This is a genomic window from Priestia taiwanensis (assembly GCF_014638355.1).
Taxonomy (GTDB): Bacteria; Bacillota; Bacilli; order Bacillales; family Bacillaceae_G; genus Priestia_D; species Priestia_D taiwanensis.
In genome coordinates this window covers 115,343-173,013 of the sequence record NZ_BMFK01000001.1, presented here as the reverse complement: position 1 = coordinate 173,013, position 57,671 = coordinate 115,343, and the positions used below count along the sequence as shown (strand labels likewise).

Below are 57,671 nucleotides of genomic sequence, written 5' to 3'. Positions count from 1 at the left end.
CAATTTCGCGATAATCTTCATGTTGCATTGCATAACGAGCTAATATAGCCATGTCATACGCAGTGGAATAATGTTCAAATCCTTTTCCATCTAAGCCATGTGGATTAATGAATTGTGTATTTAACATACCAATTTCTGCTGCTTTCTCATTCATCATGTAGACGAACCCTTCAATACTTCCACCAACTGTTTCTGCAATTGCCTGCGCTGCGTCATTTCCAGAACGAAGCATGAGTCCATATACTAAATCCCTTAACTTAATCTTTTGTCCGGGTGCTAAATAAATAGATGAACCTTCTGTCCTTACTGCCGTATCACTTATCGTTACCATCTCATCTAACTTACCAGATTCTACCGCAAGTACAGCCGTCATGATTTTTGTAATACTTGCAATCCGCCTTTTCTCATGTAGCTTCTTTCCATATAATACTCGTCCTGAATCTTGTTCCATTAAGACTGCACTATATGCACTCACATCCGTATTTATTTCGGCATATGTATATGACGCCCCGTAGCTACTAACGCATAGTACTGCTATCATGATGAGAAGCACAATCTTTCTTATACGCATAACAAATCCCCACGTCCTTTTTGCTGTTTTTGTACAAGTGTATGCACGTTGTACAAGCAAATATGACTTGGGGATTGTATCTAGTTGTTCATAAGTCTATTTCATTCTTCTATTTATCTATTCTCTTATACAACACTATATATCTGTTTGTCTAATCCATTCTATATACTTACTACCTTTTTCATCGTAATTAGGATAAGAATAATTCAATATGTTAGACACGACGTGCGACGTTTCTCTAAACAAGGCGAAACTAGTATATAATCCTTCCCACATATCTTCATACGAACTCATTTTATACGTCGCTACCAATGCAGTCCACGTTTCCCCTGAAACATACTTTTGTAGAAACTTATCCGACTTACCAACACTTAAGGAGAAATCCGTCTCAATCCCAACTTTCCAACGAAGCATCGTAAGTAACTGCGGGCGACATACACTGTTCATCATCTCTGCCGCAACTAATAGTTCTCTTCTCATAAGACCCTTTGTCACATATGTAGCCGACATCCAAAACTCATTACAACAATCATCAAATGATTGACTACTTGGTTTTTGAATGTGATACATCTTATCTGTCGCAATGACAGGATGCTGGATTATATTATCTTTATCTAACAACACCTCTACTAGCCCGTCGCTATTTTTGAAATACTCCTCATATTCATGAAGCGGAATAAGAGTTAGATCCATTTTGACACCATCTTCAAAAATGATGATATACGAGAACCAACTTCCGAGCTCTGATGGAAATAACTCCATCGCCTCGGGTTTTTGAAGCATTAACCTTTTGCCAAAATAGTCTAGCCAATCATCACTCTTCTTGAAATACTCTATGTCTGTTACAAAGTAACTAAAGTCATAGTCTTGGAACTTATCTGTTGGAATGTTTTTATTCGTTAATGAACCTTCTAACGTAAAGATTCTTATTAACTCACAGCTTCGTGCAAAGCCTATCCCTACATCTATCATCGCTTTTCTACCCCGCACTATACTCGCCTCCGTCATACATCGCTCAACGATTTTCTTCAATAAACATATCTAAATCAATAATTTCTTGTCCGTATAAATGAAGTCCACCAAGCGTTGCTACTAACAACACATATGCCAAGAAGTACGTCCATCTTACTTTCGGTGTGGCAACGTAATAATGCTTGGTACGGTCTTTTTCGTCTTTTAACTCTTGCAACTCCTTACAGCGTTTCCCATATGCCTCTTCTAACTCTTCTTCCGTCTTTGCACTTCGATGAAACGCGTCATAAAACAAATTCACAACAATCTCTTCTACTCTCTCTTCTTTAACTGGAAAAATTTTCTCTTCCAAGAAGTAATTGTGACGTCTCTTCACCTCTACTCCAACATAGACGAACGGCATTCTCCACTCTTCCTTTGATTCAAAATACTCACGGTACGGCTGTATGTACTTCTCATGAACATCAATCTGTACTTGCAAACGTCCCAATCGCTTTTCTTCGGTCACCCGCTCCCACCACGTCATCGCACCAATAATCAAAATAAACACTAAAAATCCCGAACCCGTCATATATGTATACACGCCAAGCATCATCAACCCGATAATCCACAGTTTCGTCGATACGACAGAGATGATACGTCCGCCATCAAGCGGAGATACTGGCATTAAATTAAATAAATTAATAAGCGCTCCTAACGCAATAACTAACCCAAAGAACGGCTCATCTGTAATGAGATACAATATAATGGCTGGCAAGATCGAAAACAACCCAAAGAGAGGTCCCATATAGCCAACGAATGCCTCATCCTTTGCATTTTTCGGCATTTCTTTTAACCCAATAAACGCACCGACAAATGGAATAAAAATTGCCGACGACGTCTTTAGTCCAATTCGCTTCGTCGCCCATAAATGCCCCATTTCATGTACAAATAGTAGATAAATAATCGCAACCGCAAACATCCATCCATATACCAATCCGTACGCGAATAAGGAAAGAATCATACTAATAGTAGTTGGTATTTTCAGAAACTTCAAGATACTAAGCACCCATTTCAACTTCGTTAAAACAAGCACCCCAATGACACCAACTGTTCCCCATTTTAGTTTCTTCTCTGTTTTTTTCTCTACTGTTTCCATCCAATCCCTCCCTCTATCTACCTCTATTATACATGACGAAAAGGGATAAAAAGGAAAAAGGTGACTCCTTCATGAAGAAATCACCTTTTGTTCCATTTACCTATTTTCTTCAACAAATCCTTTTAAATCAATAATCTCCTGTCCATACAGGTGCAGTGCACCAAGAACAGCTACTAACAATACGTACGCAAGGAAATACGTCCACTTTACTTTCGGATCTGCCACATAGTAATGCTTTGTATGTTCTTTTTCATTTTTTAGTTCTTGAAGCTTTTCACATTGTTTTCTATATGTTGCTTCTAATTCTTCGTCCGTCTTTCCTCTTCCGTGAAAAACGTCGTGTATTGTATAGACAACACTTGCTTCTATTTTTTCCTCTTTCGTAGGCGATGTATTTTCTTCCTTAAAGTATAGATAACGTCTCTTCACATCCATTCCAACGTACACGAACGGCATTCTTCTCTCTTCTTCCATTTGAAAATGCTCGTGATATGATTGAAGATACTTCTCGTAAAAATCAATTTCTATCTGCAACTTATTCATACGTTTCTCTTCCGTCACACGTCTCCACCACGTCATAATACCAATGAACAAGATGAAGATTAACAGCAACGAACCACTCATATATGTATACACACCGAGCATAATCAATCCGATAATCCACAATTTCGTCGACACAACCGAAAGGATACGCCCCCCATCAAGTGGAGATACTGGCATTAAGTTAAATAGATTAATAACCGCCCCCAACGCAATTACTAGTCCAAAGAATGGCTCATCTGTCATATAATACAGAACGATTGCTGGCAAAATCGAAAACAATCCAAACAACGGCCCCATATATCCAACAAATGCTTCATCTTTCGCATTTTTCGGAAACTCCTTCATTCCGACAAATGCACCGACAAATGGAATGAAAATCGCCGGAGACGTCTTCAACCCAATACGCTTCGCTGCCCATAAGTGTCCCATTTCATGCACAAATACGAGATAAATAAGTGCAACTGCGAATAACCAACCATATACATATCCATAAGCGAATAAGGAAATAAGCATACTAATCGCTGTTGGGATTTTTAGAAACTTTAAGGCTACTAATACCCATTTAAATTTTGATAGAACGAGCAATGCTACTGCCCCTATCGCTCCCCATTTAAAATTTTTCTTGTCTGTCCTCTCCATGTAAAACCACCTCTTCTCCTACATTATATAACATTTCCTCTCATTACTAACATTAATTTGAAATCCCATCTTCTATATGTCTATTTAAACCGGTACAATATAAATGGAAATAGCAAAGAACTCTCTCCAGAAATTACGAAATTTTGATATCGAAAGAGTTATTGGTTACCACGGGGGATTGTCCAATACAAACGTGAAGGAACAAATTGAAGAACTTTCAAGGGGATAAGATAGGAAAATGATTGATAATAAAGTAAAATGACTGATTTTTTCCAAAAATAATGAATAAATTTTCAAAAATAACTGATAAAAGTGAAAAAATGACCGATATATGTATTACAGCGGCTGACAACGCACTAAAGCAAACGCTAATTGCTTGCTAGTCGCAATATTTTCGATGTACCAACTAAATGGTTGCATCCAATCGATAATCCCCTAAATTATCGATAAACCTTCTAAAAAAGGAGTTGTTACATTGGTGACAACTCCTTTTCCTATTATGAAAGACCAATGATATTCATTCACAATGGTTCCTAATAACTCTTCCACTTCAACTGACTCGCCTGATAGTACCTGTCCTCCACATCACGCCAATTCACGATATTCCACCAATTCTTCACGTATTCCGCTCGCTTCGTTTGATACTGTAAGTAGTATGCATGCTCCCACACATCTAAGACGAGAAGTGGAATCGTATCCCACTGGGTAAATAGCTGATGCTTCTCCGTCTGCAAAATTTCTAACCGATGCGCACGTGGGGACCATACTAATAATGCCCATCCAACACCTTCCACTTGATTCGCTGCTTCGGTGAAATGTTGCTTAAAATGCCCAAAACTCCCAAAGTCACGACGAATCCGTTCTAACAACGCACCTTTTGGCTTGCCTCCACCATTTCTACTCATGTTATTCCAGAAAATTGTATGCAAGTAATGACCAGAGCCGTGAAATGCAGCTTCTCGCTCCCAATGTTTCAACAACTCGTAATTCCCTTGCACCCTCGCCTCTTGCATCTTTCGCTCTGCTTTATTCAATCCATCAACGTAACTTTTATGGTGCACATCATGATGGAGCACCATAATTTCTTTCGCAATGTACGGCTCTAATGCATGATATGGATAAGGCAATGGAGGTAACTGATGCTCTCCTATCCCTACCCGTATATCATCGTATGCCCGCTCCAACTCTTCTCCTTGCTTCTGCCTTAGCATTTCCCATTCTTCTTGAATGTCCTCTACTTCCGCCTTCACTTCATATGTAAAGGCTAAATCATAATGTGCTTCATTCGCACCAATTCGATTAACTAACGCCTGTACTTTGTCTGCCAAGTCGTGTTTGTCGAATTCATCTTCTCCTCGTTTGTACAATGCTTGTAGCAGTTGACCGCACCATTTTCGTACTTCACTAAAATACTCGTTTACTTGTTCAAACGATGACATTATCCACCTCCAAAACAGTTTTCCTTCTACTATATGAGCGGAAAAATTTAAATATAAATGTCCAATGTGAAACAATACATAGGTAGGAAAATTATCCTTGCAACAAAACCATTTCTCTTTTTGCAAAGTTCATGTATAGTAAGGAAAGGATTATTAGTAGGAGGCAAAAATCATGGCATTATTAACTGTTGAAAATTTATCCCATACATTTGGCGATCGTGTCTTATTCGAAGACGCATCTTTCCGTTTATTAGCTGGCGAACATGTTGGGCTAGTTGGTGCAAACGGCGTTGGTAAATCAACGATGATGAATATTATTACAGGACAACTTGTTCGAGATACTGGGAAAGTAGAATGGACTCCACGTGTTAACTACGGTTACTTAGATCAGCACACTGTCTTAACACCAGGAAAGACAATTCGTGACGTTCTAAAGGACGCATTCTTACCTTTATTCGAACAAGAAGCAGAAATGAACAAAGTTACTGAGCAGATGGCAACTGCATCACCTGAAGAATTAGAAGTATTATTAGAGAAAATGGGTAATATTCAAGAAAAACTAGACGCTGGTGACTTCTACATGATCGATGTGAAAGTAGAAGAAACAGCACGTGGTTTAGGTCTTGATGCAGTCGGTCTTGACCGTGACGTAACGGCACTAAGTGGTGGACAACGTACGAAAGTATTACTTGCGAAGCTTTTATTAGAGAAGCCAGAAGTATTACTACTGGACGAGCCTACGAACTACTTAGACGTAGAACACATTAACTGGTTAGCGAACTACTTAAAAGAATACCCATTCGCATTCATGTTAATCTCGCATGATACAGAATTCATGAACAAAGTTGTAGACGTTATTTTCCACTTAGAATTTAGTAAATTAACTCGCTACACTGGAAGTTACGATAAATTCTTAGAAATGGCCGAAATCAACAAGAACCAACATGTTGCGGCATATGAGAAACAACAAGAATTCATTAAGCAACAAGAAGATTTCATCGCACGAAACAAAGCCCGTTACTCAACAAGTGGACGTGCGAAATCACGTCAAAAACAACTTGAGCGTATCGATCGAATTGACCGCCCAATGGAAGCGGTCAAGCCTGAGTTCGAATTCAAAGAATCTCGCGCAAGTAGTCGTTTCGTATTCGAAGGGAAAGACTTCGAAATTGGATACACACACGCCCTTCTTCCAAAGATGTCAATGGAAATCGAACGCGGTGACAAGATTGCAATCGTAGGTTGTAACGGTGTCGGTAAATCGACATTACTAAAAACAATCATGGGCAAAATCCCAGCAATTAGCGGTAAGTTAGAGCGCGGTGACTTCCTATTCCCAGCATACTTCGAACAAGAAGTAAAAGCAGGAAACTCAACACCACTTGATGAGATTTGGAACGAGTTCCCAGGACTTGACCAACACCAAGTACGCGCAATGCTAGCTCGTTGCGGTCTGAAGAACGAACACATCACTCGTCCACTAAGCATGCTAAGTGGTGGAGAACAAGCAAAAGTACGTCTAGCGAAGCTAATGAACAACGAATCTAACTGGATTCTATTCGATGAGCCGACAAACCACTTAGACGTATCAGCAAAAGAAGAACTGCAACGTGCCCTAAAAGCATATAAAGGAACAATTCTATTAGTATGTCACGAACCTGAATTCTATGAAGATTGGGTAACAAAGACGTGGAACGTTGAAGAATGGTCGATGAAGAAATAAATAAACTAACACCCGAAATGACGCCATTTCGGGTGTTTTATTTATTCCCACTTCTCAACATTACTTTCCCCTACTTCTTTCTTCTTCGCATACAAATACACGATATAATCTGTCATGACAGAACGATAACCAAGTTGATGTAACATCGCAGCAACGTTACCACGGTGGTACGTGCCATGGTTCACCACATGCGAGAGCAATTCTCTTACACTCCCATGTAATAATTCATCATCTAATGGATGCTCTACTATAAGTAACTTGTCAATATTCTCTGAATTACTTAGAAACACTTCATATTTCTTTACCATTTCTCCAAATAATAATTCTACCTCTTCAAAACTCTTCGCTTCTATTTCTTCTTGCATCTCCCACGTTTTCTTCATCGCTTCTTGAAAACGTTGCCCAGATAACACATCAAACCAGCATAAATCTGCAAGGTACATGTGAGATAACACACTAGCTATAGACGGAAATACACTTTCTATCTCTTGACGATATACATCACTAGGAAGTTCCCTTAATTTATTGAAAATCTGCGTATTCGCCCATACATTGTACTCATATAAGTCTCTTACTCCATTTATCACATTCATCATCCCCTTTCTCTCCCATTATACACGAACATACATTCTCACAGAAGCGTTTTTCCAATTATATACACAAGAAGGCAAAATAAAAAAGCTCGAAGAAAATTCGAGCTTCCCTTTAAGATAACAAATACAACAGTCCAGCTAATGCACTTGTTCCTCCCAATATAATTCCGATAACGATACTGTGACGCTTACGGTTCATCACAAACACAGCAATGTACTCACGAATCATCGCATTTGGCCAATAGTACCGAGCTGTCTTTGATCCAATTCCTTGGCTATTTAATCCTGCTTCCTTCGCATATAAGCCAGCACGGAACAGGTGGAAATTGTTCGTTGTGAAAATACTTTTATACGCTTCTCCTTTTAATGAATCCATGATTCTTTTGGAGAATAGCATATTTTCATACGTCGTCGTAGACTTATCCTCTCTTAACGTATGCTCCTCAGGGATTCCCTTCTCAAGCGCATACTGTTGCATCGCCTCTGCTTCTGGAAGGTTCTCGTCAGGACCTTGGCCTCCGGATAAAATAATTGTAGGAGGCGCCGTAACTTTCGCTTGCTTCCAATAGAACTCAATCGCCTTATCAATTCGGCTTCCTAAAAGCGGTGGTACTTTGTCATTCACAAGACCACTTCCAAGTACGATAATAAAGTCTTGATTGGATTTCGGTCTATTAAATTGATACAAGAAATATGCCGTTAAGAAATTAAATGCATTGAAGAACAAATACACAACAACCATATTTACTCCAACGTATACTGTTTGAAACCCGTCTGATAAGAACTGACCTAAGCTAATCATATTTAAAATAATAATGGCCAAAAGAAACATCCCAAAAAAGAGTGTTAAACAGTTAGCAAAACGCCTTCCTTCTTTTTTAAGTAGAACCTTGGCGTTCATAAACATCGCAACCATCAACGCAACAAATCCAAAACTAAATCCGAACAATACAATAATAATTGGAATAAGTACAAGAATCATAAGAGCAGAATTACCTGTGCTCAATACTAATGCAATAAGGAACACACTAAACGAACCAAAGAATAAATTGAACAATAAACCATTGATTACTCTTCTAGGTTCTTTTATATAAAATCCTAGAAAAATCGCGAGCAAAAGAATGGTAATAGTCCCTAAAAAAATCAACATTTCTTTCTTAACACCTCTTTATTTATAGACATCTCTCTATTATACACATGGAAATGTATGTTTTAAATTTTTTTCATAATAAAGACTTCGATGCTATGTAAAAAAGAATGCACATTATTCCCCTTATCCTTGTACCTGCTCCGCATACTTTTTCAATTCATACCAGCTATCCTTCGCCGTCTGTAAGTCTTCTTTTATAAAAAGAAGTTCCTCTGGGCTAATGACGTGAATGTTTTTCAAAAGTGTGTGGTACTTTGCTCCAATTGTGTGCCAATTGTTCGCTACATTTTGGAGCGATGTAATGGCGGCATCTATCATTGCTGTCATATCTGTTAATTTTTGTTTCAAGTCTGTTAATAGAACTACTTCCCTTTCAGTAATTGAAATTCTATTTTTTATTTTCTCGATTGCCGCATTAGCTTCTTTCTTTTTGTTAACGCCATCTGCAATCATTGGTCCTCCAGCGATACATCCAACGATAAGTGCACATAGTGCTGAACCTGTCCCGATGAGGATATTTCCTGATTTAATGATGGCATTTTGTTGTTCAATTTCCCGTTGCAGGGCTGGGATACTCGCATTTGTACTTGCTAATACGGATGTTAGCTGATTCGCACTCTCTTTGAAATTCTTCGTATCCTCGGCTAGCTTATTACGGAATGCTGTAATCTTCTCAACGACCGCTTCTACTTCCCCTTTGTTCTGTAACACACTTTCATATAGTTGCTTTACTTCCTTTTCGATTTGCGGTACATCTTCTTTCTCCACTGCTGATCGTAACGTGTCATAATGCTGTTGGAATGTATCGTTATACGCAATAATTGCTTCGTTCGTTTTAGCCAGTTGCGGCTTAATTGTATATAGCCACTCTTTGGCATTCGCCTTCGCAGTTTGTCCATGCTTCTGCACCGCTGATCGTAGTTCGGTATGCACACTTGGAACATCTGGTAATACCGTATCTCGTATCGTATTCGCATATGCATCGATAACAATTGTATTAGCCGCAACATCCGCTGTAACCCTTTGGAGTTCAGCAGGGCCGAGTGAATTTGTCGTCGCAGAAGCATACATCGGTACAAGAAGGGACGTAATCATTGCGACGATGACACCCTTCACCCAGTTCTTCTTCATCCTCTTCACCTACTCCTTAAGAAATCTCTTGCCCCATAAGGAACAAGAGATTTCTTATATATTATGCCTCGTTATCTACAACTTTAATATCTTCCGCGTAGATTTTCTCTGCGTATTCTTTGATGTCTTTCCAGCTATCTTTTGCTACATTTAAATCTTCCTTAATGAAGAAAAGATCTTCTGGACTAATGAATTCTACATTTTTAATTAATGAATTGTATTTGTAACCCATTGTATGCCATTGATTCGAAATATTTTGCAGAGCGGTAATAGCTGTGTCAATGGTATTCGTTAAGTACTCTGTTTGCTTCTTAATTGCTGTTAACCCTGCCATTTGCACTTGTGCATCAGTTACGCTTCCTGTTAACTTTTTAATTTCTGCTTCTGCCTCGTTCATACCTTGCTTCGCTAACACAATACCGGTAATACCAGTACCAGTCGCCCCAACACCACCTGCGATTAAGCCGATACCTAGCGGTGTACCTGCGCCAGTGGCAATCATTACTGAACCACCAACAATTGCAATTGGTCCCAGCGCTGTTGCAACAGATGAGCCGATAATGATGCTGTTATACTTGTTAATTGCATCATAGTAAGAGCCGATTTGCTTTTGAAGAAGCGGGATACCTGCATCTTGACTTGCAAGAATCGTTGTAATTTGATTTGAATGTCCTTTAAAATTCTGTGTATCTGCCGTTAATTTATTTCTAAACTTCGTTAAGTCTTCTACTAACTTATCTACTTCTTGCTTGTTCTCTGCGATACTGCTAGACAATCTTGTTAAGCCTTTCGCTAACGTTGTTTTGTTACCTGCATCTACAGCCGCTACTAATGTGTTGTAATAGTTCTCGAACTTCGTATTATAGTTAATAATATTTTGATTCGTTGAGATAAGCTGTGGCTTTAGTACATCTAACCATTGTTTCGCGTTGCCACGAGCAATGTTTTGATGTGTGATAATTTTGCCTTGTAACGTTTCATCAATTGCGCTGACTTTTGTAAAATCCGCATTCGGTTGCTTTAAAATCGTTAATGCATATAAGTCCATTACCAATGCGTTCGAACCAGTTCGCTCCATTGCCTCGCGTAGTCCTTCTGGTCCTAATGTATATTCTGCATACTTATCTGTTGTACTTGCAGATACTGATGCCACTGTACGTTCTGATGCAAACGTCTGCATTGGAAGCACACTATTCACTGCAATAGTCGCAACTAATGCGGACATTGCCATTACTTTATACGGTTTCTTTGTCATACTCTTCCTCTCCTATCACTTACTTCACTTCAATATTTGTTACGAAATCTTGATATTGATTCGTTTGTTTATTGATTTCGTCGCTCATCTTCTTCAGCATCATCACTTGTTTCTGCAGTGACGTACCATTCACCAGACCAGCTTCGAAATCCATTTCAATTTGTTCCATCGTCTCATTGATAGACTTCCAATCTTTCATCACATGACCAAACACCGTAGTTTGGCGATTAATCATTTCTGTAAAACCATCTACTTGATCTTCAATAAGAGTAATACCTGTTACTTCTAGTTCAATTTCCGATAATTTCTTCACAAGCGGTAATAGTGCTTTTTGTTTCTCTGCAATAATTGCTGCAGACTTACTCGCTTGGTTATTCGCTGTACTTACAATATCGCCGCCAAGCTGTTCAACAGATACGATGTCTAACGTCTGAGTTTCTGCACCATTCTTCGCTATTGTTGATAGCGTCTTTCCAATCTTGATGGAACCTTTTACAATATCATTTGGGCTATTTAAAATATTCGTCAACTCTGTCTGAATTTCATCTTGGAGTTTCTTAATATCAGCTCGTAGTTGTATTACTTCCCCATTTGTTCCTTGTAACGATTGAATCGCCATTTCTGCTCGCTCTGAGAATGTCTTGTTATCTGTGAGCAATAACGTCTGATAACTAGCCAAATCATGAGATGTTTGTGTCATCTTCTCTTGCACTGTTCGTACTTGCGTATGCAGTCGACTAAATGCTTGTAAGAAATCCGCTTTCGCTTGCTCATCTTCGTTTACTTTGCCAGCTAATTCGTATAATTTATTATAATAGCTATTGAACCTTGTGCTAAATCGCATCATGTCTTCATTTACATCTATTAACCTTGGATTATATTCATCTAACCATTCTTTTACGTTATTTCTAGCAATCTTTTGGTGATTCGTTAAGCTACTCATCGCCTTCACTTGTACATCTGGTTGCTGTAGAATCACTAATCCATATGCTTGAATTAACGGTGACTGTGATCCTAGTGTTCGAATTGAATTCGATAGTACCTTCGTATTTATAACATTATGTGCACTAACTTGCTTCGGTTTCATTTCTTCTGCTAATACCCCTTGAGGCATCAAGTAACTAGCAGATACAGCTGATACTACTAGACTTGCAATCAATGTTTTCTTCACATTACTTCCCCCTTCAATCTCTCAACAAAAAAAGTAAGCGTTTTCATATAAATTCACTTATCTCTCCATTCGAATGGCAAGAATGACATCATCTTTCTCGTACGCGCGCCGTAATAAAAAAGTTAAATGGCGACCATTCAACTTTTCTATTACGGACTCCATTATAAGCATGGGTGTTTTTGAGCGTAAAGGGACCATGGGCCTAGGAATGCGGCTACCAACTTCTTATTTATATTTTAATATATTTTATAAAACGAAAAAAATAGATAAAGACCACATCATTACCGAAATTAAATTATCTTAAAAAACCTTCCTTAAAATATGCAATTATGCATATTTTGATAAAAACCATTACAAAACTAATAAATATACTATATAATGTTGTAATTTTATGTAAACAAAGTTAATATTCACTTTCTTTAAAGAGTCATACTATTAGGAGGGAATTCTATGAAACTGACAAAAAAAGTAATGGCATCAATCGTTTTATCAGCTTCTCTTAGCACTTCTCTTGGAGTAGGCGAGACTATGACTGTAGGAGCAAAAGTTGTTCAGCCAGACCCTGGTAGTGGCTTTGTATATGACCATACGAAGAAACTACCAAATGGTACTTACGCAAAAGTATATTACAAGAAAAAGAATGGAAAAGTTATTCGAGTTAAAGAGAATTGGTTTAGCGCAAAGGGAAAATATACTCACACTAGTGAATATACACCTTAAGAAATTTCCTTAACTTATAAAAAGAAATGAAAACGTTATCTATCATTATTAGATAACGCTTTTTATATTACCTTCTTTTATCAATCCCCCACGTGTATCTCAAAACATAAGTGGTATATTTTAACAAACAAATCCGTAGACATAGTTACAAGGAGTTCATTTGAATTGTACTAATAAGGAGGAAACAAATGAAGAAAGTTTCGTTTAACGATTTCAGTTCACCAGAAACGATGCATAATCCAATTATTTTTTATAAGCAGCTTATGGCGCAAGAAGAAGCGATTTTCCACCTTGATGACTTCTACGGTATGGGAGGAGCATTGGTCACCTTAGGCTATGACGATGCTGTCATGATATTGAAAGACTCGCGTTTCATTAAAGATGTGCGTAACTTTCTACCACAGAAAGAGAAAAAGGAAGCAAGCGAAGAAACTACAACCGTCGACAAATTGTTTGAATGGATGATGAATATGCCCAATCTCCTAACGGTTGATCCACCTGATCACACCCGCTTACGCCGACTAGTATCGAAAGCATTTTCCCCGCGTATGATTGAAAACCTCCGTCCTCGTATTCAACAAATTACAAACGAACTTCTAGATAACGTGAAGGAAAAAGGAAAGATGGATGTTATCGCTGATTTCGCTAATCCTTTACCTATCATTGTTATTTCCGAAATGCTCGGAATTCCAACGGAGAATCAACAGCAATTTCGTGAATGGACACATACATTGATGAGTGCTGCTTTGGATCCTCGTCAAGTAGCTACCGTTACAAACACACTTGATCAATTTATTCACTATATTGAAGTACTTCTGGATGAAAAACGCATAAGCCCTTGTGATGACTTAATGAGTGCTCTCATTCAAGCACAAGAGCAAGAAGATAAATTAAGTAAGAATGAACTCCTTTCAACCATCTGGCTTCTCTTTATCGCTGGCCATGAAACGACGGTCAACTTAATTGGTAACGGCATGCTTGCATTGCTTCAACACCCTGAACAAATGAAAATGCTGCGTGACAATCCATCCTTGCTACCTTCAGCTATTGAGGAACTACTGCGCTATGCTGGTCCAATTATGATTGCTCATCGTTTTGCGAGTGAAGACGTAGTCATGCACGGAAAGACAATTAAAAAGGGCGAAATGGTATTATTCTCTCTCGCAGCTGCCAATATCGATCCACGAAAATTTGAGAATCCTGAGACATTAAATATTACCCGCGAAGAAAACAATCATTTAGCGTTCGGTAGTGGTATTCATCACTGTCTAGGAGCACCTCTTGCACGTTTAGAAGGAGAAATTGCATTTGGTACATTACTTCAACGATTCCCTAACCTCGATCTAGCAATTGAACCAGAAAAACTAATCTACAACTATAGTAAATTCCGCTCTCTCGCAAGCTTACCAGTCACTTTCTAAAAAAAGAAGCCTACTTCCTCAAAAAGTAGGCTTCTTCTAGTTAACAATTTCCGTCAATGTCACATTGCATCCCTGTCGTACTTCCTTTTTCCGTAGCTTTATCAATTGCCTCTGCTAACCTTTCTTTACTCGCTAGCCCTTGAATTACTTGGTCACCAATTACAAACGTTGGAACGGCTGTAATACGTGCTTCTTCATACGCATGCTTCAATGCCGCAGCTTGTACGTCTTTATACTTGCGTGTTACTAATGCTTCTTTAAAGGCTTCTGCTTGCAAGCCAACTTCTTCCGCTAACTTCGTTAACACGTCGATCTCTTCAATGTTTTGTTCCTCTTGGAAAAATGCTGTGAACACCCTCTCATAGAAGGCATTTCCTTTTCCATGCTCTTTCGCAAAGTGACAACCTTCAAATGCAAGATGTGTGTACGGATGCGGAGACATACGTGGCAACACCATATCTACACCAAACTTCTTCGCTGTTGGAGCGATAAAAGCATTCCATGCATTCACTTTATCTGGCTCATTCCACGGATCAATTTTTGGTGTTGGACTCGGACGAAGTTCAAACGGCATCCACTCTACTTCGATATCTTTCTCTTTCATTACCTCATCTAACGGACCTTTTCCTACGAAACAAAATGGACAAACAAAATCGGAATATACTTTCACTTTTACTGACATATTTATTTCCTCCCCTTCGTTGTAACCTTTATAGTTACAACACATCTATAAAATAGGTGCCTAGTAAAGTAGGCACTAGTTCGCATGTATTTGCTTATCTAATGATGCAAGTAATTGCTCCATCGTTACGCTGTTCAACACAGCTTCCATTGCTTCTTGTGCTTGTACGAGAAGTACTTCTAACACAAGTTGGAGGTTAGCACCAATTGGACAATCAGGATTTGGCTTCTCGTGAAAATGGAATAACTTCTCCTCTTCCACGACATCGACCGCTCGATACACATCAAGTAACGTTATATCACTCAGCTCTTTCATAAGATATGCACCACCTGTACCACGCTTCACGTACACAAGATTAGCTTTCTTCAAATAAGCTAGTACTTTGCGAATAATAACTGGATTCGTATTCACACTTCCCGCCATATATTCCGACGTACAAATAGGTGCCGGACTACTATGTATAAGCGACAAAATATGAACCGCAATCGTAAAACGACTACTAATTTTGATAAGTATCACCTCGTTGTAACAATTATAGTTACAACGAAAAAGGAAGTCAACACATTGTGAAGAATTTAATAATTTTTAAAATTTTTCAAGGATTTTCCAATCGAAGTAGAGAACTACTTGTATGCACGAAAAAATACTAGTTGGAGGTTCAAATAATGACGAAAATAGAAACTGCCCTCGAAACAACGTTTGAAAAAATGATGCAAGATTTGCACGTACCAGGTGCTGCTGTCGCAATTGTAAAAGACGGTAAAGTTATTCTCTCACAAGGATTTGGATACCGTAATCTTGAAAAGAAAGAACGCGTTACACCGCAAACACTTTTCGCCATCGGTTCTTCTTCAAAGGCATTTGGTGCGTTCTCCTTAAGTTTACTTGCTCAACAGAAGAAATTCGACTGGGATGCACCGGTTCAAGATTACGTCCCTTCTTTCTCTTTATTAGACAAAGTAGCTAGTACACAACTTACAGCACGTGACCTTGCTGCTCATCGTTCTGGCGTAAGTCGTCATGATATGGTATGGTACAACTCTGCATTAAGTAGGAAAGGCATTGTCGACAAACTTAAGCACTTGCCACTAGATGCACCACTTCGTACGACTTTCTTATATAACAATTTAATGTACGCTACGATGAGCTATATGGTTGAAAGTATTACAAATCAGACGTGGGAGCAATATACTACTGACCATATTCTACAACCTCTCCAAATGGATAATACGAATTTCTCTGTGAATGACTCTAAGCGTAACGATAACGCTGCGCTTCCTTACATAGAGAAAGATGGCGACATCATCGAAATACCATTCCGCAACATTGATACAGTCGGAGCTGCTGGATGTATTAACTCTACCGTCGAAGATATGGCAAAATGGCTTCTACTACACCTTAATCAAGGTAAAATGAATGACCACCAGATTCTTGACACTGCATTACTACAGCAACTGTATACACCACACAACCAAGTTCCTGACCAACCATTACTTACTGTCCCTGAATCGCCAGTAAATAGTTATGGTCTTGGCTGGTTCATTAGTTCCTACCGTGGATACAAAATGGTTCATCACGGAGGGAATATTGACGGATTCTCTGCCTTCGCTTCCTTTATGCCAACCGAAAATATCGGTATTGTTATTTTAACAAACGTAAGTGGGTCCCTACTTCCTCTGTACATGGCTCATCACATGTACGACGAACTACTTGACTTATCTCCTATCGATTGGCATAAGCGCGCGGTTGAAGATAGTGGCAAGTTTAAAGAAATGATGAACCAATTTAATGACCTACTTCCGAAACAAGTAAAAGACACAAATCCATCTCATCCTGTACAAGACTTCACTGGAACATTCGAGCATCCTGCTTATGGAACACTTGAGGTCTATGAGAAAAACAATGAACTCTACTTTAAGTTTTTAGATGTAGAAGCACCACTCACTCATTATCATTATGATGTCTTCTCATCCACATTTGACTGGATGCACATTGAAATGAAAATTTTGCTCGCTTACCAAATGAACGCAGCAGGAACATTGCATGAAATTCAAGTCCACTCCGTTGTTTTATTTAACGACAAACCATTTACATTTAAGAAAGTGAACAAATAATAGGAATAAGCCATCGTGACCTATATGATCATGATGGCTTATTTTTTACTTATTTCTCTTGTAACTTCTTATTCTTCCAATCTAGCGTAAATGATTTATCAAACGTATCTTTATCAACATATTTGATATTATTTCCTACCCAGTTTGCTACTCCAAATGTAAATCCTGGACGAAGCGCATAGTCATCAGAATGCTTTGTATACGCGACTTGAACATCTGATTTCTCTATGTTCTTCTCTGCAATAACAACCGCAATCATACCAGGAGAAAATCCGCTATTTGTTAATGCTGGTAGCTGATCCATCGGTACTAGATTTCCTCTTGCATCCGTTTCATATGGATATGTACGAGAATACATGAATAATTGATTGCCATACATTGTATTGTAAGAATCACGTGTATATATTCCGTAGTTTTGGTTGTTATACCCGTTGAAGAACACATTCCACTTTACGTTTTTATTTGTTTGATCTACTAAGTTTGTTTTATAGCTTGTTTGTTTATAACTTACTGTATCAGTCCATGTCATTCCACCAGTTGCGCTAACTTCTCCGCCTTTATCTGTAACCTTAATTGCACCCCCAAGTTGATAAGATACACCTGAAGTTACTGTTGTTTCTTCTACTGCATTTGTCGGTGCTACGTTAAAGAATTTCGCACTAGTATCTTGAAGATTCATCGAAACATCATATTCGGATGGATAACGAAGCGTTGCACTTGCCCCTGGAAAAGGATACCCATCAACAGGTTTATCACTAATAGAAGTATTTGCATCGATAAAGCTACCTGTTGTATTCAAAACAGCAATTTGCTTATCGCTACTAGGATCATCGATAAATGTAACCTTCAATGACATTGTCATATTATCCGCTTGTTCATTGTTAAACGTATTATAGCTTGTATACGTCTTTGCCTCTTTCCCAATATCCGTCACCACTTGCGAAACCGTTTGCGCATATGCGGACGGTATAGAATACACAAAAGCACTACTTACTAGAATAGTAGATAAAGATAAATACGTTAAACATGTTTTTGTACGTTTCATAAAACATTCCCCCTTTATTTTTGTCGAAATATGTCATATTTCAGTCAAATGGTAACATAGAAAGAAAACGCTTTCAAACTTTATGCATAAATGCATATTTTTATCGAAATAATGCGTCACAAAAAAGTAGGCTTTCTAAAAGAAAACCTACTCCAGAACAAGCCGACTACCTATCCATCTATTCCTTCTTCTCTTTAATTTCTATTTGCTTCATATAATGTAATCCTCTAGATAGTACCTTGAATTCATACCCTTCCACTTCAAGAGATTCCCCCTCTTGGAGATGATAGTTCTGAGCCATTATCCACCCACTAATCGTATCTATCCCCTTGTCATCCAAGTGCAAATCTAGCAACACATTTATTTCATATATCAGTACTTTTCCGTCTACAATTTTGTGCGTATCGCTAATATGTTGAATTGGAGCATGTTCATCCTCATCATACTCATCTCGTATCTCCCCTACTATTTCCTCAAGAATATCTTCTATTGTCACAATTCCAGCCGTTCCACCGTACTCGTCATATAATACAGCCATCGGACTACGTTTCTTCTGCATCTCTACTAACAAAGCACGAATCGGAATCGTCTCTATTACTTGAATAACAGGACGTATGTAAGAATTGATTGTATGCAATGCTTCTCCTCGCTTCTTCAGATAACGAATAAAAAAATCCTTCACATTAACCATTCCTATAATCTCATCCTTATCTTCGCCAAATACAGGATAACGTGTATATTGCTCTCGTTGAATTGTTCGAATATGTTCCTTCAACGAAGCCTCCTTATGTAGACCAATAACTTCTGTACGAGGTACCATAATTTCTTTTGCAAGACGATTATCAAATTCAAAGATATTATTTACATATTTAAATTCCGCTTGATTAATTTCCCCACGTTGATAACTCTCTGAAAGGATGAGACGTAACTCCTCCTCCGAATGTGCCATCTCATGTTCAGATACTGGCTTCAATCCAAAGAGGCGTGTTAAGAAACGCGCCGAACCATTTAACAAGCGAATGAACGGATACATCATTTTATAAAACCAAATAAGTGGTTGGGACAGCAATAGCGTTACTTTTTCTGCTTTTTGGATGGCAAATGTTTTCGGTGCTAATTCTCCTACTACTACATGTAAATAAGTCATAATAAGAAATGCAATTGCTAAGGACAGTACACTAGCTAGATGCGAATTAATATTCCAGCTATGAAATAACGGGTGTAACAACCTCTCAATCGTTGGTTCACCTAACCACCCTAATCCCATTGCCGTAACGGTAATTCCTAATTGACAAGCTGATAAATACTCATCTAAATTCGACGTTACCTTCTTAGCTGCAACGGCTCCTTTTCTACCTTCTAACACGAACTGATCAATTTTCGTACTTCTCACTTTCACCATCGCAAATTCTGCCGCGACGAAGAAAGCAGTGAAAATAATTAACAATACGACCATCAATATATTCACAAAAACCAAGCTATGCCACCTCCATTTCACTTTTTATCGTTACCAAAGGAAGGGTATTTATCCAGCAACATAGATTGTACTCTATATACACATCAAAAAAGGTCATTGTTTGGATATATGTCCGCACAATGACCTTTTATTGTTGTCTTATTTCTGCATATTCACGCATCAACGCTTAATCTGTCCAATATACACAATCTGTCACGGATTTCAGTAGCGGTTGCATCTGTTGAATAAGCGTACAATATCCATCACTTTCTTTCATCTCATTCAGCGCTTGTTGGTCTTCCCACATACTAATGACACCAAATGATGAATCATTCGCTGTAGTAGGCTCTAAGAAATGCACATCTACACACCCTGCTTTTTTGTTAATTGGCACAAGCATATTTCGTCCCAATTGACGTACTTCTTCTTCCTTGCCTTCTTTGCTATTCAATGTTACGACTCGAACAAACATTGTATTACCTCCACTATTATTTTCATATCACCATTTTTTCTCGTAAAAAGGCATCCACTTTCATCAGCTCCTCATATGAAGCATTATTGTTAAGCGCTTCATGTAAAGACGCAATGGTTGTTCCTTTTAAGATAGATTGCCAAGCATCTTCTGCTTCTCGCATGACATCTGACAATAAACAAGTCGTATTCTCTTTCAAATGGAAGATTGTATGAAAAATTCCGTTTGAACGATACAGAGATTCCACACCTTCTACCGCAATATATACGTCATATATTCGAATATCCTTGGCATTAACTAATAATTGAAATCCTCCTTTTACCCCTGACACGGATGAAACAAGCCCTGCTTGTACAAGTTTTCTCATGAGCTTTTGAAGATACGTTGGAGAAACTTGCAGTTGTTTGCTGAGTGATTCACCTGATACCATCGCATGCTTAGGCAATCGATTCAGCAACAACAACGCATATACGGCTTGTTCCACACCAGCTGTCATTTTCATGCGCCAGCATGCTCTTTTAATTTTTGTTGTTCTTTTCTCAGCTTTTCTGGTGTCACGTCATTACCTAGCGGATCTAATATTGTTAATCCTGAAAATGTTTGTACTAATTGACCCCGGAAAATTTGAATATACTCTTTACGGAGTTGTTGTTGCTCTCTTTTCTCCTCTTCTGTTAACCCTTCTGCACGTTGTTTTCTCGCTAATACGTTAATACGATCTAAAATTGGAATCATTGTTTTTTCCACCTTTCTACTTATAAAAGTTCTTTTGCTAATAATTGATACGATTGTACTCTCGCTTCATGACTATGACTAATTGTTCCAATCATTGCCTCACTTATACCGAATTTCTCTTCATGTTCACGCAATGTATGTGCAACCTGTTTGGCACTTCCGACAAGGAATCGTTTACGATTGTTTTCGATTTGCATTTTATCTATTTCCGTATACGAATAATTCAGAGCCTCTTCTGGCGTGAGAATTTGGAACGGCATTCCTTTATCTAAAAATAATAAATTTAAATCTAAGCTAGCTGCATGATACTCTGCTTCTTCCTCTGTTTCTGCTGCCATCGCAAAGTACCCTACGTTAATCTGAGGTTTCTCCATGAATTCCGACGGTGTAAAGTTCTTACGATATGCATCCAGCATGGAAGATGATAAGTCACCACTGATGAACTGAGCGAACGAGTACCCAATACCAAATCTTCCTGCTTGAGCAGCACTGCTTCCACTAGAACCTAATAACCACACTTCTGGTAATGGGGCTCCTACTGGTGCCGCTAGCGTACGACTATACACATGATCCTCAGGCATTGTTTCCGTCATAAACATCATCGTCTCCATTAATTTATCGTAGGAATTCAACACATTCGGATGTCTTCCTTCATGCAATGCAAGCGTTGAGAAGCGATCTCCACCAGGTGCACGACCTACACCGAAATCAATTCTTCCTGGATGTAATGTTGATAACGTTTTAAATACTTCTGCCATTTTGAGCGGGGAATAATGCATCAACATAATCCCACCAGATCCGACACGAATACGTTTCGTAGTGGAGGCAATATGAGAAATCATAATCTCAGGTGAAGCGCTCGCTAAGTTCGGTGAACCATGATGCTCTGAATACCATATTCTGTTGTACCCTAAGTCATCTACTACTTTTGCTAATTCAATTGTATGTTGCAATGTTTCTTGAGACGTTTGTCCATTTGGTGTTGGTGTTTGATCTAACACACTTAATTTCATTCTTTTCTCCTTCTTTCGTCGTTAATATCGATAATGAATATCCATCATTCAAGTAAGTATGCGGGGAATCTTTCATCACAACGATTCCCCACTTACAACCATTACTTATTTCCATTCCAAGAAGTAACTTCATCTACGCCTAATCGTACAGTTGGGAATCCTGGTTGTGCTGCTTTACCAACTGTAATCATTAAGATATTCACTAAGTTATCTGGAACATTGAACTCTTTACGGAATTCTTCCACGTTGTAGCCAAGCATCGGCACTGTATCGTATCCTCTTGCTTTCGCCGCTAACATTAATTGCATCGCTAGAAGCCCACCATCAAGCATTTGCCATTCTTTTTTATCTTCGTCACTTACAGAACCGTAAAATTCTTGTACACTGCTATTAATTCTGTTTTTAATTTCTTCTGTCATGAATCCAGCATCAACAGCACGTTGGTTAATCGTATCTGCATTCTCTACTGTGTAAGCATCCATGTCTCCTAATACAACAATAACCGCAGACGCATCAGCTACTTGTGGCTGACCTGATGCCATCGGAAGTAATTTATCCTTTAGCTCTTGATCTGTGAAGACCATGAAGCGCCACGGATTTAAATTTACTCCGCTCGGTGCAAGCATTGCTTCCTCCAGAATTTCTTTAATTTCCTCGTCCATCATTTTATAAGAAGCATCATAGAAGCGAACAGAACGACGCTCACGGATCACATCATAAAAATTTGCAGTACGGTTTTCTTTTTTCATTTTTATATCCCCCATTATTTTTCATTAAAATTTGATATTTTCACATGTAACTTGCTAACAAATCCTATTATGGTATAGTACAGATATAAAAAAAAGTACGCACTTTTTTGTGCTATAGATACCTTTTTGTAACATAGGTACGAAAAAGTGCCTATTAGATAAATAGAGGAGTTCGATATGAGAAAAGAGTACAACAACCGAATGGAAGTAGTATTAGGAGTCATTGGAGGGAAATGGAAGGCACATATTTTATATCATTTAACGAATGGACCTATACGCACAGGTGAATTAAAACGATTAGTAACAGGGATTACACAAAAGATGCTGACTGAACAATTACGCGAACTAGAAAACGATGGATTGGTTTCTAGAAAAGTGTATAATCAAGTACCACCAAAAGTAGAATATTCCCTTACAGAATACGGCGAATCGCTAAGAGAAGTCTTACAAGTACTTTGTGAATGGGGCGGAGAATACATTAAATATCGATATCCTAACGGTGAGGTCATCATTAAAGAGGAAGCTGAAAATAAATAAAAGGTAAGGATATAGCGAGCATGCCCACTATATCCTTACCTTTTTTATTCTAAATGAAAATCAAGACTAGCTTTCTCTTCCCCGTTTATAAGAATAGACAACGTATGCATCCCGTTGTAATGCTTTCGTGTTGTTAAGTCTTTAAACGAATGCGATTTATGATACGATAACATGTCTCCAGCAGATAATATATTCTCGCTCACTTTGAAGACACGTCTCGATCTATTTCCATTTTCCTTCACGAAATCAACTGCATACTCAATTCGAACCTTTGTAGATTCCTCTCCTTTTACGTGAAACGAAAAGGCTATCTTCTCTCCAATCGAAAGTGTCATTTTATCTACCGTGAAATTCTCGACATGTACAGCCAGTGTTCCATGGAATCCAAACAACGCCAACGCTTCTGGATGTCCCTTCTTCAATAACCCACGACATGCATGCTTCACAATCCAATCTGTATCTGGATGCTTGCCTAACCATTCCTTCGCAAGATTCAAGATAAGTTCTGGATGATCCTTCGAAATATCATTCAAGTTATTCGCCACGCTCTTTCTAACGTACAATGATTCATCCTCTTTCAAGCGCTCTACTATCGGAAGAATAGGCAACGGATTTGCTTTAAACTCCCCTAACGCCATCCCCCACGGTAATCTCGGACGAATCCCTTCACTCGCCAATCTTCGTACATGATGATTAGGATGTTCACTCCACTCTAGCATTTGTGCAACCATTCGCTCTGGATCTTGTTGGATAAAAGGACGCACCCCATATTCAGATGTCGAATACTGAGTGAACCACTCTAACGCAGGAATCGATACATCCCATTTGTCCAATCCATATACCTCTACAAAGTCAGGGAAAATAATACTTGCTAATGAATCATTAGCAAGCTGCGGTGCAACCTTTTTCAATATGCCAATCGCTTCCTCATAATCAGACGGAAGAAACGTATGTAAACACGTCGTAATGTGTCTCATCCTACTTTTCAACGCCTTCTCTTCCCAATCATCAACAAAGATTGATTGAATGAATCCTTTTTCATCAAACTCTTCGTACACACACTGAATTTCTTTCGCCAACTTGCCGACAAACTCTACATCGTATATATCTTTTAACGCTTCTGCCATGCCGCCACCTCATTCTATATTTTCCACAAAAGAACATTAGTTCCCACCATTATACAAGTCATTTACTGAAAAAGCGAGGTATACGAAGAAGAAAAACATTTGCCTATTACAAATTTCTAATACTTATATGAGGGTACAACAGTCGCTATTGATGAAGGATAACAGGCCACCGTATCATGCGGTAGCCTTTCCCTTCACATACATTGTGTTTGTTCTACTTCCGCACATTCGTCCCCCTTCACCGCTCGCTTATACGCTAACTGAAGCGATTTGTAACCTGCAAGCATCATAACGAATGCCACGAATCCTGCGATAATCGCAACACTAAATCCTGTACGTGCTCCGAATCCATCCACGACCCATCCCGCAATTGCTGAACCAATCGCCACGCCAATACCTAATCCCGTAATAGCCCATGTCATTCCTTCTGTTACTTGAGATTCCGGGACAATCTTTTCTACTAATCCCATCGTAATAATCATTGTCGGCGCAACGGACATCCCCGCAAAGAAGACCGAAATCGTAAGCTTCGTTATACTATCTATAAAGAACAGCGGAATCATCGTAATCGCTGAAATTGAAACAGCGTACAAAAACTGGCGATATAACGGTGTTTTGATTCGAAGTGTCCCAAATACTAAACCAGCTAAACAAGAACCAACCGCATACACGGATAATACAATACTTGCTGCAACTGTATTTCCTTGATCCTCCGCAAATGCAACACTCACGACGTCAATTGTACCAAAGATTGTACCAATGGCCATTAATGTAAAGACTAATACCCGCAATGAACCAATTTTGACAATGCTACCTTTAGTTGTTGTCGAAAGCGGATAGACAGGAGGTTCTGTACTCTTTTGCATTGTAAAGAGAAACACCCCTATCGCAAGGCAAATAGATGACAGTAGTGGACCTGCCTCTGGAAACCACATCACACTAACACTAACCGACAAAACTGGACCGACAATAAAGCAAAGTTCATCTACAACCGACTCAAACGCAAACGCCGTATTTAACTTATGCGATCCACGATACAATTCTGCCCAGCGCGCACGTACCATCGCCGACATATTCGGCATTCCACCCGCAGCTAACGCCGAAGCAAACAGCGTCCAAGCCGGTGCCTTGTACCGTGTGCAAAGTAACATAACAATAACCGCTAACACACTCACTATAGTCGCAAGTGGTAACACACGCGACTGCCCTAATCTGTCTGCTAACCTCGCAATATGCGGAGCTATTAAGGCAGAAGCTAATGCAAACGTCGCCGCAATGGCCCCAGCCAACCAATACTCCCCGCTCAACTGCGATAACATCGTCACAATCCCAATACCCATCATTGACATCGGCATTCTCGCTACAAAACCCGCTGCCGAAAACCCTTTCGAACCAGGTGCCTCAAATATTTTACGATATGAATGAAACATAACCTTCCCCTTCCCATCTCACGCATTATTTGTTCAAACAAAGTAACTCTAGAAAAAATTGACATACGCCGCGTATGTATTTTATACTATTCACATACAACACGTATGTCAATTAAAAACATTTTCTCCTCATCAAAAAGAGAAATATTTTGATGAAGAAACACGAAGTCCAGTACAATGAACATAACGTACAAATGTAGAGAAAGAAGGAGAAAGTATGGTACGAAAAACACGCTCGGAAATGATTATTGAAACACGCGCCAAATTAATTAGCGCGGCACGCCAAGCATTCGGTACAATCGGCTATGCAGACACCTCGATGGACGATTTCACTGCTTCTGTTGGCTTAACACGCGGCGCTTTGTATCATCACTTCGGCGACAAGAAAGGCTTACTCGCAGCTGTCGTACAAGAAATCGATGCCGAAATGGATCGACGATTAACGACTATTTCTGATACAGCCGAAAGCACATGGGATGGATTTGTCGGTCGATGTGAAGCATACCTCGCAATGGCACTAGAACCCGAGATACAACGCATCATCCTTCGTGATGCCCCGTCTATTCTAGGTAATACATACGCCGATACTTCTCAGTCCCAATGTCTCGCAACGATGGGCCACATGCTGAAGCAATTAATGGACCAACACATCATCCATCAGACAGACTGTGAATCATTAGCCCGCCTTCTAAACGGTGGCCTCATGAACGCTACCTTCTGGATTGCGAATGCAGAAGAAACAGAAGCAACGCTAGAGAAAGCATTACACAGCCTATCTATTACATTGAATGGCTTACGAATAGACCAATAAAAAATAGCGTATCTTGATCGAAACAAACCCATAATATAGGTATAGGTACATACGAGAATCCCTGCAATGCAGGCTTATTATCACATACTAAACTAGTAGAAACAGTGTGCTAAAGAATACATTTTTTAGCACACTCTCCTTCCCTAGTAAAAGAAATATTTGACATTACTAGCAAAGTCCTATAACATATATCTCGAATTAAAGATTCTTCATTTGAAGACAAAACCTCAGAAAGAAGGCTGTATCCAATGGATTTCGAACAATTACTACAAGCAAGACGCTCCGCAAATAATTTTATGAAAGATGTACATATCTCCAAAGAAGAACTAACTGACATATTTAACCTAGTAAAGCTAGCACCTTCTGCATTTAACTTACAACATACAAAATATGTTGTTGTTCAAGACGACGTGTTAAAAGAACAAGTAAGAGAAGCTGCTTACGGACAATACAAAGTCTCTTCGGCATCTGCCGTTATTCTCGTTCTTGGAGATAAGAAAGCATATAAGAATGTTGGCAGCCTATATGAAGGACTACTCCATCTAGGTATCTTAAGCAAACAAGAATATGACAAACAAGTAGAAGAAGTAACAAACTTCTATGTAAACCGTGGCGAAGAATTCGAGAAAGAAGAAGCCATTCGTAACGCATCCCTAAGCGCGATGCAATTTATGCTCGCTGCAAAAGCAAAAGGATGGGATACATGCCCAATGATTGGTTTCGATGCCAATCAGATCCGAGACTTATTACATATTCCTGAAGAAGAAGAAATTGTCATGATGATTGTTATTGGCAAGGAAAAGGTAGCAAGTAGACGCCCAAGAGGTTACCGTAAGCCCGTAAGAGAATTTGTAACATATAAATAACAAACAAATTAGTACAAGTCCATCACTCCTTTTCGTATAATGAACATGAAAAGGAGTGATTAACAATGGTTCATATCCAAACACTTTCAAGCGACGAAAAGAAATTAGTTGGCTACACAGTCACAGCCTCTGTCAATGAAGATGTAGAAGCTAACATTATTGTACGTTTACGAGACAAGCTAATGAACACTCGCCACAACATCCCACATCAACTAGATAACACTAGCATGTATTTAGTCCAACGATATTCAGACTGCGAATGGACACCAGATGTGCCTTTTGTCCATATTCTCGCCGTTGAAGTCCACGAGTTTTCCGATATCCCTAACGAATTTATTCAACATACACTCCCAACTAGAACATATACAAAAGTCACTCATCATGGGCCAGAATCAACACTTACAGAAACGTATCATGCCATTCAGGAACAAGCTATTTGTAGCACTCGCCCGTTTGACTTCGAATATTGGGCGGATGTACATTCTCTGGATCAAGAAGATAGTGTGATTGAGATTTATTTACCAATGAAAGAATAATATACATTCACGTGTTCATTTTCAATTGCTGATTTTCAACAATTGAAGTTCAACTGTTGAAAATCAGGACTTATTAAAGAAAGAACACAAAAGAAAGAATAACAAATACATACTAAAAAAGAAATATTGTTAATAGCAGTAACAAGGAAAATCACTTATTATGTATTATCTCTTCCTGCCTCTAGGTAGTTTCAATACAATTTCAATTCGTTGGTATTGGTCTAACAACTCCAATATCTATTCACTAAAAAATCGTTTGGCTCATGTGTGTAAATACTGTAACTCGGTTGTTCAATTGCTTTTATATCTACTTCATGTTTCTCTCACTCTCGTTGTATCAACACTTTTGCCAGGTCAGAGCGCCACAGTCGTGAGGTATTCAATACGATAAAGTGACTTACTTGGTGATACGCCATATCCGATAATAGCTCCTGTAGTCCTTCACGTTCAACCGTTAATCCATCTTCATCAACTGTTGCGCCACTCAGTCCTCTATCTTCGTAAATTTGAAGTAGCTGTAAGTTATTTTCCATACAGTAACGCTCAATCTCTTCTACTTGATACGCTAGACTATATCCGTCACGTACTTGTCCTTCTGTTGAAACTCGTACATAACCAACTACTTTCTCTTCCATAGTAGTCCCTTCCCGTTACAGTAATTGTAGTCCCTGTAACGTTTACCCGTTTTTTGCGGATAACGTGTTCGTAACGTAAATCCGTTAAAACGTACTGTACGACGACTTGAAAAAATAACACACCCCTTACTTTTTATATCGTTTTTTCCCTAGTAGTGTCATACACGGTACAAAGACAATTACAGTCTATAGATTTAACACTTATAAAATTATATGTGTATCAGCTTACTTCTACGTTAAAACACAAAAAACACTCGTTGCCATCGTTGACAATCAAGTGCTTTACGTTTATCTATTTTCTATGCTTTCATGGTTAGCTTTAAGTTTTGTAGCATTGTAAAAACAGTATGACACCTTTTGTGTATCATGACAAATAATACCCTTAAAACGTACGAGCTTGTGTACATTCGTTACTTTACTATACATTCCATGTCTTTGTACCCGACATACAGTAAAATGTCATCTCGCCTAAGCTCGTGTGTCTTATTTTATTCTCTCAAGAGATGGTGTTCCAACAAAGAGCCTATGATGGTTAACCATCATAGAGTCATGTCGAAAAAATTACCTTTTCTTTTACTGTACACTTCAAATAAAGTTTGTTTTATCAGTCCACATTTATATATGCTAATAAATTCTAATCCTTGTATATTATTAATGAATAGTTACACTTAAATCGCAATATCCTGGTGACCTACTTCAGTTACTATCTCATTTAACATACGAATTCCTAGCCCATTCTCTGTATCCCATGTACAATTAAGTGTAAATCTAATATCTCTACCTTCACACATATCCCCATAAGGAACAACAATACCATCTAAATCTACCATTTCTAATATTTTATCAATTGTTTCAACTAATGGATAATTTTCATTCACTTCAATATCATAACCTAATTCATGCCTTCTTTGTTTGTAATAGTCTAATATTGATTGTACAAAGCTCTGTTGTAAGTATTCCCAATTTTGCATAAATGAAGTATATGCTACATATTGTTCCTCATCAAAATTGCCATCCTCTTCCCCATCTATCATTAAAGTTATCCCCGTTTCTTTTCCCAAAAAACGAATTGTAGTATCCTTAATCCAACCATACTCATATTCAAGTTCACCGAAGACCGAATCATTTAAAATCATTTTACAAACTCCTCCTTATGTCTATTAGCAAACCCTCCTGGCTTAAACGCTCCTGCGTTTATCTCTCCTACACCACCAAGATGGCCAAATTCACCATTTATAACTGTTGGCACGAGTTGCATTGTTTTAACATCATTTAATTCATGCCACGTTAACTTATTTTCTTCCCTATACTTCTTTATATCTCTTACATTAATATTACCAGATTCCATACCAAATCGACTTGCTAATTCAGGTGAACTATTGAGTTTATCAGCTAATTTTTGATCTGATTGAACAAAATTAGCTCGTCTAGCTTTCCCTCCAAAACCACCTTTTCCACCTAGCATATAGTCAATTTCAATTTGTGCTTTTGATACTGGCGCAAAATCAGGAACTCCATTCTTATATTGAATACCTTTAATGCCAGCTTCATCTAATATACTTTGTAATTTAGGATCTGGTGGCGGTTTAAGCGTACTTAAAGATTCTCCCCTAATTCCTTCAAATTCAATTTTCGGGTTAATTGGTGCAGGTGTTTGATTAATTCTTGACTCATACGAACTAGCAAATTCAGTTTGTCTAAAGGCAGGTGGAACTTCTACATTTAATTTACTATCCTTATCCGTACCCTATGTTGTAATCTTAAACTCTTTCAACATAAAAGTACGCCACTTACAAGCCTACTAAACTACTGTACTTTCTTCTACTTTCGGTGCTTTATACTCCGTTTTATTCTTCATCATGCCATATATGATATTTACTAATCGTCGCATAATGCATACAAGTGCTTGTCCTTTTGTTTTGCCTTCTTTTAACTTACTTTGGTAGTATGCATGAAACAATGAGTTACGTTTCTTTTTGCTTTCTCGTGCCACTTGTACTTGCTGTACCGCTAAATTGTAAAATAAACCGTGTAGCACCCTGTTTCCTTGTTTGCTTTTGTGTATCTTACCTTTTCCACCAGAGCCAAAATACACTGGCGCAATACCAGCAAAGCGTGCTAATTTGTTGGCATTACTAAAACGTCTTACATCACCAATTTCTGCAACTAATGCTGATGCCGTTACGAGGTCAATACCCGGCATTGTCTCTAGCTGATAGCCTAGTAACTTCATTAGTTGCTTTAATTCGCTCTCAGTCTCCTTAACTAGCCCCTTGTTACATACAATGTCCTGTACAATATTTCGTACTAACAAGTTTCTCGCTTCTTGATGTTCTTTCGTTGTATCTCCGTCTTCTTCTACTAGACTCAATATAGTACTTGCCTTGTCCGTTGAACAAGTATTACTACTCGTTTCTCGTAAAAAATCCGTTAATTCCTCTACACTAACGCCTTCCAAACACGATGGTGACGGATACTTCTTCCAAAACGCTAACGCTGTTTTCCCATCTATTTGCGAGTAAAACTTCTTATAGCTTGGATAGTGGTGGTTTAGTTGTACATGTAATTGATTTTTCAATCCACCTTGTACTTTAACCAATGCACTTCTTCTCGTCACTAGTTGTTGTATCGTCCACAATAAGTCAGTTGGTCGTGCGTCTGGCAACTGGTCTAGTTTGCTTACAAGTATACGTGCAACACATTCAGCATCCCAACTATCACTCTTGTGTGTCGTCATTTGGCTTTTTCGTTCAGCGTATGAAAGTGCAGGATTCACTTCTTTCACTATCTGCCCATGATCCACTAAATACTTCGCTAGTGCTCTGCCATATCCACCTACATCTTCTAAACCAAACGCAAGTGTTAAACCTTCCGTGTTGTATGCATCTACCTCTAACAAAAACTTCGCAAATGCAGACGGTTTATTATTAAACTTTATCTCGCCTAGTTTCTCTTGCCAACAGTTTATCACAACTGCCGTGTGATGTTGCTTATGTAAATCTACTCCTATGTACAAGTAGTTCTGTCTATTACGCATACTTCATACCTCTATTCAATTGTCTAGTAGTAATTAAAAATGCCGGCAACCTTAGTTCGAGCGTTCACATTTCTGTGCGCATTGGTACGAAAGCCTATCCATTTTCATTACTCTAGTAGTACGTATAGTAAAATGTGCGAGTTTTTTAAGTGAGTTCGTTAAATAATTGCAAAATATTTACCTTTTGCCTTGTATGTGATCGTATGTATACACGCCACGATATGAGTACATATACTAAAATGAACCGATTTTTTTAAGTAAGTTCGTTAAATAATCGCAAAATGTTTACCTTTTGTTTGTATTTGACCATATGCGTATATGCCACGATAAAAACTTTCTCTATCTAACATGCGTTTCACTTGTACTTTTGTAAACTGCTTACCTTTCTCTGTGCAGTAACCTTCTATATTAAGTCGTTCTGCTAGTTGAGTAAGTGACCAATGCTGAAAAAAGTGCCGTAATTCAAATAGTCTACGTACAACTACTGCTTTCTCTGTATCTACTTCTAACACCTTTTGTCCCCTTACTGCCTTGTATCCAAACAGTACACCTCCACCTGCATATCCACCTTGTTCCGCCTTTTTCTTTCTACCTCTACTTAGTTTCAATGCAATTTCAAGTCGTTGGTATTGGTCTAGTAGTTCTAACATGCCATTTACCAAAAAGTCGTTTGGCTCATGTGTGTAAATACTGTAAATCGGTTGTTCAATTGCTTTTATATCTACTTCATGTTTCTTTAGTTCTCGTTGTATCAATACTTTCGCCATGTCTGAACGCCACAACCTTGATGTGTTCAATACTATAACGTGACTCACTTGGTGATATACCATATCTGACAATAGTTCTTGTAGTCCTTCACGTTCAACCGTTAATCCATCTTCATCAACTGTCGCTCCACTTAATCCTCTATCTTTGTAAATTTGCAGCAGTTGTAAATTATTCTCCATACAGTACCGTTCAATCTCTTCTACTTGATACGCTAGACTATATCCATCACGTACTTGTCCTTCTGTTGAAACTCGTACGTAACCAACTACTTTCTCTTCCATAGTAGTCCCTTCCCGTTACAGTAATTACAGTCCCTGTAACGTTTACCCGTTTTTTGCGGATAACGTGTTCGTAACGTAAATCCGTTAAAACGTACTGTACGACGACTTCAAAAAGTATTACAACCCTTAATTTTTATATTGTTTTCTCTCTAGTAGTCTCGTACACTGTATAAAGCCAATTACAGTCTATAAATTTAACACTTAGTACACTTATAAATTAGATGTATACCAACTTATTTCTGCGTTTAAACACAAAAAAGCACCCGTTGCCATTGGTGACAATCAAGTGCTTTACGTTCATGTATTTTCTACGTTTTCATGGTTGGTTCTAAATTTGTGCATTTTATTACGTCGTTAAAACCTTATGACACCTTTTGTGTCTCACGACAAATAATACCTTTAAAACGTACGAGCTTGTGTGCATTCGTTAGTTTACTATACATTCCATGTCTTTGTACCCGACATACAGTAAAATGTCATCTCGCCTAAGCTCGTGTGTCGTATTTTATCGTTTCAAGAGACAGGGGTTCAAACGAGAGCCTATGATGGTTAACCATCATGAAGTTATGTCGAAAAAATGACCTTTTCTTTTTTTGTACACTTCACATATATTTTGCTTTTCAATTATTTATACATGGTTTCAGTTAATTGCTATGAGCTTTGTTATTCTCTTTATACAAAGCCATGAGCATCTTGGCGATCTTTACAAAACATCAATAAATACTTTCATCATAATTCTTTAATCAGCTTTTCAGCCTTATGCAATTCCCCTAATATTGTATTTTGATAGTCATTGTAACTATCCATATATGCACGCACGCCACCTAAAATATTTATACCCTTAACATCCTCATTATTTTCTAATATTTCTAATGCCTTCTTATATCTTTTGTATATAAGCTGTAAAACACCACTATTTATATCTTTAGCATACTCTTCCTCAAATTTATTTATCACAACTTTTATTTGGTCAGTTAACTGCTTTTTCTTATCCATTATATTCTCCTATCTACTCGGAACCTCTCGTGTCTCTTTTATCCATTCAGAGGGCCATCCTTGCGGTAGTAATATTTGGTCTCCATCGCCTTCTAGTAATGCTCCAGTTTTTGTATACTGTTTCTCCACTCTACCTATATTTAAAATTTGTCCTTTTGGTACTTCTATAACCGCTTCATATTGCCTAGAATTTTTCCAATCAGGCACTAATGCTGTACTTATTTTTGCATTTATTCTATTTCCAGCTTGGCTAGTAGTGACAAATGCTCCACTTGCTTTTGCACCACCACCATAAGTCCTATAGAATGTGATATTTTCTTCTGTAACCACAGTTCTGTAGTTACCGTCAGTAAATGACTCACTTATCCAATCTGCTAAATCTACTTTTTCAATGACTTTTACTTTATCATCAATAGCTGTTGAATACTTACCAAATGGTTTATCCTTAACCGTACCCTTAATACTACCCTCGACCTTCTCTATCTTACTCTGAATAATCCCTTTGCTCTCTAGATGGCTTGCTTTGACTACATCTTCAACGTTTGATCCGCCTCGGCCTAAAGCTGCTCCGCCAGCTGTGACGTCTATACTTTGCGCTGCTAGGTTATTCATGTTATCAAGAGAACGGGCAAATGCGCCTTTGATGGCGTAGTTCATATCATTTAATTTATCTGTCGCTTTCAACCCTTCTAATCGGAGCTTTTGGGTCCAGTATGTGTTGCTATCTTTTAATGATTGTACCACATTTTTTCCGGTATTTGGATTAAACTTAGCTAGGTTTTGAGCGATGGATTGCTTCGTTAAGGAGATGAGATCGTCTGTCCCTCGAAAGGCTTGCCGCACTCCTTTGACACCTGGAATAACACCAAGAACACTGAATGCACCTCGCTCTATTTGTTCGCCTATACTTAACTTCCTTCCTGTTCCCCAGTCTTCACCGGTCACAACACTTTTCACTTCGATTCCTGTGAATACGGCAGTCGCTGCGATGGCTACTGGTGGACATACAACAGCTGCGACGATAATCCCAGCTGCAATCGCAAGGTCTCGCCACATTTCTAAATCTTGTTGTGCTTCTTCCATTGTCTCGTATTCAAATCCGCGCATGGATGGAATGAGTTTCCGATATTCATTGTAGTCTAACTTTGCTTCTGGGTTGTTTCGCTTCATTTCTTCATATTGTAGGTTGAGTATTTCATCGAATGCGACGGAGTCTTTGAAAATATCATCGATGGTGATGGTGTCTTTTTGTACGCTGGATGTTTCTAGCCTCCCGTATGAATGAGCGGTTGGCATTGCTTTGTATTCTGTGGAACCAATACGGTTTTCTGTGGTGTAGTTGCGGATGGAGAGGTCTCGCATCTTGCCTGCGAATTCGTCCATTTTATGATAGAATGGTTCGTCGATGTGTCTAGATACAGTTTCTCCGACACGATGACAATAGTTTACTAGTTGATCATAGTCATCAAATAGATGGTTAATCGTTATTTTCTTACTCGTATGATGAAACGAAATACTTCGATCAGAGTCTAGTCGGTCAATTTTCCGTTCGATACTGCCTAGTAGATCATCCATTTGAAGGAATGTTCGTTCTGAATCGCGTTTTAGCCTTATTATCGATTCCTTCATTTCTTGCCACGGTCCATGCTTATAACGCACATCCATGTGATTATCTTCCTCCGTTTCATTAAAAAGTTATACCTATCTGTTCCATGTGCTAAAATGAAAAAAACTCATTTCTATAATGAGCAATCAAAAAGTTTAAGTTTCATGTGAGCACTAATAATCTTTCATAATTAGTAGATTCCCCATAAAACCCCATCAACTATTACTTGAGGTAAATCATTTCGTTTTACATATTATTACATTTAAAAACTAGCATAACTAGGATATAGATGTCAATTTATACATTAATTAGTTGGAAGGACTAAAAAATATTCTCCTTCCACTGTCAGAGCTTCCCGATACTCCATTGCCTCTTCCGCTTACTTTCTTTTAGATATCTTCTATGTATTCTAATTGTGATAAAATTCTTGTTTCTAGACTTTTACCATTTTAGAGAACAATTTCTGGGATGCGGTCACGAATTAGTTTGTTGTAGGTTCACGTATGCGAACTCTTTTTTCCATAGTATAACACGACATGAAGAGTAACTTTTTTATAAGATACGTGAAAAAAAGAAGCCTTCGTTAGACTTCCTTTTCTTCGATTTCTTGCTCATTTATTTGTTTTTCGATTTGTTCCTTCATATGATACATAGCTTCGGAAACTCCATTTGAATGTTGAAATCTTCAGGTACTGTATATATCTCATTCACTAATTGAATACGTTTCATACGCGATAACTTAACTATACGCATAGCCTTCCGATTCGCACAAAGACCTGTACAATAGAAAAACTCATTGTAATGAAGAAAACCATACGGCTCAATAGTACGTGTCGACTCTTTTCCAGAACTCATTTCGTACACAATGAAAGGCTATCGCACTATGTAATAACCTCTCCTCTATTCCACATACATCGGCTCAATCTCCTTCATCACAACACTATCATCCCGATATATCACAACATACAAGCCAGCTAACAATAATACACCTACTCCAACACTTAACGCCACAGTTGACGAAAAATATTGCGATAATACCCCAGCTAAGAAAGAACCTAACATTCCACACACTCCGCCGAGCACATACGTCGCACTTCTCATTCGAGCTAGCACTTCATCTGGTGTAATCCCTTGATGCACAGACGCGTGAATAACGAACGCCATCGACAATGCCCCGTCAAAGACAAGCATCCCTACACAAACAAGCCAAAACATATCTGTTACAACCATTAAGAACACACCAAATCCCGACACGAATAAAAGCATACTAAGAAACGGAATCCAACTCGGATTGTTGAACTTTTTCAATAAGAAAATCCCAATAATGTTCCCTATGCCCGCACACGACAACACAATACCAATGAACTGTGGCGACAAGCTTAACGTCTGCTCCGCATGAATAACAATAGTTAACGATACAAACACCGTAATGAAACTTAACACGCACACACAAACTGTACAAATACTCTGATATTTATTGATGAATAAGTACGCAAATCCTTCTCTTACACGAGAAAAGAAAGACCGCTTCGTTTCCGTCCGTCTATCACTACGCTTCTCCTCATACTTCATCCCGTACATGAATACCATCGACAACAACGCAAGAACACCACATACAAACAACGTCGAAGCATCCCCTATATACACAAGCAACATACCAGCTAACATTGGACCAACGAACGTACTAATCGCATCTGCCCCTTCTAAATTCGTATGAGCATCAACTAAATTCTTACGTCCTGCCACTGCTGGAATCATTACATGAAACGCTGTATTCGTCATTAATCCTAAAATACCGAGTACGAACAGTAAAAACGCAATCGACAAACTACTTAACGCCTCTTGAAATACCCCAAACGAAAGTACGAACATACAAAGTGCCGTCAATCCTTTCGTCACAACAGCTACTCGCCACTTATTCCGCTCCTCCATCCACGTCCCCAGCGGCATCGAAAACAAAATAACACCAAGTTGCTGAGAAAGCACCACTAAGCCAGCCGCAAGTGGTGAACTCGTCATCCCTAATACAAGAAGCGGGATTACCAACTCTTTCAATCTACCACTCAATATCGCACTCAAACTAGACAACCACATCGCAACAAAACTTCGATTAATCATCGTCTATCCCCCTACTATATTCACTAGTACGTATATGACGACATTTCTCACACCACCAACACACCCTCTCATTTATTCCTCTTCAAAGAAATAGAGAAATCACTCTTCCTTCACATCAATCAAAAAGATTCGGTCTCGGAAACCACCACGCTTCGCAGCTTTCTCACGGCGGACATTCTCGACTTCTTTTAACGTAACGCCTTCATACTCGGCTAAGGCATTTACTAACTCTAGTAAGTCCGCTAATTCTTCTACTTTATGTTCCATCGTCTTAGCCTCTCGGTACTCTGTTAGTTCTTCGCTTACTTTCTTGCATAGTTCTTCTATGTATTCTGATTCGATGAGGATTCTTGTTGTTGGGTGTTTTCCATTTTGTTGGATAATTTCTGGGATTCGGTCACGGATTAGTTTGTTGTAGGTTGGCATGGTAAGGGCTCCTTTTTTCCATATTATAACACAATAGAAAAAGTAGCTCATTTTATAAAGCATATGAAATAGGAAGCCTTCATTAGACTTCCTTTGTTTCGATCTCTTGTTCATTTAGTTGCTTTTCGATCTGTTCTTCTATTTCAAGTAATCTTGTAAATGCTGCAAGTGCCACTTGGACATGTTCTTCCGTCGGTTTAGATGTAAGGAATATATACTGCAGTACACATCCAACATAAAGTAATGGCCTTAGTAATATATCAATAAATTTAATATCTGTTCCAAACATTTCATAAGCAATAGACCAAGCAAGTATTAAGATAAACAGTGTATGTAATTCATTTATCCAAGGTAATATGTGTAACAAAAGAACATTCACACTATAATAGATATAAAAGATTGAACCACACTCTTTATGTACACGCGACTGTTTCATGGCATTTTCTATTGTTACAGACAGTCCTTTGTCGTAACAATTAGCTATCATATGCTCCGCCGCATGATATTTTCCTATATTTAAAAATTTCATTTGAGCTATTATCACTATCAGTGTCGCTATTCTAATGTATACATTCGTTTCGTCCGTGAGCACAGGTTCTTCACCATTTCTCGCTTCTACAAGCAATACGATCGGAAGTGAGATGGCTAATGCTATCACAAAGAACTTCCAAAATTGCGAGAAAAACTGAAAAAAGTTTATAAAACCTCTTATAAATGGAATATAACGTAACCTCTCCATAAAGCTAATTTTATCTTCTATATAATACTCATACTCTTCTAAATCTGCATCGTCTTCAACAATAATTTCCCCATCTATCCTTTTTGCAGTGACCGTAACATCACTCGAATGAAAAGATACTCCGTGCAAATGAGCTCTCCCACCATAATTTATCGCTTCTGCCATATCTTCACCGTTCCCCTCTATCTCTTCATATGACTAGCATAACAACTATTACGGCACTATAAGCGTCACATTATATTTTTTCTATTAAAAACAGCCGTCAATTGTTGTAATGCAATCAATTGACGGCTTCTTATACATCATTATAAATGACTACTTTGACATCAAAACGTATCATACAACTCCAGCAATCTACGTCCTTCTTCCATTATTTCATCTCGAAGTGCAATTGGCTCCATAACTTTCACAGAGGCCCCCATGCCAAGAATCCACTTCTTTGCCGATTCTTTTCCACTCATCGTTGCTCGGTAGCGAATACTTTTGTCTGGAAGATATTCAATCGTCTGATTCTCACCCCAAATCGACTCGGGTACAGATAAAGAAAACGGTGGATAAATGATTAACTCTATGTCCAGCTGCTCTTTCATAATACCTAGCTTCGGAAACTCCGTTTGAATGTTGAAATCTTCAGGCACTGTATACATTTCATTCATTAATTGAATACGTTTCATACGCGATAACTTAAATGTACGCATCGCCTTCCGATTCGTACAAAGACCTGTACAATAGAAAAACTCATTATAATGAACGAAACCATATGGCTCAATAGTACGTGTTGACTCTCTCCCTGAACTCGTCTCGTACACAATCTCTACTTTCTTCTTTAACGAAAATGCCTCCTGTAACTGAGCGTACTTACGATTCTCATCTGATACATCATAATTCGGTCTCGAACGTTGGACGAAATACACATAACGATCTTTGTCCATTTCAACTTTTTGCACGGCATTTAATTTATCTAACGCTGCTTGTGCATCTCCTGCATGCAACACATTACCTTTTGAAACTAACTTCTCAACTGCAAATACAAGTGCTCGCATCTCTTCCGATGACATATTTCGAATTGGGAAGAAAGATTTGTTGACAATAGAATAACCACCACTTCTCCCTTTCTCACCCTCAACGAAAATACCCGCCTTCTCCAAGTCATCACGGTAAATACGAATCATTCGCTCTTTCACTTCTAACTCTTCTGCTAACTCGCTAATCTTCATTTTGCCTCTCGCATGAAGGAGTTCGATCATGCGGAGGATGTTGCTTAGTTTGCTCATGTGGTGCCTCCGATGTAGATGAATTTGAAAAAGAGAACGTATTCGTCCTCTTTTTCAAATAGTTATTTACACTAATTTATACTCTTTTAGTACTTGCTTATCTTCTATGATATATGCATACACATCGAATGGCAATTCTTCTAGATCAGCCCTATGTTTAGTAGCTAATGCGATATTTTCATGAGAATACAGCAAGATACAACGAGGATTCCCATCACTCTCTTCACTAATAAAATCTACTAATGATAAGTTAGGATACATCTTTACATTTCTCCGACCTTTTATCTCTTCATATGTTCGGAGCATATCCATATAATCACTAGCAAGAAGACGCGTTTCACATGCTCCATTTGGTAGAAGAGTTATACTTACAACTTGCTGAGGCGGCATAATATTAATACTTCTCTCGCGTTCTACCTCTTGAAGGCGCCTTTGACGACGATCTTCAATATCTACTAGCTGTGACTTCATCTGATTAATGAGGATTGAATTTCGATTATCTATATTCTCATTGCGATATGTGTCTAGCTTATTCATTGTCGTTTCATATTGAGAGTCAAATGCCCTTCTCAAAAATTGAATTTTCTTCGTTAACTGTGACTCATTCATTAATGCAAATGTTTCTCGCTTCTTTATACTACTAGTCATTGCGTGCATAAAGGTACTTTCATTTGCCTGACCTTTTTGTTGTACCGTATCAAATGAAGAACCATATAACCAATAAGAATCTAACTCCACCACTTCGCCGTTTTCACGCTTTGCAAAATAAACAAGGTCTTTCTCTAACTCTCTTCCAGTTCCATCTGTTAGTCCAACCTCGTATCCATCCACTTCTAAACGCTCTTGTATAGGGAATAAAACCTCATATGTAGGAACTGTTAATCCTGCTGTTTCCTCCTTCATAAGGTGCAATGATAACGTAAACAAAGGATGATCATTTAACATTAACGCTGCTGTATCATCTACTCGTTGTTCCTTACTTGTGAAACGATACGAGTCTTCCTTGTTTTTCAATGTAATACGATTCGACCTAGCGAATTCTCGAATAGACTTTGGAATACGTTCAATCCGATACATCTCATCATGTTGTGATGTATGGACTCTCACTCGATGATCACTCAATGTTCCTGCCACAAACTCTGCATATACACGTGCAGGGACCTTTTGAAGCGTCATTTCATATTGTTCTCTCTGCATACCAGGTAAATCAATACTATCCATGGCGAGACGTTCTTCTTGCGCTATTCGAAGTAACTCTTGGTACTCCTCGGATAGCGTCTGATCCATATCTCTCTTTATATCTTCCAATCGCTCACGATGAAGAACAGCATGTTGCATAAGCGTTGGTAAATCCGTCATTCGATCTTCTAAGCGGTCACCTATAAAGTCATATACAAGATCATGGCCTAAGTCATCTTTCATTTTCCCCATCTTAGCTAAAAGTGTATACAGTACATCTCCTTCACGTGTATTCCCAGCAACTAAGTTAAATACAAACACTTCGTTTTGCTGGCCAATACGGTGAATACGTCCCATGCGTTGCTCTAGCTTATTTGGATTCCACGGAATATCGTAGTTCACCATTTGATTACAAAATTGCAAGTTGATTGATTCACCACCTGCATCTGTCGCAAGCATGATTGGATATTCGTTTCGGAACAGCTCTACTTGTCTTCTTCTCTCATCCATCGAATACTTTCCTACAATTTTTGCAAGTTGTAATCCATGTGCTGCTAGACGTTCTTCCAAATAATTCAATGTATCTGTAGATTCCGTAAAAATAAGGATCTTTTCTCCTTTTTGTAATAATCCATCTGAACCAAACAACGTATTTTCTAACTCTATATATTTTCGTTCAACATAGTTTTGTCGAATATAACTAGAAAAACTAATTAGCTGTTCTAGCTCCATAATTTCCACTTCTAGTTCGTGTGGATCAATAGCATCTATACTATGCTCACTATTTTCCTCATACAGCTCTTGTTCTTCTAACGTAGATTCTTCATAGTCATCTATATCCTCAAATTCACTCGGCTGTTTCAACTTCATTTCTTCCAACAATGCTACAAGCCTTTCATGACGGCGAACTAATGACAAGTACACTGCTTCGATAGAAGAACTCAAACGACGCTGCAACAGCATCATCGCAAAAGCAGTACTATTATTCCCTCGATTCTTCGCTCGGTTAAAATGAACTTTCACATATTCTGTGACAGCCTCATATAGCTCTAATTCTTTCGATGACAAATCATACTTAATTGTTTGCGTCGTACGCTTTGGGAATAACGGTGTACCATCAAAATGTTTCAAGCCCTCTTTTAAACGACGAATAATAAATGGGTTTGCCTTATCACGCAGTGTTTCTTTTATTCCAATCGAAGAAAAAATATCAGGGTCAATCAACTTCATTAAGTGACGGAAATTTTCTACATCTCCTTTATGAGGTGTTGCCGTTAATAGTAGTGCATGTTCACTATGACGAAGAATCGCTTCTCCTAGCTGATATATTTTCGTTCGTTTTGTCTTCTTCTGTTTACTTCCTGTTGTATAAGCAGCCATCTTATGTGCTTCGTCGACAATTACTAAATCAAAATCAGCCTCCATAATAAGACTCTTAATCTCATCTCGTGCCGCCCAGTAAAGAGAGGTTAGAATACAGTTTTGTTCAATGAATGGATTTCTGCCACTATATTCTTTCAACGTATGGCGCGTAACAATCGTAAATTCCTCTCCAAATTTCTCATATAATTCTTGCTGCCATTGCTTTAATACGAGAGGCGGAACGAGAATTAAAATTCGATCTGCACTTCTCCTCGCTTTTAATTCGCGAATAAGCATACCTGCCATAATTGTTTTCCCTGCTCCTGGATCATCCGCAAGTAAAAAACGTACAGTTGGTACTTGCAACATCCTACCGTATACTGCTTCAATTTGGTGCGGCAAAGGAAGTACATTTTTATTTCCAAGTGCACGCGACTTGGAAAACTTCCGATCAATTAACAATTCCTTATACAACATGTATCGCTGTAGTTGATTTGGCGATAAATATCTCTTTTGAGAAGCATTTAATCTTTCGATCGACTGCAATTGCTCCGGTAGTACAATAACTTGATAATACTGATTACTGTCTTTCCCAAATGCCTCCACACGGTACATACTACCTTGAATATCTTCACACTTTTTTATTTCAACTATTTCTGGCCATAACGGCCCTTTCACAACGTCGCCAACTTGTAACATCTAACTCCTCCTAGCGATCATACTTCTTTCATTATAGCAAAAGGAAAAGGCTCTCCAATACAAAAACAACTGGACAGCCTATCTCCTATTAAATACTATATAACTTCAATTCAAACTCTTCTTCTTTATACATTTCTGTCGTACGGCCTGACACATCTTCTAAACGTAGAATACATACATCACCCGTTTTATAACGATCTTCAAGAAGATGGAACACAGCATCCGTTTGACGCTCTGCTACCTCCCCTTGTGAATCAAATGTAATTGTTAATTCATTTGAAATACGCTCATTATTACGATAAAATGCCGCTCGTAATGTTCTTGCATATACTTCCTTCGACACTTTCTCCTCTTGGAAGAACGGCACCGTAAATTGATAACTCGTAATTGCCTTTTGAATAGAAGCTACACGAACATGTACAAGCTCTTTTTCTGTTTTCCTTGCTTTCCCTTTTGCTTGACGATATTCAATAAGAGGAACGATACATTCCTGTGGCATCGCACCGCCATGAACAAATCGCATGCCACCACCTGCAGTAAAACGATTCAAACCTTTCGCGATAACAGCTTCATATTCTAATCCTACATAGTTAAGAGACACGTTAACCGTCCCATCTGGTACCATTAAATTCTTTCCTATCGCAAAACGACGATTACTATCGAATATGTTTCCTTGCATACTATCTACCTTTTGATACTTCTCTACTTGTGAAGACTGATATAAGAAACCATGATCACTCGTAATGAAGATTCGCCCAGCCTCATACGTTCCAGTTAACTTACGAACTGCATTCTTCACATGCTCTATCGTACTTGCTACCGCTTCGTATGTATAATTCTCTGTCTTGCTAGAATCACCAATCGCATCAATATTATCATGATATAAGTACACAACACGTTTCCCTTTAACGAAACTTAATCCATCTTCTTTACTTAATCCAATAAACTCATCCATTTTCAGTGTCACAGCATCCGGCTCGGCAAACTGTAAAACCTTATTACGATTTTTTAACCCTTTCGTAGAAAGCTCATTAACATATACCGTACCATCTTCTGCAATATCAGTGACCTTACCTGGTAACAAAGATGCCATCCCTAATTGCGTATAAGTCGGAAGTGAAGCTTGCATTGGCCTTAAAGTCACTTCTGTATTCAAACGTTGACTAAAACTGTTTGTCAGTTCTTGTCCTATTTCATAACGAAGCGCATCTGAAATAATGACAAAAATACGCTCTCTTGATCCCTCTACTAAAGGACGAATCATATAACGATAGAAATTCTTCTGCTGCATTACATCAGAAATAGCCCAATTTCCCTTTAACTTCGTCTCTACTATTTCATCCGTGTAACGACTTAACTCGACTAAATAGTGATTTTCGTACCAAAATGTTAATCTTTCCATTAACTCACGATACGTATCTAATGACGGTTCGCTTATAAAATACAAGTAGAAATGGCGATATGCCTGATCGATGTTATAGTACTTATCTGTATAAGCTGTAATCCATGTTTTTTCATCTTTCGGTGCACCATCACGCTCAAACACTTCTCTCCACTCATATACACGCAACGCCTTCTCTATTAATTCGTACTCTTTATGAAAACGCGTCTTATACCAGTAACTCTTACTGCGTTCTGATAAAATACTCTTCCATTCCGCAACAACAACCGTCTCCTTCAACAGAAGTTCATGCAAGACATGTAAAATCGTACGCTCTATTACCGCAAACGTATCACAACGAAGGAATGCTTCATATGTATGCTGATCGATTACTTGCGCCACATTCCATTTTTGCCCCAGCATATCTAATATTTTCTCTAACGAACCTCGATCCTCAGACTTTAGCCAATCCTCTACAAATACCTTACACGTATTTGGAACTGTAGACTTATGTGTATGCGTAAGTATTTTCTCATCTACATACGCAACATAATGTTGGAAAATAATTGTCTCAATAATGTTAGCTAAGCGATGCTCCTCTTTCGGAGAAATGCCGAAATATTCTTCAACAAATGTATAAAATACACCTCTATCTAAATACTTATCAACTTGACTAAGAACTTCATTCGCATCAGAAAGATTTCCACTTACTACAACGCTTTTTAGTATATCTTGTGGCGTGATGCTTTTCGCATGACATAATACAGCCAACATCGTTTGTTGCACTTGCTCCATCGTTGCCTTGTTCGGCAATAACTTTTGAAACTTCGTAACACGTTGCTTATTCTCAAAGAACTTTGTATGTTCTTCTAAGAAAGAACGAATCGCCAGATGATCTAAACGCAACTCCTTCATACGAATTGCAATCTCATCCGCTTGGAACTCCCCATAATCACCACTATACAACAACATATCTAATAAAAAGTTCTCACGATCTGCTGGCTTCGCAAACGGCGCATAAATTAAATAAGAATGATCCGTATCTTCCTTCTCTAATAAAACCTTCGTACGGAAAGCATTGTCTTTATCTAAATAATGGATAGAAATATCCTCTTGCTTCAATACCTCTTCTATTTCAAGTATATTACGATCATTACTCTGTGCATCATACCAAAACACTAAAGAACGAGTCGCTCCATTATTCTCTTCTTGCTGCTTAGAAAACAGCCGACGTAACTCCTCTATAATATTCATCTATTATCAAACCTCACTAAACTTATTATCCACTCTTAGAATATAAGAGAAGCAGATGATTGTAAACAACATGTAGTAAAAATGGATAGAGTATACACCCTATCCATTCTAACAATTATTTAATCTTTGCAAGCACATCTTCTAACTTCTTGTAGTTTACAACTACCCCGTCATCTAAATCAAGGGCAATACGCTGATTCGCAAGCTCTGCTAAATTTTTATCGAAGTCGATTAGCTCTTCTTGCTGTGCTTTAATTGCTGTTAACTGTTTTTCATAACGTTTTTTCATCGTAGTTGTTAACTCTGGATTTGTAAGATCTTGCTCAAGACGCTTTTTCTCTTGGCTTAATTTCTCTTGTAAGTTCTGTACATACGAGAAACGCATTGTCGCTAATGTTTCTGGCGTATAGCGGTGTAAGTAGAATAATGCACGGAAACCTTTCTTCTTACCGGAATCAGCCATCCAATAAATCGGACGCTTTTGATAAATCTTACAATGATCTGCATAAAACTCATCAAAGAAATAACGACGTAAACGCTCAACAGGTGTTTCATTATTCTTCATTGTTAATGATTCTGCTAACCAACGAAGGTTCTCTGCAAGTGTATCTTGTCCAAACATAAGCACTAACAGATCTTGCAAGCGACTTACAACATCATCTTCAAAATACTCCGTATCCGTTAATGGAATAATTCCATCATGATCAGGCTGGAACGTCTTATATTTACTCTCATCCCACTCGCCACCAGCATAAGCTAAGCCTTCTACATCTAACGAATAACGCCCCATCATTAGACCGATGCAGTAAGATAAGAATGATTTCGCATCACGAACTCGATCAGCACGACGAATTGTTACTTCTTTATCAGGTACTTCTGGTGTTAGTTCATCTTGTAAGCCATATAATTCAATGAAGATTTTGTTTAGTTTTTCTTCGTTTTGTTGGAGTTGGCGGAATTTACTTTCGGCATATTCCTCCCACATTTTATAACAATTCTCTAATAAACTTTCTTTACTATATTCCAGAAACGGATGCCCTTTAAACTCCCAAGACACTTCATAAGAATCCCATTCATTTTTAGAAATCGATTTATTTTGTTTACTCAAGTTAATATGATTAATATCCTCCGAAAGATATATCGGAATATCATTAAGCACACCACTTGTATAATGCAAACCTGTTAGAACAAAATCAGTTAAATATTGAAACGGTCTACTATTAACACATGCTAGTAAGCTATACTTATTTTTCAATTCATATAAAAACATACTTGGTCCTGTTGAATCAAATATAAAACCCTCTGGAACATACCTACCACTAAATAAGTTAGTAGACAAATCAGACCATGTAATACACTCTTTAAAGAAATAATCTGGGTTTCGTATACCAGATTTATCAAATTTAAATAATTCTTCTCCATCATTATACCAGTTAATCACATATTCAAAATTTCCATACCAACGCCTAAACCCTCCTCCTTTATTATATGGAAACCAATGTTTAGTAGATTTTTTTGCTTCATCTCTATTCTTAAAATTAAAACCTATACTTCTAATATCTGTTTCGTACCATAAACGTAAAAACTTATCATTATCACCAGTAAAAGAACCTTTTTTTGCAGAAGCATACTCGGATAATTTTTCCTTATTCAGAAATAATGAATATATTTGATCAGTTGCCCAATAAGATATAGGAGATCCTGAAATAATACTAAATTTATCTTGTTTTACTAAATATTCATTATTTTTATTTAAAAAAGCCTCCTCTTTTAATTCAGTATGATTATAATCAATTAAACGATAATATTTACCATATTGACTTTTTATATCATTTTTTCTTAATATAAATGCTGTACTTTGAACAACTTCTCCACCAATTTCTTCAAAGGTCCTAGGTCCTAAATGTAACATAGATTGAAGAAACATCGTTGATAATAATTTACTACGAATCCCCTTATAACTACCTAAAAACATCCATGATTGCTGATTTATCTCACAATGATAACCAAGATACTTAGTGAAAATATTTCCTCTTTCCATAAAAACAGAAAACAGGTCTGCTTTCGAATCACTAAAATTTCTTTTTACATATTCAGATAATTTAGCATCCATCCCTTTAAAACCCATATATGGTGGATTTGTAATAACCACATCATATTCACCAGCAAGTATTTTAGCTTGAATAATAAATTTACTAATTTGTTCTAACTGCTCATAAACCTCAAAATTCTCCAAATCACGCTCTCCGGTTTCCTGTAGTTCCCGAATTCTATTAAGATACTTATCAAATTCCACTTTCTCAGGTTGAAGAATTGAACCCAGACTTTTCGCATCAATAAAAGTAGTAAGTAGCTCTTTTGCCCCTTTTTTCTCATCCTCAGTTTCGCCAATTAAATCTGCTGCTTGTTCAATTAAGATTCCATTCGATTCTTGAATAGAAATTACATTCAACTTCGGAACATTACGGAAAATACGTTTTGTCTTCTCACGTGCTTTCATCATTAATGCAAATGAAGCTAATTGTGCTGCACGATCGTCAATATCTATTCCGTACAAATTCTTCTCTAAAATCAATGCTGGAATTTCCTTTGTTGGATATCCACGTTCTTCATAAATCTTGTATAATACGTCAAACGCATATACTAAAATATGCCCTGAACCACATGCCGGGTCCATAATAGTAATTTCCTCTGGAGACAGATTCGGATTACGCAACTCTTCTAATTTCGCCTGTACTTCTGCTTCTTGTTCTGCTGGCTCTACATAGTATTTCATGTCTGTTTTTAATTCTGATTCTGGATGAGATTCTAACCACATATGGCCAAGAGAGTTCTCTACCATATAACGTACAATCCAATGCGGTGTAAATAACTGAGTAGCAGCTGGAATGTTTTCTTTTGTGATTTTCTTGTTTTTCTTTAATCCTGCGAACACTTCATCTTTCTTCTCAGAAATATAGTATTGATATAACCAACCAATTACTTCTACATGTTCAAAGTTCTCATCTTCTACTTCTTTTCCTAACTTATTAATCAACGAATCAGCATGCAATAAAGACTCTGGTAATAGAAGCTCTGTATAATCCGATACTTTTTCAAATAAAAATGGCATGATCTCATTTAATTCGTTACACTGTGCTACTAATAGCTTACGGAATGCTTCTTCACGCTTTCCTTGCGCTAGTAGAGTAGACACTTCTTCTGTGTTCACTGGCAAGTCTGCATATTGATATTCTGTTAAAATATCCGGGTCTACTTTCCCTTTTGTCTCACTAGAAAGGACACGTATCTTTGATGGCAGGTAATTATGTACTTCCATATAACGAATGGCAATTAGACGGTTAAACCATGTGTATGCTACTTCTTCAATTACATTGTCATAACCTTTTATTTCGATTTCTTTTACTAGCTTTTGAATGCTGTTGCTATATGTAGCTGGATACTTCTTTCCGTTAATTTCTACATAGTCCGTCCCTGTTACAAGCACAGGAGAGCCTTTGGAAGTGATTCCAAAGGCTTGTGCTCGTAATGCGATTTGTTCGCGAAGTTCGTTGCGGGCATAGACTGCAAATTCTTTTAATACTTTTTTGTTCATCGCATTTCGTCTCCTTTTATTTCTTAATCATTACTGTTTTTCGTTGGTTTAACTCTTTACTTATTTCTACTTCAAGCTTGCTTAACCATTGTTTTAGGTCTTGGCTATTTTTGATTTCGAACTGACCAGTTGGTAATGAAGCTGAAATTAACTGTGAAGCATTCATTTCCACTATTTCAACTTCAACCTCGATTCCGCCATCTTCACCAGCTATATACTCCTCATACAACTCTTGAACCTTATCTTCTAAGCGACGATAATCAGTAGTTGCCATTTGCGTATACGTGTACACACGAGAAATACTTTCGATGTCTTGCATCTGTTCGATACGTTGCTGTAGGTCAGCTAATTTCCCTTGTACTACAGCTTTAATAGAATCGATATTTTCATAACGTGATTGTAAATTTTCCATATCACGGCGAATAGCTTCCATTTGTTCTAATTGTGTACCAATTTCTCGTTTGACAAATGCAGAAAGACCTTTCTTCAACTCATCATTCAAGATTGGTAAGTTCGGAATTTGTTTATATGGATTATCGCTTGTTAAAATGGATATGATATTATTTTTTACTTTTTGTACTTCTATATCGTTCTGTGCGACCTCTAAATCATCACGACGATCCTTCAATACACGAACGCTTTCATCAAAATGGCGAAGCGCATTACCTCGGTAGAATGAATCTAAATGCTGTACATCTTCTAACCATTCTTCTAAATCTTCATCTAATTCAATGAATTCTTCCACAAAACTTTCTTGCTTCGTAATAGATGTTAAGTCAGTGACACTATTCTTCATTTTAGAAAGCGCAATACCTCCTGGATACGGATATTGCTGATCTTCACGTTGTTTCGTACGTTGCATATCTTCAATTGGCTCAATGAAGTGTTTCTTCAGTTGTTCACGAATGCTTTTCGCTACTTCATCGTACGTTTCACCAATATCATAGAAATTGAATAGCTCACGCATTACTTCAACAACGTCTTTACGTACACGAGATGGAATACCGATTTGCGCTTCTAGCACTACTTTTTCTCTTTCAGACGCTTTTGTAATGCGTGCAACAAATTGGGCATGCGTTGCGTCGAAGCTTTCACTTGCATATGTCAATTTCAGCTTTTTGTTATACAACATTGCACCAACGATACCTGCAACATCATGGTCGCTCCATCCGTATGGTACGTCTTTAAATTTATCAACCAATACTTTCACTGTGACAATTTGTCTACCACGACTCTCTTCTAAGAAGCGAACGACTGTATCGTATGCTAAGTGATTAGCAAATGTACCATCTAGTCTTGCTGGTAAACCTTTCGTCGCCCATTCATAGATTACTTCATTTGCATTTTTCACCGGTACTGGTTCATCAATATACGATAAGTAACTATACGTATTTCGCACAAGAATCTCAAATGCACTTTGTAGTTGAGCCTCCAACGTCCCTTTAAATCCATAATCTTGCCCTTGAATGAAGTACATCGCATTCGTTGCTGCTTCAGCTAATGCTTCTTTCGCCTTCATTTCAAAGTCACTAATTTGTTGGCGCTTTTCTTCTAATATTCTCTTTTGCTTTTCTGTTAAGCTTGTAGAGAACTTTTTATTCGCAAAGGCTTCAATCTTCTTTGCATATTGCATCGGTTCATAAAATTTCTCCATGTAGTTATCTGGAATATACATAATCATGTTTCCAGAGTTTGCTGCTGCACGTGCTCCCGATTCCGCGTCATCGCCGATATATACATGAAGTGTTAGTGCATTTGTTTTTCCACCACGATTATATGTATCAAATGCTTTGTTGAATTCGAAGTCATGTGTTTTCTGATAGCGGTACGATTTCATTTGTACAATTTCTTCATAGAACATTTTGCCTAATGCATCTATTACGTTCGCTTCATTAACACTTTCATTTTGAATTTCACGATTAATTTCTTGCTCATCATCACTTAAGAATACAAATGTTCTATCTGCATTTTCAGCAATAAGTAGCTTTCGTCGTAAATTAATTAATGATTGCGTTACTTGCCTCTTTAAGTCGTTCTTAATACAATCAACACTATCGACAAGTAATGTCGTAATGTTGTCTACAGTAGCCTTTACTTCATCGATCCCTTTAATCATAAAGAGTACTTTCAATACTTCGATATCGAACTCTTCAATCCCCTCACGTTTTGCTGCATCTGTAATAGTCGATGAAACAGATGTACTTAAGAAACGCTTTACTGTTTCATAAAATTGCGAGAATCTTGCTAATTGATTCGTATCTTCCTCTTTCAATTGAATCGCAACTTCTTGGAACGCATTTAGTAGTGAACGTTCCCCTTGCGATAAGTGGGCTCCTGCTTCACCTTGGCGACGAACTTTATTGAATACACGTTGTAATAACTCTACTTGATACGGAACAAATGGATAAATAGATGCATATTCTTCTGCATTCTTGAAACCATTTTGTAAAACACTTTTTTCTTTTTCAAACGTTAATGTGTTATTTAAGCTTTGTCCAATTTGATCAAAGTCAATTTGTAAGCGATCTGCTGTTGCTGCTGTTTTCTCTAACAGACGACGTTTAATAACTTCATCTGTATTTGAGCTCGTAAGATGAATTTTCGTCGCAAAGCGCCCTTGGATTTTCGAGAACTCTTCTGTTCCTTTAATTTTTGTAACAGCATCAATTTGTTCTTGGGATGTAACGATAACCCATACTTTTCCAAGACATTGTTTCCCTAAATTTTCCGTTAATGTTTGAAGATTTAACATTAAGTCTGTGTTATCACCAATGTATTGTCCAATTTCATCAACTAAAAACGCAAGACGATAATTTTCACCTTGTTTATGTACATGTTCTGCCACTAATTTCGCAAAGTCATCTAGACTCATTTCAAAATTCTTATTTGCAGCGGCTAATACAGACTCTGCTGTATCTTGTGTGTAATCTAATTGTACTAGCGCTTCAACGAATGATTTTTTCTTAAATAGTAAACGTGCACGACTATCGATCCACTTCGTACCATCAATCTCTTCAAAGCGTTCCACGAACTGGCTATATACACCTTCCTCTACAAGTTGTCTTTCAAGGTTCGCAATCCATGGTGTAGAAGAATAACCTAAGTGTTCATTAAACACTTTTAAGAAAACATCTACAATCGTCGCTTTCTCTTTCTTGCCACCGGCAGATTTAGAATCTACATTAAATAAGATTGCTTCGCTGTTGTAACTTGCAGATTGTTGCATATGATCTAACAATTCTTGATCAGCCGTTTTATCTAAGAAAAAGTCCACTGCACGTTTGCCGTACACTGTTTCATTGTTTAGCAGATACGATAGAATTTTTAAGAAATGTGATTTACCGGATCCGAAGAAACCAGAAATCCAAGCGCCCATCTTTGTTGTCTCATTATCAAAGCTGTATGAGTAGTTCTTAAAGAAATAAGCCATATTCTCACTAATTTCTTTCGTCATTACGTATTCTTCTAATTCATCTTGAATAACTTTTTCATCGCGTTGTTCCGCCTGAACAACACCATTAATTTCACGATCTATGTCTTTTTTAAATAATTCTTTAATTGTAAAAGAATCTTGTAACATCCTTCTCTCGCTCCCTTAGCCTCTATATCGAAAATGCACGGTAATACCCATTTGATTCAAAAAGATTAAACAACTTCAATCCTTGACCTGTATATTCTCCTGGATAAAAAATAATAACTGGTGTATTTGTTACTCTAGCATGTAATTGATTTAACAACTCATGTGTACTAACAAGTTTGAATACACTTCCTATTCCTGTAACGAACACAATTTGTGCATCTTCCGACTCTTCTCCAATTCGCTCTACTAATTGTTCTTCTTCCAATGTCGGTAGGATCGCCTCAAATAATTCTTCCGTTCCTTGTTCTTCCTCGAATTGTTTTAACCCTTCTACTCCACCGATGTCCTCGAATAAATCAATAATCATATCAAATAAGTTTAATACTTTTACATTCACATGCATCTTATCTGCATGATACTTTACCGAGTTTCGGACCATTAGTTCATAGTGAGGATTATAATCAAAGATGAAATAAGGAACTTCATTACCAAGCCCTCGCATTTGAATAAACTCGTCTTTTTTCACTTCTTCAAAGAAATGTTCTAGCTTTTTTTCGATTTCCACTTATACCACCATCAGTCATTTAATGTAAGAGTAAGTAAATCGCTATATTGAGGGTTTCTTTCGACATACTCTCTCAGCTCTTTACTTAACGGAATGGACTTCATTTCATATTCATTTCCATTCTTCACGAGTAATTCCCCGTCTACTAAAATTTTCAATGTCACTTGCTTTAGTTTTGCTTTCGTTTGTGCCGTCCACTTTCTAACTTCTTCATATTGTTGTTCCTTCTCTTCAAAGAACGTATGTACATTGCCATCTGTTATTGTCTGCTTGAAACGATTCTTATTATAATGAATCACTTCCAATACGAAATCACGTGGAAACTTAAAGTGCTTTAGAAATACGTATAACAAGATAGCATTATTATCCGAACGAGAACCATTTACTAACATTGTTCGTAATACATCATCTAGCTTTTCAGAACGTCTGTACACACGAGGGAAAATATCTTTCATTGCCGCTTCACTGCGACAATGAAAGATATTCTCTTCGAATACTTTCTCTTTAATAGCTTGCTTCGACATCCCTTGAAGCTGTAGACTTGCTACTATCTTTAATTCATTTCTATACAAGTGTTCCGCTGTAAATCCTCCGGAATATACTTTCATTTATTATCACAATCCTTCAATTTCTATTCCTGTAACTTCTTCTTTAATTCTGCCCAGCGATGCCACACTTTTAACCATGCATAGAAATCATAATAACGCTCACGATCTTCTTCAAACGTCTCAATCACAACTTCATCTTCGTCATCTTCAAATAATCGTAACGTATCTTCTTGTTCTATCGCTTTTTGTTTCTCTACTTGTGGTTCAACGTTTGGATCTGTAATATCTGTCATTAACCATGCTTCGAATGATTTTCTCGGTTTTGGAGGTGCATTCGGATCACGATCTTCTAATAAAGGAGAAATATTACCTCGATAGAACATATGCAAGTCATGATGCGCACGCGTAATAGACATATATAACATTTTAGCGTGTAATGTCTCGTCTTTAAAGGTATTTTCGCTAACATCGTGCATAATAACCGCATCAAACTCTAGACCTTTTACTAAATAAGATGGAATGATGATTATTTTCTCTGTTAATGCTTCTCTACCTTCGCTAATAACTTGCACACTCTCTACATGTCGACGCTTTAACTCATCACATGTATCAATGGCTGTTTGTTTCGTATCTGTTAAAATCGCAATCGTTTTATGATCTTTACCTACGAACGATTCGATCGTTTGTACCATCTCGTCATACAATTCACCAGTGCTAGCTACATGCTGAATAGAAGGTACAGCGCCCGGACGATTCACAGGTATAACCAGGGGAAAATCATAGTTACTATTTAATAAGACACGATTGGCCATATCCATTACTTGTCTTGTCGAACGATAACTTGTCTGTAAATGCAGACGCTTATACTCTTTCTCTTTAAAGACATATGATTCAATCTCTTCCCAACGATCTAAACCATAGAAAGAGAAAATCCCTTGTCCAATATCACCTAATATCGTCATAGACTTTGCATAGTCTTTCATAATTGCCAATTGGAACGGGCTATAGTCTTGTGCTTCATCAATGAAGATATGCTCATACTCTAATTTCTTCCCATTGATTTTCGCATCTAAATAAATTAACGGTGCAATATCTTCATACGTGAATTTCTCTTGCTTTACTTGTTTTCCATTCGTCAGCAATAAGCTAAGTAATTCCTGTTCCATCGTTGGTTGGAATTTATCGAATACTTTCTTTTGGAACACCGACTTATACATAAGAACGGCAGAAATATGCTGCATTTTCTTTACATACAATTCAATTTCTTGCTCCATTTTCTCTTTGAATACTTTTACCCGTAACTCTTTTGCCTTTTCCAATGCTTCATATACAGCTTTACGTTCCACACCTTCTGGAAGCGTAATGACCCATTTCTGATAAGCATCTTCAAATTCTTCTTCGATTCTCTGTAACTTCTTCTTTGTTTCTTTGCTACTCCAACTCGTGATGAACTCTTTCACTCTCTTCATTCGAACATTCAGTGGTAAATGTTCCTTCGTTGCATAAAAACTTTCGATCTCCCCTTTTTGAAGCATAACGTCTGATCCGATGATAATATGTCCATGTGGAATCATCGTGCTTCCGATGTACTCTACAAAATCATCTAATAGTTTCTTAAAGCGAAGTGACCCCTTATATTTCGAAACTTGAATCAAGTCTTCTTTATTCGATGAAGCATACACCTTCACATATCGATCATGTAATTCAGGAATACTATTAACATCCGTGAAGTACGTAGAAGCCCAATCATAGAATGTACGTTGCTCGATTCCTTCTACTTCGATTTCAGGAACAATATCTTTAATATAAGATAAGAAAATTTCATTCGGTGCCAAAATTAAAATATCTTGTGCCTTTACTTGTTCATGATATTGATACAAAAGATAAGAAATACGGTGTAAGGCAATCGTCGATTTACCACTCCCTGCAGCCCCTTGAACAATAATTGTATCTTTTAATGGCAAACGAATAATCTCATCTTGCTCCGCTTGAATACTTGAAACAATATCTCTTAACTGATGGGCGTCACCAGTATTAGATAAAATTTCATTTAAATATTCATCCATATATTTGACTTGCTGGCCATCTTCCTCTTCTACGATGCCACTGTGACCGATTTCATTCACATTCGTAATTGTACCATCCTGGATAATGATACCTCTCTTCCCATGAATACTAACCGGTTTGCTAGTATCATTTCCTATATGAAAGGTACCTTTCACTCCTTGGTATGCATTATAAAGCTTTCCAAGATCTGTTCTCCAATCAACAACAACAAGTTCACTGTCATCATCAATTCCTTTTTTACCTATGTATATTGTCTCTTCACCATAATCATCTTCAAAGTCTAATCTTCCAAAATACGGACTCTTCTTTGCTTCATGAAGTTTCTTAATTTGGTTCTGCTTCACTTCATGCAAACTGGCTTCTACTTGAGAAGTAATCTCTTTTGGCAACTGATTACTAGATTGTTCTAATAAAGTATCAATGACTTTCATTGTTTTATCTAAATATTGCTGTTCTTCAGCTATAAGATTTGTGCTCATCTCTCATCACCCTATATTTTATTACTTACAATTATAATATATATGCCTGCTCCATAACAGAGCTATCCCTTAACTAATCTCCAGTTAAATACCATACTAGTTATTATCTTACAACATATACCGGTACTATAAGCGTCAGTTAAAACATTTTAACTTATAGATAAAAAATCCCCTCTAACTTCCTCGTATATTTCCATTATAATTTTCTTCATACATCAATTGTATGGAAATAAAGTACAAAAGACATTCAGATATGTATAACCCGAATGTCTTTTGTCGTTAAGGAGGACTATACTATCTAATCCGTTCCTCCTTTACCTATAACATTATTCCTATCTAATTCCTGCAGTACGGCTTTAAATACTAACGAAGAATTCTGAGTCAATGTATCTAATGTTAACTCTGTAAAGATTGGTTCTTTCCCAATCCTTACAATTCTTCGTTCATAATCAATTTTGATTAATACACCTTGAATAGAGTAATAAGATATAGCCAAAGCATGGTCGAGATACGTATGATCCAATTCAATTCTTACTTTCTTCGTAAATCTACGCAGAATTTTCCATAGAATACGTTCTTCTCTTGATTTCATGAATAACTCCGGAAGTTCTTGGACTTCCTTCAATAATGCTAGGTTAGTCATCGTATACACTTGAATCCCATACGCTACTGGATGAATTAAATGATCTAGCTTTTGCCATGAAAATAATTCAAAATACACATAATCCTCTACTTTGTTGCTAGGTAACTCATGTATTTTATTACGTTTCTTCACTTGAACACTTTTGATTTTAGCTACATATCTAATGCCGCCTTTTTCTTTGTACCATTTTTTCGGGGCATATAATGCCACATACTTTGCCTCTTGCCACCCAGGTTTCAATCGAGAGAGCGGTATATGATAGAACCCTTCTCTTTTATGTGTCATATAGTTCTTTTCATTTTTCACAACTCCAACTAACACCTTTTCATCTATAGAAGAGGTCCATTCTTCTTTTACCCCACGTGGTAAAATTCCTTCTTCTATAATTTGATCTGGATTT

General features: G+C 37.7%; 47 protein-coding genes and 2 pseudogenes (2 of these 49 running past the window's edge). 8 read left to right on the top strand and 41 right to left on the bottom strand.

The annotated features are described in order from the left end of the window. The 5 genes from IEV41_RS00890 to IEV41_RS00870 form a co-directional block, all read right to left on the bottom strand. Positions 1 to 565: the start of a D-alanyl-D-alanine carboxypeptidase family protein gene (locus tag IEV41_RS00890; RefSeq protein WP_188388626.1), read on the bottom strand. Its footprint begins 575 nt before the window's first position; 565 of the gene's 1,140 nt are visible here — the first part of the coding sequence; the start codon lies at positions 563 to 565; the stop codon falls past the left edge of the window. 141 nt (positions 566 to 706) lie between these two features. Then, complete coding sequence (gene ant(6), locus IEV41_RS00885) at positions 707 to 1,561, bottom strand: aminoglycoside 6-adenylyltransferase (RefSeq protein WP_188386579.1); 855 nt, start codon at positions 1,559 to 1,561, stop codon at positions 707 to 709. A 25-nt stretch (positions 1,562 to 1,586) separates the two neighbouring features. Then, positions 1,587 to 2,681 (bottom strand): site-2 protease family protein, encoded by a 1,095-nt coding sequence (locus tag IEV41_RS00880; RefSeq protein ID WP_188386578.1) that lies wholly within the window; start codon positions 2,679 to 2,681, stop codon positions 1,587 to 1,589. 96 nt (positions 2,682 to 2,777) lie between these two features. Further along, on the bottom strand, positions 2,778 to 3,863 hold the full coding sequence (locus tag IEV41_RS00875; RefSeq protein WP_229722106.1) for a site-2 protease family protein: 1,086 nt from the start codon (positions 3,861 to 3,863) through the stop codon (positions 2,778 to 2,780). A gap of 533 nt (positions 3,864 to 4,396) precedes the next feature. Then, positions 4,397 to 5,302: a superoxide dismutase gene (locus tag IEV41_RS00870; protein WP_188386577.1), complete on the bottom strand. Its 906-nt coding sequence runs from the start codon at positions 5,300 to 5,302 to the stop codon at positions 4,397 to 4,399. Positions 5,303 to 5,474: 172 nt separating this feature from the next. Between IEV41_RS00870 and IEV41_RS00865 the strand changes: the two genes are divergently transcribed. After that, a complete protein-coding gene (locus tag IEV41_RS00865; protein WP_188386576.1) occupies positions 5,475 to 7,025 on the top strand; it encodes an ABC-F family ATP-binding cassette domain-containing protein in 1,551 nt (516 codons plus the stop codon). Positions 7,026 to 7,066: 41 nt separating this feature from the next. Here the strand turns inward: IEV41_RS00865 and IEV41_RS00860 are convergent, their stop codons facing one another. From IEV41_RS00860 to nheA, 5 genes are all read right to left on the bottom strand, one after another. Continuing rightward, positions 7,067 to 7,621: a DinB family protein gene (locus IEV41_RS00860; protein WP_275583688.1), complete on the bottom strand. Its 555-nt coding sequence runs from the start codon at positions 7,619 to 7,621 to the stop codon at positions 7,067 to 7,069. A gap of 109 nt (positions 7,622 to 7,730) precedes the next feature. Then, positions 7,731 to 8,762, bottom strand: a complete 1,032-nt coding sequence (locus tag IEV41_RS00855) for a YdcF family protein (RefSeq protein ID WP_188388624.1) — start codon at positions 8,760 to 8,762, stop codon at positions 7,731 to 7,733. 129 nt (positions 8,763 to 8,891) lie between these two features. Further along, positions 8,892 to 9,899: a ClyA family alpha-helical pore-forming toxin gene (locus IEV41_RS00850; RefSeq protein ID WP_188386575.1), complete on the bottom strand. Its 1,008-nt coding sequence runs from the start codon at positions 9,897 to 9,899 to the stop codon at positions 8,892 to 8,894. 61 nt (positions 9,900 to 9,960) lie between these two features. Beyond that, complete coding sequence (nheB, locus tag IEV41_RS00845; protein WP_188386574.1) at positions 9,961 to 11,154, bottom strand: non-hemolytic enterotoxin subunit B; 1,194 nt, start codon at positions 11,152 to 11,154, stop codon at positions 9,961 to 9,963. 19 nt (positions 11,155 to 11,173) lie between these two features. Further along, a complete protein-coding gene (gene nheA / locus IEV41_RS00840) occupies positions 11,174 to 12,325 on the bottom strand; it encodes a non-hemolytic enterotoxin subunit A (protein ID WP_188386573.1) in 1,152 nt (383 codons plus the stop codon). A 450-nt stretch (positions 12,326 to 12,775) separates the two neighbouring features. Between nheA and IEV41_RS00835 the strand changes: the two genes are divergently transcribed. Both IEV41_RS00835 and IEV41_RS00830 read left to right on the top strand, forming a co-directional pair. Then, a complete protein-coding gene (locus IEV41_RS00835) occupies positions 12,776 to 13,045 on the top strand; it encodes a hypothetical protein (RefSeq protein ID WP_188386572.1) in 270 nt (89 codons plus the stop codon). A gap of 188 nt (positions 13,046 to 13,233) precedes the next feature. Beyond that, positions 13,234 to 14,466 carry a cytochrome P450 family protein gene (locus tag IEV41_RS00830; RefSeq protein ID WP_188386571.1) on the top strand — a complete coding sequence of 411 codons (1,233 nt, stop codon included), beginning with the start codon at positions 13,234 to 13,236 and terminating at the stop codon, positions 14,464 to 14,466. Positions 14,467 to 14,506: 40 nt separating this feature from the next. Here the strand turns inward: IEV41_RS00830 and IEV41_RS00825 are convergent, their stop codons facing one another. Together IEV41_RS00825 and IEV41_RS00820 are read right to left on the bottom strand one after the other, a co-directional pair. Next, positions 14,507 to 15,148 (bottom strand): DsbA family oxidoreductase, encoded by a 642-nt coding sequence (locus IEV41_RS00825; protein ID WP_188386570.1) that lies wholly within the window; start codon positions 15,146 to 15,148, stop codon positions 14,507 to 14,509. A 75-nt stretch (positions 15,149 to 15,223) separates the two neighbouring features. After that, positions 15,224 to 15,658: an Rrf2 family transcriptional regulator gene (locus tag IEV41_RS00820; protein WP_188388623.1), complete on the bottom strand. Its 435-nt coding sequence runs from the start codon at positions 15,656 to 15,658 to the stop codon at positions 15,224 to 15,226. 155 nt (positions 15,659 to 15,813) lie between these two features. Between IEV41_RS00820 and IEV41_RS00815 the strand changes: the two genes are divergently transcribed. Further along, positions 15,814 to 17,262, top strand: coding sequence for a serine hydrolase (locus tag IEV41_RS00815; protein WP_188386569.1), 1,449 nt, complete (start codon positions 15,814 to 15,816; stop codon positions 17,260 to 17,262). Between the two features lie 49 nt (positions 17,263 to 17,311). Here the strand turns inward: IEV41_RS00815 and IEV41_RS00810 are convergent, their stop codons facing one another. The 7 genes from IEV41_RS00810 to IEV41_RS00780 all read right to left on the bottom strand — a co-directional run bounded on the left by IEV41_RS00810 (position 17,312) and on the right by IEV41_RS00780 (position 22,732). Continuing rightward, entirely contained in the window at positions 17,312 to 18,307 is a 996-nt protein-coding gene (locus IEV41_RS00810) for a leukocidin/hemolysin toxin family protein (protein ID WP_188386568.1), read from the bottom strand. A gap of 178 nt (positions 18,308 to 18,485) precedes the next feature. Beyond that, the gene (locus tag IEV41_RS00805; RefSeq protein ID WP_188386567.1) at positions 18,486 to 19,784 is read right to left on the bottom strand and encodes a hemolysin family protein; all 1,299 of its coding nucleotides are present in this window, start codon (positions 19,782 to 19,784) and stop codon (positions 18,486 to 18,488) included. 166 nt (positions 19,785 to 19,950) lie between these two features. Beyond that, positions 19,951 to 20,235 (bottom strand): putative quinol monooxygenase, encoded by a 285-nt coding sequence (locus tag IEV41_RS00800; protein ID WP_188386566.1) that lies wholly within the window; start codon positions 20,233 to 20,235, stop codon positions 19,951 to 19,953. A 22-nt stretch (positions 20,236 to 20,257) separates the two neighbouring features. Then, positions 20,258 to 20,737: an RrF2 family transcriptional regulator gene (locus tag IEV41_RS00795; RefSeq protein WP_229722105.1), complete on the bottom strand. Its 480-nt coding sequence runs from the start codon at positions 20,735 to 20,737 to the stop codon at positions 20,258 to 20,260. Then, on the bottom strand, positions 20,734 to 20,970 hold the full coding sequence (locus tag IEV41_RS00790; protein WP_188386565.1) for a DUF896 domain-containing protein: 237 nt from the start codon (positions 20,968 to 20,970) through the stop codon (positions 20,734 to 20,736). The genes IEV41_RS00795 and IEV41_RS00790 overlap by 4 nt, the downstream gene beginning before the upstream one ends. A gap of 20 nt (positions 20,971 to 20,990) precedes the next feature. Continuing rightward, positions 20,991 to 21,983: an LLM class flavin-dependent oxidoreductase gene (locus tag IEV41_RS00785; protein ID WP_188386564.1), complete on the bottom strand. Its 993-nt coding sequence runs from the start codon at positions 21,981 to 21,983 to the stop codon at positions 20,991 to 20,993. 101 nt (positions 21,984 to 22,084) lie between these two features. Further along, positions 22,085 to 22,732, bottom strand: a complete 648-nt coding sequence (locus tag IEV41_RS00780; RefSeq protein ID WP_188386563.1) for a nitroreductase family protein — start codon at positions 22,730 to 22,732, stop codon at positions 22,085 to 22,087. A 177-nt stretch (positions 22,733 to 22,909) separates the two neighbouring features. On the opposite strand from IEV41_RS00780, the gene IEV41_RS00775 reads away from it, so the two are divergent. Then, on the top strand, positions 22,910 to 23,269 hold the full coding sequence (locus tag IEV41_RS00775; RefSeq protein ID WP_188386562.1) for a winged helix-turn-helix transcriptional regulator: 360 nt from the start codon (positions 22,910 to 22,912) through the stop codon (positions 23,267 to 23,269). A gap of 44 nt (positions 23,270 to 23,313) precedes the next feature. On the opposite strand, the gene IEV41_RS00770 is transcribed toward IEV41_RS00775, so the two are convergent. Continuing rightward, positions 23,314 to 24,396: a DNA alkylation repair protein gene (locus tag IEV41_RS00770; protein ID WP_188386561.1), complete on the bottom strand. Its 1,083-nt coding sequence runs from the start codon at positions 24,394 to 24,396 to the stop codon at positions 23,314 to 23,316. A gap of 194 nt (positions 24,397 to 24,590) precedes the next feature. Further along, a complete protein-coding gene (locus IEV41_RS00765) occupies positions 24,591 to 25,826 on the bottom strand; it encodes an MFS transporter (protein WP_188386560.1) in 1,236 nt (411 codons plus the stop codon). Between the two features lie 217 nt (positions 25,827 to 26,043). On the opposite strand from IEV41_RS00765, the gene IEV41_RS00760 reads away from it, so the two are divergent. From IEV41_RS00760 to IEV41_RS00750, 3 genes are all read left to right on the top strand, one after another. Next, positions 26,044 to 26,637, top strand: coding sequence for a TetR/AcrR family transcriptional regulator (locus IEV41_RS00760; protein WP_188386559.1), 594 nt, complete (start codon positions 26,044 to 26,046; stop codon positions 26,635 to 26,637). A 248-nt stretch (positions 26,638 to 26,885) separates the two neighbouring features. Then, complete coding sequence (locus IEV41_RS00755; protein WP_188386558.1) at positions 26,886 to 27,503, top strand: nitroreductase family protein; 618 nt, start codon at positions 26,886 to 26,888, stop codon at positions 27,501 to 27,503. A gap of 65 nt (positions 27,504 to 27,568) precedes the next feature. Further along, the gene (locus IEV41_RS00750) at positions 27,569 to 28,039 is read left to right on the top strand and encodes a GyrI-like domain-containing protein (RefSeq protein ID WP_188386557.1); all 471 of its coding nucleotides are present in this window, start codon (positions 27,569 to 27,571) and stop codon (positions 28,037 to 28,039) included. A gap of 168 nt (positions 28,040 to 28,207) precedes the next feature. Here IEV41_RS00750 and IEV41_RS00745 read toward each other — a convergent pair. From IEV41_RS00745 to IEV41_RS00650, 20 genes and pseudogenes are all read right to left on the bottom strand, one after another. Then, a pseudogene (locus tag IEV41_RS00745) lies at positions 28,208 to 28,674 on the bottom strand (recombinase family protein); the annotation flags it as partial. 668 nt (positions 28,675 to 29,342) lie between these two features. Then, positions 29,343 to 29,810 carry a DUF6985 domain-containing protein gene (locus IEV41_RS00740; RefSeq protein WP_188386556.1) on the bottom strand — a complete coding sequence of 156 codons (468 nt, stop codon included), beginning with the start codon at positions 29,808 to 29,810 and terminating at the stop codon, positions 29,343 to 29,345. Continuing rightward, a pseudogene (locus tag IEV41_RS00735) lies at positions 29,807 to 30,391 on the bottom strand (HNH endonuclease); the annotation flags it as partial. The gene IEV41_RS00740 and the pseudogene IEV41_RS00735, both read right to left, overlap by 4 nt. 84 nt (positions 30,392 to 30,475) lie before the next feature. Further along, positions 30,476 to 31,711: an IS110 family RNA-guided transposase gene (locus tag IEV41_RS00730; protein ID WP_188386555.1), complete on the bottom strand. Its 1,236-nt coding sequence runs from the start codon at positions 31,709 to 31,711 to the stop codon at positions 30,476 to 30,478. Between the two features lie 266 nt (positions 31,712 to 31,977). Next, a complete protein-coding gene (locus IEV41_RS00725) occupies positions 31,978 to 32,760 on the bottom strand; it encodes a recombinase family protein (protein WP_188386554.1) in 783 nt (260 codons plus the stop codon). Between the two features lie 729 nt (positions 32,761 to 33,489). Continuing rightward, positions 33,490 to 33,756 (bottom strand): hypothetical protein, encoded by a 267-nt coding sequence (locus tag IEV41_RS00720; protein WP_188386553.1) that lies wholly within the window; start codon positions 33,754 to 33,756, stop codon positions 33,490 to 33,492. A 9-nt stretch (positions 33,757 to 33,765) separates the two neighbouring features. Next, positions 33,766 to 35,421, bottom strand: coding sequence for a hypothetical protein (locus IEV41_RS00715; RefSeq protein WP_188386552.1), 1,656 nt, complete (start codon positions 35,419 to 35,421; stop codon positions 33,766 to 33,768). 580 nt (positions 35,422 to 36,001) lie between these two features. Beyond that, positions 36,002 to 36,217: a helix-turn-helix transcriptional regulator gene (locus tag IEV41_RS20290; RefSeq protein ID WP_188386551.1), complete on the bottom strand. Its 216-nt coding sequence runs from the start codon at positions 36,215 to 36,217 to the stop codon at positions 36,002 to 36,004. Between the two features lie 45 nt (positions 36,218 to 36,262). Then, entirely contained in the window at positions 36,263 to 37,480 is a 1,218-nt protein-coding gene (locus tag IEV41_RS00705) for an MFS transporter (protein ID WP_188386550.1), read from the bottom strand. A 99-nt stretch (positions 37,481 to 37,579) separates the two neighbouring features. Beyond that, positions 37,580 to 37,906 (bottom strand): nucleoside triphosphate pyrophosphohydrolase, encoded by a 327-nt coding sequence (locus IEV41_RS00700; RefSeq protein WP_188386549.1) that lies wholly within the window; start codon positions 37,904 to 37,906, stop codon positions 37,580 to 37,582. Between the two features lie 82 nt (positions 37,907 to 37,988). Further along, positions 37,989 to 38,810 carry a DUF1385 domain-containing protein gene (locus tag IEV41_RS00695; protein WP_188386548.1) on the bottom strand — a complete coding sequence of 274 codons (822 nt, stop codon included), beginning with the start codon at positions 38,808 to 38,810 and terminating at the stop codon, positions 37,989 to 37,991. A gap of 161 nt (positions 38,811 to 38,971) precedes the next feature. Next, positions 38,972 to 39,919 carry a helix-turn-helix transcriptional regulator gene (locus IEV41_RS00690; protein ID WP_188386547.1) on the bottom strand — a complete coding sequence of 316 codons (948 nt, stop codon included), beginning with the start codon at positions 39,917 to 39,919 and terminating at the stop codon, positions 38,972 to 38,974. A gap of 66 nt (positions 39,920 to 39,985) precedes the next feature. Then, complete coding sequence (locus tag IEV41_RS00685) at positions 39,986 to 43,159, bottom strand: DEAD/DEAH box helicase (RefSeq protein WP_188386546.1); 3,174 nt, start codon at positions 43,157 to 43,159, stop codon at positions 39,986 to 39,988. Positions 43,160 to 43,247: 88 nt separating this feature from the next. After that, positions 43,248 to 45,794, bottom strand: a complete 2,547-nt coding sequence (gene pglZ, locus IEV41_RS00680; RefSeq protein WP_188386545.1) for a BREX-1 system phosphatase PglZ type A — start codon at positions 45,792 to 45,794, stop codon at positions 43,248 to 43,250. Between the two features lie 115 nt (positions 45,795 to 45,909). Further along, the gene (gene pglX, locus IEV41_RS00675; protein ID WP_188386544.1) at positions 45,910 to 49,389 is read right to left on the bottom strand and encodes a BREX-1 system adenine-specific DNA-methyltransferase PglX; all 3,480 of its coding nucleotides are present in this window, start codon (positions 49,387 to 49,389) and stop codon (positions 45,910 to 45,912) included. A 16-nt stretch (positions 49,390 to 49,405) separates the two neighbouring features. Further along, a complete protein-coding gene (brxC, locus tag IEV41_RS00670; protein WP_188386543.1) occupies positions 49,406 to 52,969 on the bottom strand; it encodes a BREX system P-loop protein BrxC in 3,564 nt (1,187 codons plus the stop codon). 22 nt (positions 52,970 to 52,991) lie between these two features. Then, positions 52,992 to 53,534 (bottom strand): DUF1788 domain-containing protein, encoded by a 543-nt coding sequence (locus tag IEV41_RS00665; RefSeq protein ID WP_188386542.1) that lies wholly within the window; start codon positions 53,532 to 53,534, stop codon positions 52,992 to 52,994. Between the two features lie 11 nt (positions 53,535 to 53,545). Beyond that, entirely contained in the window at positions 53,546 to 54,142 is a 597-nt protein-coding gene (locus IEV41_RS00660) for a DUF1819 family protein (RefSeq protein ID WP_188386541.1), read from the bottom strand. Positions 54,143 to 54,165: 23 nt separating this feature from the next. Continuing rightward, complete coding sequence (helD, locus tag IEV41_RS00655) at positions 54,166 to 56,628, bottom strand: RNA polymerase recycling motor HelD (protein WP_188386540.1); 2,463 nt, start codon at positions 56,626 to 56,628, stop codon at positions 54,166 to 54,168. Positions 56,629 to 56,926: 298 nt separating this feature from the next. Further along, positions 56,927 to 57,671, bottom strand: partial view of a restriction endonuclease-like protein gene (locus tag IEV41_RS00650; RefSeq protein ID WP_188386539.1) — the end only. 1,751 nt of this gene lie beyond the right edge of the window; the window shows 745 of its 2,496 coding nt (coding positions 1,752-2,496); the start codon falls outside the window, past its right edge — the gene reads right to left on this strand; the stop codon is at positions 56,927 to 56,929.

Excerpts from the sequence above, each read along its gene's own strand:
- IEV41_RS00695 (WP_188386548.1), bottom strand. The coding sequence starts at position 38,810 with ATGGCAGAAGCGATAAATTATGGTGGGAGAGCTCATTTGCACGGAGTA.
- IEV41_RS00705 (WP_188386550.1), bottom strand. The coding sequence starts at position 37,480 with ATGATTAATCGAAGTTTTGTTGCGATGTGGTTGTCTAGTTTGAGTGCG.
- brxC (WP_188386543.1), bottom strand. The coding sequence starts at position 52,969 with ATGTTACAAGATTCTTTTACAATTAAAGAATTATTTAAAAAAGACATA.
- IEV41_RS00750 (WP_188386557.1), top strand. The coding sequence starts at position 27,569 with ATGGTTCATATCCAAACACTTTCAAGCGACGAAAAGAAATTAGTTGGC.
- IEV41_RS00785 (WP_188386564.1), bottom strand. The coding sequence starts at position 21,983 with ATGAAATTAAGTGTGTTAGATCAAACACCAACACCAAATGGACAAACG.
- IEV41_RS00800 (WP_188386566.1), bottom strand. The coding sequence starts at position 20,235 with ATGTTTGTTCGAGTCGTAACATTGAATAGCAAAGAAGGCAAGGAAGAA.
- IEV41_RS00870 (WP_188386577.1), bottom strand. The coding sequence starts at position 5,302 with ATGTCATCGTTTGAACAAGTAAACGAGTATTTTAGTGAAGTACGAAAA.
- IEV41_RS00770 (WP_188386561.1), bottom strand. The coding sequence starts at position 24,396 with ATGGCAGAAGCGTTAAAAGATATATACGATGTAGAGTTTGTCGGCAAG.
- nheB (WP_188386574.1), bottom strand. The coding sequence starts at position 11,154 with ATGACAAAGAAACCGTATAAAGTAATGGCAATGTCCGCATTAGTTGCG.
- IEV41_RS00815 (WP_188386569.1), top strand. The coding sequence starts at position 15,814 with ATGACGAAAATAGAAACTGCCCTCGAAACAACGTTTGAAAAAATGATG.
- IEV41_RS00760 (WP_188386559.1), top strand. The coding sequence starts at position 26,044 with ATGGTACGAAAAACACGCTCGGAAATGATTATTGAAACACGCGCCAAA.
- IEV41_RS00700 (WP_188386549.1), bottom strand. The coding sequence starts at position 37,906 with ATGCCAACCTACAACAAACTAATCCGTGACCGAATCCCAGAAATTATC.
- IEV41_RS00830 (WP_188386571.1), top strand. The coding sequence starts at position 13,234 with ATGAAGAAAGTTTCGTTTAACGATTTCAGTTCACCAGAAACGATGCAT.
- IEV41_RS00860 (WP_275583688.1), bottom strand. The coding sequence starts at position 7,621 with ATGATGAATGTGATAAATGGAGTAAGAGACTTATATGAGTACAATGTA.
- IEV41_RS00765 (WP_188386560.1), bottom strand. The coding sequence starts at position 25,826 with ATGTTTCATTCATATCGTAAAATATTTGAGGCACCTGGTTCGAAAGGG.
- IEV41_RS00810 (WP_188386568.1), bottom strand. The coding sequence starts at position 18,307 with ATGAAACGTACAAAAACATGTTTAACGTATTTATCTTTATCTACTATT.
- IEV41_RS00875 (WP_229722106.1), bottom strand. The coding sequence starts at position 3,863 with ATGGAGAGGACAGACAAGAAAAATTTTAAATGGGGAGCGATAGGGGCA.
- IEV41_RS00690 (WP_188386547.1), bottom strand. The coding sequence starts at position 39,919 with ATGAGCAAACTAAGCAACATCCTCCGCATGATCGAACTCCTTCATGCG.
- IEV41_RS00880 (WP_188386578.1), bottom strand. The coding sequence starts at position 2,681 with ATGGAAACAGTAGAGAAAAAAACAGAGAAGAAACTAAAATGGGGAACA.
- IEV41_RS00850 (WP_188386575.1), bottom strand. The coding sequence starts at position 9,899 with ATGAAGAAGAACTGGGTGAAGGGTGTCATCGTCGCAATGATTACGTCC.
- IEV41_RS00660 (WP_188386541.1), bottom strand. The coding sequence starts at position 54,142 with ATGAAAGTATATTCCGGAGGATTTACAGCGGAACACTTGTATAGAAAT.
- IEV41_RS00825 (WP_188386570.1), bottom strand. The coding sequence starts at position 15,148 with ATGTCAGTAAAAGTGAAAGTATATTCCGATTTTGTTTGTCCATTTTGT.
- IEV41_RS00755 (WP_188386558.1), top strand. The coding sequence starts at position 26,886 with ATGGATTTCGAACAATTACTACAAGCAAGACGCTCCGCAAATAATTTT.
- IEV41_RS00720 (WP_188386553.1), bottom strand. The coding sequence starts at position 33,756 with ATGGATAAGAAAAAGCAGTTAACTGACCAAATAAAAGTTGTGATAAAT.
- pglX (WP_188386544.1), bottom strand. The coding sequence starts at position 49,389 with ATGAACAAAAAAGTATTAAAAGAATTTGCAGTCTATGCCCGCAACGAA.
- IEV41_RS00780 (WP_188386563.1), bottom strand. The coding sequence starts at position 22,732 with ATGAAAAAAGAAAACCGTACTGCAAATTTTTATGATGTGATCCGTGAG.
- IEV41_RS00715 (WP_188386552.1), bottom strand. The coding sequence starts at position 35,421 with ATGGATGTGCGTTATAAGCATGGACCGTGGCAAGAAATGAAGGAATCG.
- IEV41_RS00685 (WP_188386546.1), bottom strand. The coding sequence starts at position 43,159 with ATGTTACAAGTTGGCGACGTTGTGAAAGGGCCGTTATGGCCAGAAATA.
- IEV41_RS00730 (WP_188386555.1), bottom strand. The coding sequence starts at position 31,711 with ATGCGTAATAGACAGAACTACTTGTACATAGGAGTAGATTTACATAAG.
- IEV41_RS00835 (WP_188386572.1), top strand. The coding sequence starts at position 12,776 with ATGAAACTGACAAAAAAAGTAATGGCATCAATCGTTTTATCAGCTTCT.
- IEV41_RS00865 (WP_188386576.1), top strand. The coding sequence starts at position 5,475 with ATGGCATTATTAACTGTTGAAAATTTATCCCATACATTTGGCGATCGT.
- IEV41_RS00795 (WP_229722105.1), bottom strand. The coding sequence starts at position 20,737 with ATGAAAATGACAGCTGGTGTGGAACAAGCCGTATATGCGTTGTTGTTG.
- IEV41_RS00725 (WP_188386554.1), bottom strand. The coding sequence starts at position 32,760 with ATGGAAGAGAAAGTAGTTGGTTACGTACGAGTTTCAACAGAAGGACAA.
- IEV41_RS00775 (WP_188386562.1), top strand. The coding sequence starts at position 22,910 with ATGAGAAAAGAGTACAACAACCGAATGGAAGTAGTATTAGGAGTCATT.
- pglZ (WP_188386545.1), bottom strand. The coding sequence starts at position 45,794 with ATGAATATTATAGAGGAGTTACGTCGGCTGTTTTCTAAGCAGCAAGAA.
- IEV41_RS20290 (WP_188386551.1), bottom strand. The coding sequence starts at position 36,217 with ATGAGTTCTGGAAAAGAGTCGACACGTACTATTGAGCCGTATGGTTTT.
- IEV41_RS00740 (WP_188386556.1), bottom strand. The coding sequence starts at position 29,810 with ATGATTTTAAATGATTCGGTCTTCGGTGAACTTGAATATGAGTATGGT.
- IEV41_RS00790 (WP_188386565.1), bottom strand. The coding sequence starts at position 20,970 with ATGATTCCAATTTTAGATCGTATTAACGTATTAGCGAGAAAACAACGT.
- helD (WP_188386540.1), bottom strand. The coding sequence starts at position 56,628 with ATGAGCACAAATCTTATAGCTGAAGAACAGCAATATTTAGATAAAACA.